Below are 57,671 nucleotides of genomic sequence, written 5' to 3'. Positions count from 1 at the left end.
CGACGCCTCGCCCGATGTCCTGCTGAACCAGCTCTACCGCTTCACGCCGCTGCAGACCTCGTTCGGGGTCAACATGCTGGCGCTGAACCGCGGCCGGCCCGAGCAGATGGGCCTGAAGGACATGATCACGGCCTTCGTGGACTTCCGCGAAGAGGTCGTCGTCCGCCGGATCAAGTTCGAGCTGAACAAGGCCCGAGACCGCGGCCACGTCTTGGTGGGCCTCGCCATCGCGGTGGCTAACATCGACGAGTTCATCCACATCATCCGCTCGTCGAAGGACCCGACCGAGGCGCGCGAACGCCTGATCGCCAAGGCCTGGCCGACCGGCGACATGATGCCCCTGGTCGAGCTGATCGCAGACCCGCGCACCGTGCTGGTCGAGGGCGCCCTGATCCGGCTGACCGACGAGCAGGCCCGCGCCATCCTGGCCCTGACCCTGTCGCGCCTCACCGGCCTCGGCCGCGAGGAAATCTTCGGCGAGGCAGGCGACCTGGCCGACGTGATCAAGGGCCACCTCGAGATCCTCGGCTCGCGCGAGCGCGTCATGGCGATCGTCCGCGAGGAACTGGTCGAGGTGAAGGCGCAGTTCGCCGTTCCGCGCCGCACCGAGATCGTCGACGGCGACGCCGACGTCGAGGACGAGGATCTGATCGCGCGCGAGGACATGGTCATCACCGTGACCCACGCCGGCTATGTGAAGCGCACGCCGCTGGCGATCTACCGGACCCAGCACCGGGGCGGGAAGGGCCGCTCGGGCATGGCGACCAAGGACGAGGACGCCGTCACCCGCGTGTTCTCGGCCAACACCCACACGCCGATGCTGTTCTTCTCGTCCGGGGGAAAGGCGTTCCAGCTCAAGGTGTGGCGCCTGCCGGTGGGCACGGCGACCGGCCGCGGCAAGGCGTGGGTCAACCTGCTGCCCATCGAGCCCGGCGAAAGCATCACCTCGATCCTGCCGCTGCCCGAGGACGAGGCCACCTGGGACCAGTTCGACGTGATGTTCGCCACCCGTTCGGGCGGCGTCCGGCGCAACAAGCTCTCGGACTTCATCGGCATCAAGCGCAACGGCAAGATCGCCATGAAGCTCGACGAGGGCGACGCGATCATCGGCGTCGGGGTCTGCAACGCCGAGCAGAACGACATCCTGCTGACCACGGCGCTGGGCCGCTGCATCCGCTTCGCAACGGAGGAGGTGCGCGTGTTCGCGGGCCGTGACTCCACCGGCGTGCGCGGCATCCGCCTGGCCGAGGGTGACAGCGTCATCTCCATGGCGATCCTGCGCTCGGTCGCGGCCACCGCCGACGAGCGCGCCGCCTACGTCAGGCACGCCAACGCCATGCGCCGGGCGGTCAGCGGCGAGGGCGAAGACGTCGACGATGCGGCGACCGCGGACGACGAGGAAGAAGCCGTCGCCGACGCGGCGCTCTCGCCCGAACGCATCGCCGAGCTCGGCGCCGCCGAGGAGATCCTGCTCACGGTCTCGACCGAGGGCTACGGCAAGCGCACGTCGGCCTACGAGTTCCGGCGCACGGGTCGCGGCGGCCAGGGCCTGCTGGCGCAGGACCTCACCAAGCGCGGCGGCCGGCTCGCGGCCTCGTTCCCGGTGGACGAGACCGACCAGATCCTCCTGGTGACCGACCAGGGCCAGCTCATCCGCACCCCGGTCCGTCAGGTCCGCATGGTCGGCCGCAACACCTCGGGCGTGATCATCTTCCGCACCAGCGCCGAGGAGCACGTGGTCTCCGTCGAACGCCTCGCCGACACCGGCGAGGACGAAGAGACGGGCGTCGAGGCCGGGCCCGAGGGCGGCCCCGACGAGGCGGGCGGCGGCGAGGGCAACGACGCCTAACGCGCGTCGAGCGCCGCCTCGACCTCATCGGCGACGGCGCTCCAGCCTCCGGCCTCGGTCTGGCGGAACAGCCGCATCGAGTCGTACCAGGGGCTGTCGGCGCGGCCCTTCAGCCAGCGCCAGTCGAGGCCCTGGCGGGGCAGGAGCGTCCAGCAGGGCTTGCCCATCGCGCCCGCCAGGTGCGCCACGGCGGTGTCCACGCTGACCACGAGATCGAGGCCCTCGACGATCGCCGCGGTGTCGGCGAAGTCGCCGGCCCCGGTATCCTCGGGCTGCAGGCTGACCAGCCCGCGGTCCAGTAGCCGCCGGGCCCGCGCCTCCGGCAGCGCCTTCGCCGCGGCGTTGAAGCCGGTCGCGCTGGTCCGCCACATCAGCCCGACCCCGCGGCGGCCGGCCCAGCGCCCCAGGCGGTCGGCAGGCGCCCGCAGGTAGGGCGCGCCGGAAAGGGTCTCCAGCGTCACGCCCAGGCGGTAGGGCAGGGACGCGTAGCGCGACCAGTAGTCGTGGGGCGCCACCCGCACGGTCTCGCCCAGCGCGACCGGGACCACCGCGTCCGCCGCCGGCATCGCGGCCAGCAGGGCGGCGAGCGCGGGCCGCGCCGCCAGCGTCACCCGCGCGCCCAGCGCCGCGAGCTGGCCGGCGAAGCGTGCGAACATGATCTGGTCGCCGAAGCCCTGCTCGACCCAGACCAGGATCGACTTGCCCGCGAGCGGCTGTCCGGTCCACTCGGGGATGCCGAGGTTCACGGGCGCCGCCGCCTCGGGATGCAGCCCCGCGCGAGCCTCCATCCAGGGCCATCCCTCGGCATAGCGGCCATCCGCCAGCAGCGCCGCGCCGAGCCGCAGGCCGGCCGCCTGGACGCCCGTGTGGCCGGGGCGCTGCCCCGCGGCGTTCGACAGCGCGGCCTGCGCCGCGTCGAGCTCGCCCAGCCGCAGGTGGCAGTCGCAGATGTTGCAGGCGAGATTGGCCGTCAGCACCTGACGCGAGAGCGCCAGATAGCCCTCCAGCGCCTCGCGGAACCGTCCCGCCGCCTGCAGCGACAGCGCCTGCGCGAACCGCTGTTCAAGGTCGCTCATGGGGCCGGCCATACCACCCGCCGGAGCGTCGCCGCCACCCGCGACGCAAACTTTGCCCTTGCCAGATCGCTGCACTGCGGCGAAAGGGCGAAGGTCGTGTTGGGGGACCTCTAAGCGCATGACCCGCGTCGGCTTCTATCCGGGCACCTTCGATCCCATCCACAACGGCCACCTCGACATCATGGGGCGGGCCGCGAAGCTGGTGGACCGCCTCGTCATCGGCGTGGCGATCAACGCCGGCAAGGGGCCGCTGTTCTCGCTCGAGGAACGGGTCGACATCGTGGAGCAGGCCGTGGCGCCGCTGCGCGCCAAGACCGAGATCGTCGTCCAGCCCTACGAGGGCCTGACGATGCACTTCGCCCGCGAGCTGGGCGCCAGCGTCATCGTCCGCGGCCTGCGCGCCGTGGCCGACTTCGAGTTCGAGTTCCAGATGACCGCGATGAACCAGCAGCTCGACCGCGAGATCGAGACGGTGTTCTTCATGGCCGACCCGCGGCACCTGGCCATCGCCTCGAAGCTGGTGAAGGAGATCGCCCAGCTCGGCGGCGAGATCGACAAGTTCGTCAGCCCTGCGGTCAGGGACCGGTTGCTGGAGAAGGTGGGCCGGGCCTAGCCGCCGCCCCAATCGGCAGCTACGAGAGCGGCTATGAAGTTCGTGACCCTCGCCTCGGCCGCCGCACTGGCGCTGGCCCTGGCATCGCCCGCCACAGCGCAGAAGCGGCCCGCGGCTCCAGCCCCGGCGGCGGCGAAGCCGGGCGGTCCGACCGCGGCCGACTGGCGCACGCCCGATCCCGACGACATCCTGGTGATCGACACCAACAAGGGCCGGATCATCGTCGAGCTGGTTCCGGAGGTCGCGCCGCTGTTCACGGCCCGCGTGCGCGAGCTGGCCAAGGAGCACTTCTACGACGGGCACACCTTCTTCCGGGTGATCGAGGACTTCATGGACCAGACCGGCGACCCGGAGAACCGCGGCACCGGCGGGTCTTCGAAGCCGGAACTGAAGGCCGAGTTCCTGTTCCGCCGGGGCGCCGATCTGCCCTTCGCGATGGCGCAGGACCAGAGCGTCGCCGAGGTGGGCTTCATCAAGTCGGTTCCGGTCTCGACCCAGTCGATGATGCTGGCGCCCATGACCCGCGACGGGAAGGTCAACGGCTACGTCCTCTACTGCCCGGGCGTCGCGGGCGCGGCGCGGGGCGAGGACGAGAACAGCGCCAACAGCCAGTTCTTCCTGATGCGCGCCGCCTTCCCGAAGCTGGAGCGCCGCTATACCGCCTTTGGCCGGGTGATCTCGGGCCAGGACGTCGTCACCTCGATCAAGGTGGGCGAGCCGGTGCCCGATCCGCAGGACCGCATGGAACGGGTGCGTATCCTGAGCGACATTCCCGAGAACGAACGGCCGAAGATCCGCGTGATCAATCCGGCCGGCGCCTGGTTCAAGGCCGAGATCGCGCGGGCCATCGCGGCCGGCGGCGCGAACTTCACGGCCTGTGACGTGAACATCCCAGCCGAGGTGAAATGATGGACGCCGAAAACACCCTGATCATGGAGCTGGAAGGCGGCCCCGTGACGATCAAGCTCCGCCCAGACCTGGCGCCGAAGCATGTCGAGCGCATCAAGGAGCTGGCGCGCGAAGGCTTCTACGACGGCGTGGTCTTCCACCGCGTGATCCAGAACTTCATGGCCCAGGGCGGCGACCCGACCGGCTCGGGCATGGGCGGCTCGGACAAGCCGAACCTGCCGGCGGAATTCTCGACGCAGCCGCACGTGAAGGGCGCCTGCTCGATGGCGCGCACCGCCAACCCGAACTCGGCCAACAGCCAGTTCTTCATCTGCAACGCCGACGCCCGCTTCCTGGACGGCCAATACACCGTCTGGGGCGAGGTGACCGACGGCATGGAGCACGTCGATGCGCTGCCGGTCGGCGAGCCGCCGCGCGCGCCCGGCAAGATCATCTCGATGAAGGTGGCCACCGACGCGTGATCCCGCAGCTCGAGCGGGCCTACGACGAACCTCACCGGCGCTACCACACGCGCCGGCACATCGACGACTGCCTCACCAGGCTGGCGGCCTGGCCGGATCTCACCGGGCGTGAGGTCCGCCTGCTGACGTGGGCGATCTGGTGGCACGATGCGGTCTACGACCCGAAGGCGGCGGACAACGAAGCCCGCAGCGCCGATCTCGCCCGCGCCGACCTGCCGAGGTTGGGCGCGGCGCCGGCCGACGTGGAAGAGGTGGTCCGGCTGATCCTGCTGACGGCCGGCCATCATGTGCCCGCAGGCGACAGGCTGGGGGCGGTGCTGGTCTCGATCGACCTGTCGATCCTGGCCGCCGACCCAGCGGCCTACGACGCCTATGCGCAGGCCGTGCGGGCCGAATACGCCCACGTTCCGCAGGACGCCTGGCGGCGGGGACGCGCGGCGGTGCTGCGGAGGTTCCTGGACGCGCCGGCGATCTTCGCCGACCCGGGCTTCGCGGCGGCCCACGAGGCCGATGCGCGCGCCAACCTGGCGCGGGAGCTCGCGTCGCTGCGGTCGCTCAGCGTTCCGGGACAGGCGCCAGGGTGACGATCAGCGGGTAGTGGTCGGACCCCAGCCACGGGCCGCGCTCGACCTTCACGGTGGCCCAGCCGGGGCCGGCGTAGACGTGGTCGATCGGCGCGAAGGGCAAGGGCCAGCGCACGCCGAGCACCTCGGCGGGCCAGGTGGCGACGGCGCGGTCGCGGCGGACGAGGCCGAGGCTTCGGTCCAGGCGATGCATCTCGCGCGACCAGCCCGCGGCATTGAAGTCGCCGGCCAGGATCATGCGCTCGCGCGGGAGCTGGCCCACCACCTCTTCGAGGCGCGACAATTCGGCCCCGACCGTGCGTCGGGTGGGCCAGCCGACGTGCGTGGTCAGCGCCTCGGCCGGGCCCGACGTGGTCGCATAGGTGGCGTTGACGAAGGTGAGCGCGCCCGCCCGCCGTGGCGGGCGGTTCATCGTCAGATACCGCTCACGCGTGAAGATCATCTGCGTGCCGCCGGCCCCGGCGGTCTTCCAGCCGGCGCGTCGCAGCGCGTCGCGCAGGTCTGCCCGGGCCTCTGCGACCATCACGAAGTCGGGTTGTTGGGCGATAAGCCACCGGGCGACGCGGTCCACGTCGGCGTTGGTCCTGAGCGCGTTGACCTGGATGACTTTGACCTGTCCCGGGGCGTCGGGCGGCGCGGCCGGGCCGGTGTCGCGGCGCAGTTCGGGGAGGATCAGCGCCACGCTCGCCACGACGGCCAGCAGCGCGACGGCCGCGACGGGCCCGCGGCCGGCCAGCGCCGTCCACGCCAGGCCGACCACCCCGATGACGCCGTAGACCGGCGCGAGGTGGGTCAGGACGTCGAGCGCAGGGACCTGACCGGCCAGCAGCCCGCCGCCCGCCGCCAGCGCCGCCGCCGCGACCAGCCCGGTGAAGACCGCATTCACGCCTCCGACGAACCGCCGCAATGGTGTCCCCGAGCTTGACGTGAGGCGCCCCGCGTGGCCTTCACCTCGCCCTTCATGCAGCTAGCCGACTTCGATTTCCACCTGCCGCAGGACCGGATCGCGCTTCGCCCCGCGAGCCCGCGGGATTCGGCCCGCCTGCTGCTGGTCGAGCCGGCCTCGCCGCTGCGCGATCTCCACGTCCATGACCTGCCCGGCCTGCTGCGCGCCGGCGACGTGCTCGTCGTCAACGACACCCGCGTGATCCCGGCGCGGCTGAAGGGCCATCGCGTGCGCGGCGAGAGCCGGATCGCGGTCGAGGCCACGCTGCACCAGCAGAGGTCCGGCCACGTCTGGACCGCCTTCATGCGGCCGGGAAAGAAGCTCGCCGTCGGCGACCGCATCGTCTTCGGCGAGGCGTCCCGTGGGGAGGGCGACCGTGCCTGCCTCCTGGCCGCGCTCGACGCCACAGTGCGCGGGAAAGGCGAGGGCGGCGAGGTGACGCTGGCCTTCGACCTGGCGGGCCCCGACCTGATGGCCGCGATCGCCGAGCGCGGGATGATGCCGCTGCCGCCCTACATCGCTGCGCGGCGGGAGGAGGATGCCCGCGACCGCGCCGACTACCAGACCGTCTACGCCGACGAGGAGGGTTCGGTCGCCGCGCCGACCGCCGGCCTGCACTTCACGCCTGAGCTGCTGGCGCGCCTTGAGGACATGGGCGTGCGCGTCGAGCGGGTGACGCTGCACGTCGGGGCCGGGACCTTCCTGCCGGTGAAGACCGAGAACCTGGCCGAGCACCGGATGCACGCCGAATGGGGCGAAGTGGACGCCGCGACCGCCGGGCGGCTGAACGCGGCCCGCGCGGCGGGCGGGCGCATCGTCTGCGTCGGGACCACGTCGCTGCGTCTGCTGGAGAGCGCGACCGGCGAGGACGGCGTCGTACAGCCGTTCCGCGACGAGACGGCGATCTTCATTACGCCCGGTTACCGCTTCCGCGCCGCCGACGGCCTGATGACCAACTTCCACCTGCCGAAGTCGACGCTGTTCATGCTGGTGTCGGCCTTCGCGGGCCTGGAGACGATGCGGGCCGCCTACGCCCACGCCGTCGAGACCGGTTATCGGTTCTACTCCTATGGCGACGCCAGCCTGCTCTGGAGGGCCGCCTGATGGCCGCGTTCCCGTTCACGATCGGCGCGACAGACGGCAAGGCGCGCACCGGCGTGCTCGCGACGCCGCGCGGCGGCATCCGCACGCCGGCCTTCATGCCCGTCGGCACGGCGGGCACGGTGAAGGCGCTGACGGTCGAGCAGGTCGCCGCCACCGGCGCCGACATCATTCTCGGCAACACCTACCACCTGATGCTGCGGCCCACGGCCGAGCGGGTGCGCCGGCTGGGCGGGCTGCACAGGTTCATGCGCTGGGAGCGGCCGATCCTGACCGACTCCGGCGGCTTCCAGGTCATGTCGCTGTCGAAGATCTCCAAGGTCACGGAGGAGGCGGTGACGTTCCAGAGCCACCTCGACGGCAGCCGCCACAGGCTCTCGCCCGAGCGGTCGATGGAGATCCAGGCCGACCTCCTGGGTTCGGACATCGTCATGCAACTGGACGAGCTGGTGGCTCTGCCCGCCACGCCGGAGCGCGCGGCCGAGGCGATGCGCCGCTCGGCCCGCTGGGGCGCGCGATCCCGGGCCGCGTTCGGCATGCGCGACGCCCAGGCGCTGTTCGGCATCCAGCAGGGGGGCACCGACGAGGCGTTGCGCCGCGAAAGCGCGGAACGGATGCTGGAGACCGGCTTCGACGGCTACGCCATCGGCGGCCTGGCGGTGGGCGAGGGGCACCAGGCGATGGTCGAGGTGCTGGACTTCGCGCCGTCCATGCTGCCCGCCGATCGCCCCCGCTACCTCATGGGGGTCGGCAAGCCCATCGACATCGTCGAGGCGGTGGCCCGCGGCGTCGACATGTTCGACTGCGTGCTGCCCACGCGCTCGGGCCGCCACGGCCAGGCCTGGACCTGGGACGGGCCGATCAACCTGAAGAACGCGCGGTTCGCAGAGGACGAGGCGCCGCTGGATCCGGCAAGCGACGTCCCCGCCAGCCGCGACTACTCGAAGGCCTATCTGCACCACCTGGTGAAGGCGAACGAGATCCTGGGACAGGTGCTGCTGTCCTGGCACAACCTGGCCTTCTTCCAGGCCCTGATGGCCGAGATGCGCGGCGCTATTTCTGACGGTCGGATGGAGGCGTTCCGTCGGTCGTTTGCTGCGCGTCAGAGGTCCGGGTCGGATACTTCGGAATAGGGATCCGCCGCTTGTCCGCGGCGGGCTCGGATCCCGCGCGCTCGTGGCTGGGCGTCGCGGGCGGGTTGCAGCCCTTGGCCTCGCCCAGGCCCTTCAGGTACGCGCGGCGCACGCTGCCGGCGACGTAGGCCGACTGCACCAGCCGATCGTGCGCCTCGGCGCCCGAGACCTTGCGCACCACGCCGCGGAAGGGGATCAGCGCGCTGGAGGCGACGTCGGCGGCGATCCCGAGCGCCCTGCCGCGGCTCACCAGGTTCTCGTCGCCGACCGGCGACAGGTCGATGTCCGGCCCCAGGACGTCGTCCAGCGGCTTCACCAGGGCGGTGAGGTAGTTGCACCCATAGTTGCGCGGCGGCCGCGCATAGGGATCGGTCAGTGCCGCCAGCAGAACCTCCGGGATATCGGTCTTCTGGACGCCCAGGTCGCGCAGCGGCGTCGTGGCCGCGCCTTCGACGCCGCTGCGCTTCACCTCGTCGGACGTCTTCATCCGGTCCTGCGGGACGTATTCGGGCGGCGGCGGTTCGACGGGCTTCCTCGGCTTCGCCTTGGCCTTCGCCGGCGCCTTCGCGGCCGTCGTCTTCTTGGTTTGTGCGTCGGCGGCGGGGGCCGCGGCCAGGGCGCCGCCCAGCGCCGCGACGACGATCAGGCTGAGGACGGTCGTGCGCATGGCCCCAGCATGGCGCCGCGCCGTGGCCCTGTTAAGGCGGCAAGCGCGCGGCGGCGAAATTTGGTAGGCCGGGTGAGGTTCGAACTCACGACCATTCGATTAAAAGTCGAATGCTCTACCACTGAGCTACCGGCCCATCGACGCGAGGGTCCGTAGGGGGACGCCCGGGCGAAGCGGCGCGGAACCTAGTGGGGTCCGCGCGAAAGTGAAAGCGCCCAATACGAAAAAGGGCCGGCGGGAACGTCCCGGCCGGCCCTTCGTGTCGTTTCGGAGGGTGTGTCAGTCCTCAGGCGGGCCTGGGGCCCTAGTTATGCTGCGTCTCGGCCACCGCGCCGTTCTTGGCGAGGTAGGCTTCGAGCGCCTGACGAGCGACCGACTTGCAGCCGCTTTGCTCGGACGCGGCGACGATCTGATCCAGGGTGACGAGGGTCTCGGCAGGCTGGCAGATGCCGCCCCGGCGCGCCCCGAAGGTGCGGCCTTCCGGCGGCGGCTGGACCAGCGAGCGGATGGCTTCGAAGCGCGCGGCGTCGGCGGCGGCGAGCTTCGCGCCCGGGATCGTGGCGCCTGCGGCCGCGCCGCGGACCGTGACCAGTTCGCCCGACGCCCGCATCAGCGTGAGGGACTTGCCGGCGCCCAGCGCCACCTTGGCGCCGGCGTCGAATGCCTGGCCGCGCTTGATGGCCGGGTCGCTGGACGTCACGACGATATAGTCGCTGGCCACTGCAACGCCGCCGAAGGCGAGCGAGAAGGCTGCTGCAATCATGAGTTTACGCATGGTATTCACCCCCGTACGACGGTCTGGATCGATGGTGCGCAGTCCATCCGAGTACCACATTGAGGCCCTGAACGGTACATGAACCGGTCGCTTGCGTGACTTTGTACGTGGCGTTTAGTCGCGCAGACGCAAGAATCCGAACTTCGCAAGCCACAGGATTCCCCTTTCGACAAAGGGACGACGCTCGGGCGGAGTCTCAGCAAGTATCGCGCCAACCGTGCGCGAGCCGTCGGCCAGCACGGCGATCAGCGTGACGGCTTCTTCCACGCTGGGCAGACGCGCCGCCGGATTGCGCACATGCGGCCGCATGAGGCGCTCGGCGGCCTCGTCGTCGGTGAGCGGCCGGACGAGCGACACCTCGGTCCGGTGGGAGAGCGCCGCGCTCGGATAGGCGGCGAACATGCGGAAGGGGTCGGGACGGAACGGGTTCTCCGTGGGTGGCTGCTCCGGGGCCGCGGCGCGGCGGCGCGCGAGTTCGGCCCACAGCGCCTGGTACTGGCCGATCACGATGCGCCAGTCGAACACCGCACGCGCGCGTCGGCGGCCCGCGTCGCCCATCCGCGCCCGCAACCCCGGGTCGGCGAACAGCGCCGTGAGCGCCTCGGCGGCCTCGCCGACGTCGGGGGCCGTGAAGAGGGCCGCCGAGCCGGCGTAGTTGTCGTAGTTCGTCAACCGCTGGGCGTAGGCGTAGACGAGGTCCGGCCCCAGCCCCGGGCGCGGAGCCAGCGTGCGCACCCGGAAGCCGTCCACCCCATGGCGCACGGTGTCCTTGTAGCCGTCCCAGTCGCTGACCACGCAGGGCAGGCCGGCCGCCATGGCCTCCAGCGGTGTCAGGCCGAAGGTCTCCTGGATATTGTCGCTGAGCGACAGGAAGACGTCGGCCGCCGAGACGATCTCGTCGCGGGTCGTCGCCGAGGTGTCGCCCACGGGCTTCAGGATCACGCCCTCGTCGGCGAGCGCCGCGGCCGCGGCCAGAAACGCCTCCTCGTCCGCGTCCCGGCGCGCGCCGCCGAAGAGGATGAAGTAGACGGGCCGTCCCAGCCGGCGCGCCGCCTCGGCGAGCGCCACACCCATCGGGCCGGGATGCATCTTGGTGGTCAGGCTGAAACGCCCGAGATGCAGGGCGGCGGGCGCGTCGTCGGGTATGTCGAGCGCGGCGCGCCATCGCCGCCGCGCGCCGGCGTCCAACCGGAAGTCGTCCGCATGGACCCCCAGGGGGATGGTCACCAGTTGCGCCGGCGGCATCCGCGTCGCGCCGAAGCGCTCCTGGTAGTAGCCGGCGACGCCCTCCAGCAGCGACTCCACCGCCTTGCGTCCGGGCTCCGAGGTGCAGACGAGGGCGTCCCAGGGCTCGAGCGGGGCGGCCAGCAGGCCCGCGATCTCGTCCATGATGTAGGTTTCGGCGATCGTGTGGGTGACGCCGGTGATCGAGTAGGCGTGAGCGCCCAGGGCGCGCCGCGCCCAGGCCTCGGACTTCATCTCGGGGCTCGGGATGTAGACCGCGCCGGGCTCGGCCAGCCGCTCGCGCTCGGCCTTGGGGATCCAGGTCACCGGCTTGTCGACGGGGCCCAGCCGCGCCAGCAGGGCGTCCAGCTCGTCGCGCGACTGGTCGTGGAGGTTCCAGAAATGGAACCGGTCGACGCGGGCGTGCGCCAGGAACCCGCGCAGGAAGCCTTCGCCGGCCGAGTTGCGGCCCATCGGCCGCGGAATCGAGGCGTCGTAGGGCTCGGTGTTGAGCTGGATCGCGGCGTTGGCCATGCGGGCCTTCGGAGGCGGCCGGATCGGCCGCCGCCGCTAGTTCGAGGAGGCCGTGCGGGTGGAGCCCGTCGCCGCGGGCAGCGGCTTGGAGCCGTCGCCCACGATGGTGAAGGGAGCCCAGAAGTAGGGATGCGAGAACTGCTCGTTCTGCTGTAGCGCCCGCTGCGAGACGGTCAGCGACTCGGCCTTGCTGGGTGCGCCCGCCGAGAACATGCCGGTCATCAGCCGCACCGTCGCCACCGAGTCCACCGACCAGTGCGAGACGATCAGGCTGCGTCCGCCGGCGTAGATGACCGCGCGCGTCAGGCCGCCCAGCGCCTCGCCGCCGCCCTGAAGGCCGGTGGTCGAGGAGTCGCCGCCGGCGCCGCCGGTGTCGCAGGCCGACAGCACGACCAAGTCGGCGTCGAGCTTCAGGTCCAGGATCTCGCTGGTGTCGAGCAGGCCGTCCGAGCCGTCGACGCCCACGGAGGTCATCAGCGCCGGCTCGGGCAGGCAGGCCGACGGCTGCGGCAGCAGGCCGTGGGTCGCGAAGTAGAGGACCTTGTAGTCGGCGAGGTCGCTCCGGGCTTTCACGGCGTTGTCGGTGAAGGGCGCGCCGATGATGATGTCGCTGGGCGAGGCGCCGCCGACGCTGGCGGCCACCGCGCGGACCTCGTCGGCGGTGTCGGGGAGCGGCGGCATCTGGAGCAGCGCCAGGCGCGTGCTCTCGCAGACGTTCGTGGCGTTGTCGCGGCTCGACGTGCTGCGCAGGCTGACCGAGCGGCGCACGACCGACGAATAGGCGTTCGGGTCGCTCTTCATCGGCGTCGTCGGGTCGGCGAAGGCCAGGAAGCTCTGCTTGGCCCGCGACGGCGCGAACGCCCGCGATTGCAGGAAGCTCGCCGCCGAAAGGACCAGCGCCGAGTCGGTCTTGGCGCCCAGCCAGGCGACCTTGCGGTAGTCGACGTCCTTGCCGGGGCCGGCCGCGGCCACCAGGGCGGCCGGATCGGCGGTGACCATGGTGGCTACCGGCAGCGAGATCAGCGCGCCGTCCGGCTCGTAGATCAGATGCCTGGCGGCGGCGACCTCGGCCGCGACGGGACCGAACAGTTGCTTGTAGAGGCCGTACGAGCGGGCCACGTCGAAGGGCGGCAGGCTCTCGTCGTCCTCGAACACCGAGCGCAGGCGGCGCACGTCGGCGGCGATCACGCCGCGGCTGGCGGCGATCCCGTAGGCCCTGGCGTCGGTCTTCGACACGAACATGCCGTAGCTCTTCGTGTTGAGCGTCAGCACCTTCACGTAGACCTCGTCGGGGCCGAGGGCCTTCTGGAGGTCGGCGAGGGTCGCGGTCGACGAGACGAGCTGGGAATAGCGCGGGTTGGCGGACAGGAGCTGGGCCTCCAGGCCGTCGGCCTGGGTCTGCAGCGCCTTCAGGCGGGTCTCGATGTCGGTCCGCTCGGCGCCGGCATAGGCGTTGGCGGCCTGCAACTGGGCGGCCTGCGCCTCGGCGGCGCGCAGTTCGCGGCGGGTGTCCTCGAGCGCCCGGACGAGGCCGGTGGTCGCACTGTCGCCCGAGGCGACGCGGGCCGCCAGCTTCGAGACCGTCTGGGCCGTGGCGTTCGAGATCACGCTGGCCGCGGCGGAGAAGAAGCGGGCCTTGTAGTCCGCCGCCCGGGCGGGATCGCCGGCGATGCGCTTGATCAGCAGGTCGAAGTAGGGGGCCGCGTCATCGGCCGACGCGCCGAGCGCGCCCCGCTGGGCCTGGAACAGCTCGAAGGCGTGGGCATAGGTGTCGAGCGCAGCGTCCTCCTGGCCTGCGGCGACCTGCGCGCGGCCGAGATCGAGCAGCAGGCCGCCCTCGGCGGCCGTGCCCGCGTGACGCAGGCGGATGGTGCGCACCGCGGTCTGGTACTTGGCGATGGCCGCAGCGGCCTGGCCCTGGTCCAGGTCGATCTCGGCCAGGTCGGCCTCGATGCGAGCGCGCAGCCACACGTTCAGGGCCCCGTTGGCCTCGGCGTTGGTCAGCAGCCGTTGCGCGCGAACCAGCGCCTCGCGACCGGCCGCGGCGTCGCCCTGGGCGGCGAGCGAGGAGCCCGCCACTTCGAGGGCCTGGGCGTCCTGCACGATCAGGCGGTCGGAGAGTGACACCTTGGAGCCGCCCAGCACGTCACGGCCGGCAGGGCGGCTGTTGAGCGCGGTCGAGAGGTCGCCGCCGATGGCGACGGCGCCGTCGGCCGTCCTGGTCACCTGCGGCCCGGTCATGCCGAGTCCCTGCGAGGCGCGGACCTGCTCGCTGGCGCGCAAGGCGGCCTGCGCCGCCTGCGCGGCCTCGGCGAAGCGGCCGGCGTTGCGCAGATGCAGCGCGCGATAGACGCGGGCCTGCGACGACAGGAAGGGATCGTTGGCGGCGGCCACCTGTACGTCGGCGTCGCGGAACAGGCGGTCGGCCTCGGCGAAGCGGCCGTTGTTGGACACGTTGAGCGCCAGGTTCAGCAGCGCCTCGCCCATCTCGGCCGGCGGCGCGCGGCGCGCCTCGGCGTCGGCGACGAGCGCCTGGAAGTCGGTCTCGGCCTGTTCGAACCGCCACTCGTTGTTCTGGACGTAAGCGCGGGCGCGCAGGCGGGCCGGGTCCGCCGCGGCGGCGGCCTGCGAGCGGGCGAGCCCGCCGGTGGCGCCGCCGAAGTCGGCGGCGATCTCGGCGCTGGCGGCCGAGGTCTGTACGTCGTTGGCGGCCGGCGCCTTCATCGCGCCGGAGACCACCTTGAGCCCGGTCTCAAGGACATCGGCGATCTGCGCGGGCCCTTCGGCCGTGAACGTCCCGCCGCCGCGCCTGGTGGTGTAGGCGAGGTACGGCGCGCTGCCCCGGGCGCTGCGGCAGGCGCGGCGGTTGGCGGCGCCGAGGCCGGCGATGCTCTCCGTCTTCTGCTCGGAGCACTGGGCGCGGCCCGTGAGCGCCGTCTCCCAGGGGCCGACGTCGCCCTTCTCGAAGGTGTAGAGCCGCCCCAGGCTGCCCTCCCAGCCGCGGCAGCGGATGTTCCAGCCGCGGCGGCCCGGACCCTGGACGACCGGGTCGTCGTAGTCGCGCACGGCGGTGCAGACGGCCCCGGAGGCGGCGCTCTGGCCCAGCGGGATCAGGTCGGCGCGGGTCTGGGCTCCGGCCGGCGACGCCAGGACGAGCGCGCCCGAAAGCGCGAGGAGGAGACGCTTCACGATCATTTCTGCTGCCTGCGCTGGCGCCAGATCTCTTCGCTGCCGGTGCCGGTGGTGACCGGATCGGTGACGATTTCGTCGGTCGCCGGGGGCGCCACGCCCAGGACGACATTGGGAGCGATCAGGCTTTCGGACGAGACCTGCGCCTCTCCGGCCTCTTCGGAGCTCTTCGAGTCGTTGGAGTTCGAGGAGTCGTTGCCCAGGATCGAGCCGGTGCTGCCGAGCTGGTCACGGGCTGCGAGCACGCCGGCGCTGAGCTGCGAGGTCACGACGTTGTCGCTGCCCGAACCGCCGCCGGTCCCGCCGCCGCCGCCGGACACGAAGGCCGGCGAGCAGTTCTGGGTGCCCACGTCGCAACTGTTGAAGCGGTAGTTGGCGTCGGCGGGCTTGCTGACCGGCGCGCCGTTGGCGTCGACGATCGTGAAGCTCACCGCGGTCCCCGCGCTGGTTCCGCCCACGACCTGGCCGTTCGCGCCCGAGAACGCGCCCCAGAGCTCCACGATCTTCGGCGGGTCGATGACGAGGGCCGGGTTCGACTGTCCGGTCAAGAAAACGCCCACCGCCTGCCCGAGCTGGATCGCCGAGGTGTTCTGGCTGACCACCTTCTGGTCGGACGAGACCTCGAGCTTGCCGGCCGAGATGAAGACCTTGTTGGTCTCGTCGCCGGTCGGACCCTTGCCGGCGAGGCCGTCGATGGCGCCGACCGCCGTGCCCTGGACGAGGGTGATGAACCGCTGCGAGCCCAGGAGGATGTCGTTGCGGGACGCCAGCCGCACCTCGGTGAAGGCGCGCACGTCGGTGTACTGGCCGCCGTTGAAGGTCGCCGCGCCGAGCGCGCCGGAGACGAGGATCGAGTTCGGGCGCCAGGAGAGGTCGGTCGCGTCGCCGATCCGGAGGATCCCGCCGCTGGCGCTCGGCGCGACGATGCCCGTGACCTGGGCGTTGTTGTTGGAGCCCACGAGGAACGCGACGTTCGGCGTGTTCGCCGGATTGATCGACAGTGTCTGCAGGAAGAGATCGCCGCGCGTGCCGCCCGTCGGGGAGCCGGCGAACAGGCGCAGGTTGCCCGCCACGCGGAGCTGGCCGAACTCGGTGTTGTCGAGGATCAGCGCGCCCGAGCCTCCGGCCGCGCCGCCGACCCGCAGCGCCCCGGTCTTGGACTCGATCTGGGCGTTGGCCGCGGTAGCCGGACCGGTGAGGTCCAGGTCCCCGGCGGCGATGCGCAGCGTTCCGGCGGCGGTCAGCGCCGCGACCCGGGCCGTGCCCGCCACGTCGATGGTCAGGTCCCGGCCGGCGCTGAGCGCTGTGGCGGACGTGAAGTTTCCGAGCGACGTGATGGAAAGATCGCGCGTAACCGGCCCGATCGCGGAGCCGAGGCTGAGCGTCGTGCCCTGGATGATCAGGTCGCGGCCCGTGCGGTAGCTGGTGGTCGTGACCGAGCCGTTGGCGCTGGTGGCCCGCAGCGTCAGGTCCTCGCTGGCGCTGACCGCGCCGGCCGTGACCGTGCCGCCGACCAGGGACACCGAGCCGGAGTCGGCCCGCACGTCGGTCACGCGCAGCGCGCCCGCCGCGGTGATCGTGATGTTCCGCGTCGCCGTGAGCGAGTTGGCGAGGGTGAAGTCGCCGGTGGTCGAGCCGACCGTCAGGTCGCGGCCGGCCGAGACGTTGTCGAGGCGGACGGTCGGCGCCTTGAGCGTCGCGTCGCGCGAGGCGATCACCGAGACCGCGCCAGGCGTCTCGCGCAGCACGTCGACGATGGCGTCGCGGCCGGCCCGCACATCGACCCGCGTCGCGCCGGTGACGCCGCCCGTGCCCAGGCCCAGCCTGGCGTCGAGGTCGATCGATTCGACCCGGACGACGCGGCCGTTGCCCGCCGCGTCGGGGCTGCCGACGAACTCGATCTGCACTGCGTCCGGCGCGCCGCCGGTGAGGGTCGCGTCGCCGAGCGAGGCGGTCCCGTGATTGGCGATGACGTAGATGTCGTCGCCGGCGGTCGCCTTGCCGACGATCGCATCACCGCTGGTGGCGACGACGTAGAGGTCGCCGGTGGAGGTGACCGTGCCCAGCTTCAGGCTCTGCGCCATCCCGAACACGCGCGGCGCGGTGACCGTGTTGGCCTCGATCGCGCCGCCCCGGAGGTTCACGCTGCCGCCGGCGGTGATGGTGTCGACCTTGGCGTCGGCGAGATCGAGCGAGACGTTCTGCGGCGCCGACAGGTTGATCACGCCGGCGACGGATGAGACGCCGTCGCCGATGGTGATGTCGCGGCCCGAGGTGACGGTGAGCCTGGTCGGCGCCGAGATGGCGTCGATCTTCACGTCCTGCCGCCCGCTGATCACGCCTTCGCGCATGACGCCGACGCCCGCGAGCAGCACGTCGCCCTGGGTGGAGGTCGCGGTCAGGTTGCCGCTGGCGATGAGGCTGTTGGCCTTGATCTGCGGACCGGTGACCGTGACGTCGCGTGCGGCCACGATGCGGCCGAGCTCGATCGACGCGGTGGCCTGGATCCGGGCGTCTCGGCCGACGTTGATCGCCGCGATCGCAGTCGGGTCGAACAGCGCCGAGACCAGCGCGCGGTCGAGGACGACGGACTCGACGATGTTCGGGAACATCCCGTTCCCGTTGCCATTCCCGTTTCCGTTGCCGTTCCCGTTCCCGTTCCCGTTTCCGTTGCCGTTTCCATTGCCGCCGCCGTTGTCGCAGTAGTGGTCGTCGCACTCGGGCGGGGTGTTGTCGTCCGCGATGGTCGGCGGGTCCCGGGTCTCCTCGAGGGGGCGGACCCACGGGCGGCCGAAGATGCGGCCCACGTTGCGGATCTGCAGGTCGCGGGAGGCCACGGCCTTGTTCAGGTAGATGTCGGTGGTCGCCGCGCCGTCCAGCGAGGGGCCGGCCGTGCGGTTGGCGATGCCTGCGCCGCCCGACAGCACGATGTCGCCGCCGTCGGCCTTCGCCGCCTGGGCCGTGACCATGCCTTCGAGGTTGATGACCGCGCTGCCGATCGCCGACTTCGAGACCGCCGCCAGGAAGACGGTGTCGCCGCGCGTGTCGCCGCCCAGGTCGATCGCCACCTGGCTTTCGGCGCCGTCGCTGGCGTTGGGGACGATGAAGTCGACCAGATCGAAGTCGCCGCCCGCGCCGGGCGCGAGGCGGATCTGGAAGTTCTTGGCCGAGCCGTAGAGGACGCTGCCGCTGGTGGCGCTGACCAGGGCGTTGGCCCGGGTCTGGATGGTCGGCCCCATCATGGCGACCATGCCGCCGTGCGCCGTCACCGTGGCGTTGGACAGCACCATGATCCGCGAGTTCGGCAGCGCGTCGCTGCCGTTGAACGAGAAGAGGGTGTTGGCGGGGTTCAGGAAGTCGGCGGTGTTGGGGGTGCCGATGGCGACGAACAGGCTGCCCGCGTCGACCTGCGAGCCCTTGCCGAAGATGATGCTGTTCTGCGACGAGAACCAGACGTTGCCGCCGTAGGCCGAGCCGACCTTGCCTTCGACCACGCCTTCGATCTTCGACGGCGTGAGGCCGGTGACCTTGTTCAAGACGATCCAGCTCTTGTCGTTGAACTGGAAGCTGACGGTCTCTTCGGGGCCGACGTTGAAGGTCGTCCACGACAGGACGGTGCGCGGCGCGTTCAGCCGGACATCCGTCCGGTCGGTCGAGGTCGTGATCGTCGGATTGCCGCCGCCGGCGTTGACCTCGGGGATGCCGCCCACGGGAAGCGCGAACGAGGTGGCGGGCGTGAACGCATGGAAGCCGGCCAGCGCCCCGCACAGCGCCGTCCGCGCGTACAAGAGCCGGCGGCGGGCCTCGGGCGTCATGATGAACGTCGGCATGCTTACTCTTTCCGCATCATAGCAGGCTCGCCGTGAGCTGGATCAGCACACGGTCGCTAGGACGCGAACCCCCCGTCCGGGTGGCGTCGAGTGGATGGGCGTAGGTGACTTCCAGGTTGGCGCGGCTGAACAGCCGGAACACGACCCCCGCGCCGATCGACTTCAGGCTTCTGTCCTTCTGCACCCCGGACACCGCGGCGTTGTTGTTGGAGACCCAGCCGGCGTCGAAGAAAGCATACGGCGCCGCCGCTATCTTGGGATGCAACTGCACGGGGCCGTAGCGCACCTCGGCCGCGGCGGAGATCCCCTTGTCGCCCAGCAGCGCCGCCGGGTCGTAGCCGCGGCCGACCGTGAGGCCGCCCAGCGAGATCTGCTCGTAGGGCATCAGCGTGCTGCCGGCGTACTGCGCCTGCATGCGCACCTGGCCGGTGAGGCGGTCGGTGAGCGCGATGTCGCTGCCGCCCTGGGCGCGCACCACCCAGGCCTCGGGCTTGCCGAGCCCGCGGGTCAGCAACAGGTCGCCCGCGTCGCTGGCGCCGAAGACGTCGAGTCCCTTGCGCACGCTGAACGCGCCGCTGGTCAGCACGGGCCGCCCTGCGATCTCGGTGCGGTAGTCGCCGTCCATGCGCGCGTAGACGATGCGCAGCTTGTCGTGGCTGAGCAGCGCCGCGCCAGAGGGGCGGGTCTTCTGGTCGATCAGGTCGAAGCCGCCGGCGACGTTCAGGTTCTGGCTGCGCGAGCGGATGACCGGGTAGGCGGCCTCGAGGTTGCCGACCACCGACCTGCTCTTCAGGTCCAGCGGCTTGAGGAAGTCGCCGGGGCGGCTCTCCCCGTAGGTGAACGACCCGCGGCCGACCAGGCCCTCGCCGCCGAAGCGGGCGGTCTCGGCGATCTGCACCAGCCACTGCTCGTTGGAGTCCAGGGTGTGGAAGGCGGTGAGCGCGGTGGACTCCCCGTACTCGGTGTACCCCGAGAACTCCCCGCGCACGAGGCCGCCCCAGCGGCCCACCTGCTTCGAGCCGGTGTTCTGCACGTTGGCGAAGACGTCGGGGCCTTCTTTGGCCACCGTGATGTCGATGTCGACCGCGCCGCGCTCGGCGCTGGTGGAGGGCCGCACGGCCGCGCGGGCGCGGATGCCCGGGACGTCGGACGCCAGCAGCAGGTAGCGCTGGGCCCTGGCCATGTCGAACGGCTTCATGCCGCGCAGCTTCTCGGCATAGCGCTCGACGGCGGCCTGGGCCGGGCCCACGTCGCCGCGGACGCGGACGTTGACGACGTGTGCCTCGATCACCTCGAGCACCAGCGAGCCGCCGGCGATGCGCTGTTCCGGGATCTCCACCCGGGCCAGGACGCCGGAGTCGAACACGATGCGCGCCGCGCGGTCGCGGATCTGGCAGATCACGGAGACGGGCTGCGGCTTGCCCAGGACGTCGGCGTAGGCCGCGCGCAGGTCGTCCGGGCTCACCGCCGTCGCGCCCTGGAACGTCACCGCGTTCAGCGTGACCTGCACGTCGGAGCTCTCGAGCGGGCAGGGGCCGGGCGGCTCAGGCGTGAACGCGCCGCTGGAACGGCGGGGCGGCGGACGGGTGATGCGGCTGGACGGGTTCACTTCCGCGGCGCTGGTGCCGGGGACGGCCGCCTGCGGCGCGGGCTGGGCCCATGTCAGGCCGGTCGGCGAGAGCGCCGTGGTCGCCAGGGCGAGCAGACACCAGCGGGCCTTGCGGCCCATACGCAGCGCCCGATGGCGAAGCCCCTCCATGCCATACCCCCAAGCACCCGACACCAGTCCGTCTTACAGTTCGTCGAACACGTTGTTAAGCGGAGACTCTTGGCACGCGAACCCTCGAAAAGGGGGGGAGTCGCGCGTTCGGAGGCTAGGCGCCGGCCCACGGATTTGGTCCCATTGTCGCGTATTCGGGCTACCGAAGCTGAGCCGAGACCGCTAAGACTCGGCGGTCAGTTGTGCGCGCCCGGGGGAGGGACGATGGGGGGAGCACGAGCGTCGCGAGTTGTGGGCGCGCTTTGCGTCGCCGCAGCCGCCGTCGTCGGCGCGTTCGTCGTCGTGAGCGGTCCGTCCGCCACGGCCGCGACCGAATCCGCGCCTGTGAAGGGCGTGCATGAGGGGGTCGCCTCGTGCGCGGGCTCCAGTTGTCACAGCCGCCAGGTCGATTCGGGCGTGAACGTCCGCCAGAACGAACTGATCACCTGGCAGAGCGCCTCCAGCGCCGCCGGCGCCCACAGCCGCGCCTGGCGGGTGCTGACCGAACCCCGCGCGCAGGCGATCACGCGCAAGATGGGCATCGGCCCCGCGCAGACCGCCAAGGAATGCCTGGGCTGCCACGCCGATCCGGGCCCCATGCGCGGCGGCAAGTTCCAGCTCAGCGACGGGGTCGGTTGCGAAGCCTGCCACGGCGGCGCCTCGGGCTGGCTGGCCAGCCACCGCGCGGTCGGCGGCACTCACGCGGCGAACGTCGCCAACGGCCTGCGGCCCCTGGAGAACCCGAAGGTGCGCGCCGGCGTCTGCCTGGACTGCCACTTCGGCAGCTCGCGCTCGGGCCAGTTCGTGACCCACCAGATGATGGCTGCTGGCCACCCGCGCGTCGCCTTCGAGCTCGATCTGTTCTCGAGCATGATCAACCACTGGGATGTCGACGCCGACTACGTGAAGCGCAAGGGCTACGCGGGCGGCGTGAAGACCTGGGCGGTCGGCCAGGCCATGGCGCTGGATCGCTCGCTCTCGCTCTACGGCGAGGGCGGCCGTGGCGGCGGGGCCTTCCCCGAACTCTATTTCTTCGACTGCCATAGCTGCCACCGCGAGATCTCGGACGATCCGAAGGCGCGGCCGAAGTGGGAGGCGAACCCCGGCCGTCCGATCCCCTCGGGCCAGCCGCCGTTCAACGACGAGAACATGATCATGCTGCAGGCGGCGGCCCGGGTGGCCTCGCCGGCGCTGGCCCAGCGGCTCGAGGCCGACTCGCGCGCCTTCCACGCGGCGATGGCCCGCGACCGTGGCGAATCGCAGCGCGCCGCCCTGAGGCTGGCCGGCACCGCCCGCGCGCTGGCCGATGCGTTCGCCGCCCGCGGGTTCTCGCGCGCCGACACGCTGGCGATGCTCGACACCGTCCTGTCGACGGAGCTTTCGCGCCGCTACACCGACTACTCGGGCAGCGCGCAGGCGGTCATGGCGGCCGATACGCTGCTGAACGCCCTCGTGGCGTCCGGCCAGGTCGACCGCGGCGTGGCGGCCCGCGTGCGTCCGCAGCTCGATCGGGCCTACGCGCAGGTGCGCGATCCCAACCGGTACAGCCCGGACGCCTTCCGGAGCGCGCTGACCCAGGTCGCCCAGGCGGCGAGGTCGCTCAGATGAGATCGACAATGCGCTGGGCCGTGTCATTGGCCGCTTTGGCGCTCGCGTCCTGCGGCGGCGGCGGAGGAGGGGGCGGAAACGGCGGTGGAACGCCCACCGCGCCGACGACGCCCGGCACGCCCGGACCGACGCCCGCGGGCGTCTTCACGCTCCCGGCCGCCGTGGCGCTGACGACGGCCGACGTCCAGCAGGTGATCGCCCAGGCGGTGGCCGAGGCGCGCGCGCGCAACCTGCCGGTGGTGATCGCGGTGACCGACCGCGTCGGCAACGTGCTGGCCGTCTATTCGATGACCGGCGCGCGGGCCACGACCGTCACCCGGGCGGGCCCCGCGGGGGTCAGCACCGACGCCCAGGGCCTGACTGTGCCCGCGGCTGCCGCGGCGATCGCCAAGGCGGTGACCGGGGCCTACCTGTCGTCGTCCGGGGGCAACTCGTTCTCGACCCGCACGGCCAGCCAGATCGTGCAGGAACACTTCCCGCCGGCGCCGTCGACCGTGGGTCTGGAAGGCGGCCCGCTCTTCGGCGTGCAGTTCTCGTCGCTGCCCTGCTCGGACGTGACCACCCGGACGGCGAACGTCGCGGTGGGGCCGCGGCGCACGCCGCTGGGCCTCTCGGCCGATCCCGGCGGCTTCCCGCTCTACAAGAACGGCACGCTGGTCGGCGGCGTCGGCATCGTGGGCGACAACGACTACGGCTTCGACAAGAACATCCTCGACGTCGACGCCGACGACGAGGAGAACATCGCCTACGCCGCCACGGTGGGCTTCGACGCCCCGACCGACCAGCGCGCCGACCGGATCACGGTCGACGGAACGGCGCTCCGCTATTCCGACGCCTCGACGGGCACGCTACGGACCACGCCGACCAGTGCGCCGGCCTTCTCGACGCTCGGCGCGGCGGCGGGCGGGTTCACGCCGGTGAACGGCTACTACGCCGGCGGCGGCGCGCTCGCGGGCCAGGCCTACGGGACCGAGGCGTCCGGCCTGCGGCTGGCCACCACGGCGGACTTCGCGATCGCCGGCGCCATGGTCCTGTCCGACGGGGCGGGCAACAACCGCTTCCCGATCCGCGGCGGCACAGACGCCGCCGACGGCCTGACGCCGCTGAGCGCGGCCGAGGTGCGGGCGCTGCTGGAGGAAGCCTTCACGGTCATGAGCCGCGCCCGCGGCCAGATCCGGCGTCCGCTCGACAGCCGCGCCGAGGTCTCGATCACCGTCGTGGACAGCCGCGGCCAGATCCTGGGCATCGTGCGGGCGCCCGACGCGCCGGTCTTCGGCATCGACGTCTCGGCGCAGAAGGCGCGGACCGTGGCCCTGCTGTCGGGCCAGCGCGCCGCGGCGGAACTGGCGGGCGACCCCAGCGCCGACGTCCGGGGCTTCGTGCAGAAGACGCGGGACTTCCTCGGCGACGCCACCGCCCTGACCGGCCGCACCGCCTTCGCGGCCAAGGCGATCGGCAACATGTCGCGCCCCTACTTCCCGGACGGCGAGGTGGGACGCGCGAACGGCCCGCTTTCGCGCCCGATCAATCTGTGGAGTCCGCTGTCCACCGGGCTGCAGTCGGCGCTCGTGTTCGGCAACCTGGGCCAGCACCTGGGCTTCGTGGGCGGCGCCTCGGCGACGGACACGCCCGCCCGCTGCACGTCGCTGCCCGACGTCGCCACCGGGCAGAACCCGCTGCAGAACGGCCTGCAGATCTTCTCGGGCTCGGTGCCGGTCTACCGCGGCGCGCGCCTCGTGGGCGCGATCGGCGTGTCTGGCGACGGCATCGACCAGGACGACATGATCTCGTTCCTGGGCGCGCACAACGCCGGCGCCCGCCTGGGCGGCGCGATCGGTAACGCTCCGGTAGCGATTCGCGCCGACACCCTGCTGGTCGGACCTACTCAGACGCGCCTGCGCTACGTCGGCTGTCCGTTCGCGCCTTTCCTGGACTCGAACGAACAGAACGTGTGCCAGGGGAAATAGGGCATGCGCAAAGCCTCGCTCCTCGCGTTCGTCGCCCTTGCCGCCCTGGCCGGCCAGGCCAGGGCGTCGACGGGCGGCGGGCTGACGATCGACGGCATCCTGAACGGCGACGCCCAGGGCTCGCCGTCGCGCGGGGCGGACCGCAGCATCGACGACATCCTGGCCGACTGCGGCGTGGCCGGTGCGCCCGCCGCGGCCATGCTGGCCGCCGTCGATGCTTCGGCCCAGGAGCAGGCGCCCCCCGCCGCCCAGCCGCCGGCCGAGGCTGAGGCCACCGCGCCGCCGCCGGACTCCGAGCCGGCCCCCACGGACGCGGCGCCGCTCGAAGGACGCCGGCCGCCCGGCCGGATCGAGACCTACGAGCCGGAGATCCAGCAGACCAACCCCGGGGCCGTGCGCGCCCCGCCGCCGGAAGCCTTCCCTCACGACGAGGCGCCGATTCCGGACCGCTGGCGCCTGGCCGGCGCCCTGGGCGTCTCCAAGCCCCGCTGGTACGATCCCTACAACCAGAACTTCTGGAAGGGCGACATCCCGATCAAGGGCGTCGAGGACCTGTTCCTGGCGCTGACGGGAATCTCCGACACCGTGGTCGAGCCGCGCACCTTCCCGATCCCGGTCGGCGTGCAGACGACGGCGCGTCCGGGCAGCCTGGACGTCTTCGGCCGTTCGAGCAGCCTGGTGGTGGCGCAGACCTTCATCGCCGGCGCCTCGCTCATCAAGGGGTCGACCGCCTTCAAGCCGCCCGAGTACGAACTGCGCGTCGTGCTGGCCGGCCAGTACAACTACGTCGACGTGCCCGAGCGCCGGGTGCTCTTCGTCGAGCCCAGCAAGAAGTCGCACCGCAGCGACGCGTTCATCGGCGTCCAGGAACTGTTCCTCGACTACCACCTGCGCAACGTCTCCGACCGCTACGACTTCGACAGCGTCCGCGTCGGCATCCAACCGTTCTCCTCGGAGTTCCGGGGCTTCCTGTTCCAGGACAACCAGCTCGGCGTCCGCCTGTTCGGCAACCGCGACAACAACCGGTTCCAGTACAACCTCGCGGCCTTCTGGCGCCTGGAGAAGGACACGAACTCGGGCCTGAACGACGTGACCCAGCGCATCCGCGACGACTGGGTCTTCATCGGCAACCTGTATCGGCAGGACCTTCCCGTGCCCGGGCTCACCTCGCAGGTGACGGTGGCCTACAACCGCAACCGCGAAGGCAACGAGATCTACGTCGACAAGAACGGCTTCCCGCAGCGCCCGGCGCTCATCGGGACCCTTCGCGGCCGCGACTACGACGTCGTCTACCTGGGCTACAACGCCGACGGCCACTGGGGCCGCTACAACCTGACGGCTTCGGCCTATTACGCCCTCGGCGAGGACCGCAATTCGATCTTCACCGACCGCAAGGCGAAGATCCGCAGCTACTTCCTGGCCGCCGAGCCGTCGGTCGACTTCGACTGGATCCGGGTCCGGGGCTCGCTGCTCTACGCCTCGGGCGACAAGAACCCTTACGACAACACCGAGCGCGGCTTCGACTCGATCTTCGAGAACCCGCAGTTCGCCGGCTCGGACACCAGCTACTGGATCCGCCAGACCATCCCGTTCGCCGGCGGCGGCCGCGTGATCGGGATCAACGCGCGCAACGGGGTCCTGAACTCGCTGCGGCCGTCGAAGGAAGAGGGCCAGTCCAACTTCAATAATCCCGGCACCACGCTCGTCGGCGGCGGCGCCGACTTCGACGTGACGCCCGAACTGCGGCTTTCGGTCAACGTGAACCACCTGGGCTTCGTGGACACGACGATCCTGGAGAACCTGCGCCAGGAGGGCTCGATCCCGAAGTCGCTGGGCTGGGACGCCTCGGTCGCCGCGATCTGGCGTCCGCACATGACCCAGAACATCGTGTTCCGGGCCTCGGGTGCGGTGTTCGATGCGGGCGCGGGCTTCAAGGACCTGTTCGCCAACCGCGGCCGGCACGACCAGTACTACTCCGTGTTGCTCAACGCCATTCTCACCTTCTAGGGGCAAGATGCTGAAATTCGGGCGGAAATGGCTGAGACTGGGAGCGCTGGCGGCGCTGACCGTGCTCGCGCCCATCTCGCTCAAGGCCAGCGAGGCGGAAAAGCCGGTCAAGCGCAGCTATGTCATGGCCGCGCCGGCCAAGCTCGGGATGTCCGACGCCGAGGTGGACGCCGCCAGCAAGGGCTGCGTGTCGTGCCACACCGACAGCGACGCCAAGTCGATGCACGTCTCCGAGGCGGTCCGGCTGGGGTGCGCGTCCTGCCACGGCGGCGATCCGAACGTCATCGCGCCGGCGGGCCTGGCGATGACCTCGCCCGAGTACGTTCGCCTGCGCGACAAGAGCCATGTGCTGCCGAAGTACCCGAAGACGTGGAACTGGCCCAGTTCGGCCAATCCGAAGCACAGCTTCACCCTGCTCAACAAGGAGAGCCCCGAGTACGTCCGCTTCGTGAACCCGTCGGACTACCGCGTGGCCCGCCTGGCCTGCGGCGCCTGCCACATGGAGCTGATCGAGAGGGCCGAGCGCTCGCTGATGGCGACGGGCGCCATGTTCTTCGGCGGCGCCTCGTACAACAACGGCATCCTGCCCTTCAAGAACTACGTCCTCGGGGAGGCCTACACGGCCCACGGCGAGCCGGCGAAGCTCCTGTCGCCCGGCAATCCGCCCGGCGCGGTGACGCCCGAACAGGCCAAGCGCGGGGCGGTCGGCGCGCTCTATCCGCCGCCGACCTGGCATGTGACGCCGCCCGGCGACATCTTCCGCGTGTTCGAGCGCGGCGGCCGCAACATCAACACCCAGTTCGCCGAAGTGGGCCTGCCCAACGCCAACGGCGCGCTGCAGCGCCTCGAGGAGCCGGGCCGGCCCGACCTGAAGCAGTCGAACCGTGGCCCGGGCACCGGCCTGCGGGTCGCGATCCCGCTGCTGAACATCCACAAGACCCGCCTGAACGACCCCTTCACCTGGTTCCTGGGCACCAACGACCAGCCGGGCGACTACCGCTCGTCGGGCTGCGCGTCCTGCCATGTGGTCTATGCGAACAACCGCCAGCAGCAGGCCAGCCTCACCTGGGCGAAGTACGGCCGCGACGGCGCCTCGGCCCAGGTCGACCCGACGATCCCGAAGGACCAGTCGGGCCACCCGATCAAGCACTACTTCACGCGCGCGATCCCGACGGCCCAGTGCATGAATTGCCACATGCACCAGCCGAACATGTTCATGAACACCTACCTCGGCTACACGATGTGGGACTACGAGTCCGACGCGCCCTTCATGTGGCCCGAGCGGCAGAAGTACCCGACGTCCGAGGAGATCCGCCACGTCCTCGACCGCAACCCCGAGGGCGCCGCGCCCCGCGGGCTGTGGGCCGACCTCGACTTCCTGCGCAACGTCTTCGACCTGAACGCCAAGCTGAAGGACACCCAGTTCGCCGACTACCACGGCCACGGCTGGAACTTCCGCGGCATCTTCAAGCGCGACCGCGAAGGCAACCTGCTGGACGCCGAAGGCAAGATCGTCGCCAACGACGACCCCGAGAAGTGGCGCCGGAAGGGCGAGCCCCAGTTCCCCGAGGTGGGCAAGCAGCCGGGCAAGGCCGTCCACATGATGGACATCCACGCCGAGAAGGGCATGCAGTGCGCCGACTGCCACTTCGCCCAGGACAGCCATGGCTCGGGCCTCATCATGGGCGAGGTCGCCAACTCGGTCGAAATCCGCTGCAAGGACTGCCACGGCACCGCCGACGCCTATCCGACGCTGCGCACCTCGGGCCCGGCGGCCGACGTGAAGGGCAACGACCTGAGCCTGCTGCGCAACCCCGACGGCCAGCGCCGCTTCGAGTGGGTCGAGCAGGACGGCCGCCGCGTGCTGGTCCAGCGGTCGCTGCTGGATCCCAAGCTCGAGTGGCGCATACACCTGACCAAGGACTCGGTCGACCGCACCAGCCCCGACTTCAACGCCAGGTCGGCCCGCGCCAAGCTGATGAGCCGCATCAGCCAGGACGGGCGCCCGTTCGCCTGGGGCCCCGGCGTCGCCGCCGGAGACCGCGCCCACAAGGACGAGGAAATGGAGTGCTTCGCCTGCCACTCGTCGTGGACGACGGCGTGCGCGGGCTGCCACCTGCCCATCGAGGCCAACTGGAAGACGACGACCCACAAGTTCGAGGGCATCGAGACCCGCAACTATGCGACCTACAACCCGCAGGTTGCGCGCGACGACATGTACCAGTTGGGCGTCCACTCGACCGTGAAGGGCAACACCATCGCCCCGGTCCGCTCCTCGTCGGCGCTCGTCCTGTCGTCGACGAACGTCAACCGCGAGCGGATCTACACCCAGCAGCCGCCGATCGCCGCCTCCGGCTACTCCAGCCAGGCGTTTGCGCCGCACTTCCCGCATACGGTGCGCAAGACCGAGACCAAGACCTGCTCGGACTGCCACGTCTCGGCGGCGAACGACAACAACGCCATCATGGCCCAGTTGCTGCTGCTCGGGACCAACTACGTGAACTTCGTCGGCCAGAACGCCTGGGTGGGCCTGGATGGCGCCATCGAGGCGGTCCGGGTCAGCGAGTGGAGCGAGCCGCAGGCCGTCTTCGGGTCGTACCTCCAGAAGTACGCCTATCCCGACTACTACAAGGACCATGTCGAGAAGAACGGCCGCGAGATCAGGGACCGCGTCCGCGGCGGCCCGTTCCCCAACGGCGTGACGGGCCACCAGGAAGAAGAGTCGGCCGAGTGGATCCGCAAGGTCAGCCACAAGTCCGGCGGCGCGGCCCGCTGCCTCCAGTTGCGCGGCGAGTACATGTTCGTCGCCGAAGGGAAGGGCGGCTTCCGCGCCTACGACGTGGCCTCGATCGCCAACAAGAGCGTCTCGCAGCCGATCATCACCGCGCCGTTCTCGGCGCTGGGCCATGACACGCGGGTCGCGTCGAAGAACGCCACCTGCATGGCGCTGCCGACGAACCAGAACATCGCGCCGCTGCGCAACGAGCACATGCAGCAGATGAAGGTGAAGGACGCCGTCACCGGCCAGGACACCACGCTGCTCCAGGCCAACCAGGAGCAGAAGTTCCACCCGATCTACTCCTACGCAGTGATCACCGACGCCGAGGAGGGGCTCATCCTCGTCAACGTGAACACGCTGGCCGACGGCGATCCGCGCAACAACATGCTGAAGCGCGCGGTCACCTGGAACGAGGGCGGGGTGCTCAAGGGCGCGCGCCACATCACGCTGGGCGGCAGCATCGCCTACATCGCCGCCGATGCGGGCCTGGTCGTGGTCGACCTGACCGATCCCCTGAAGCCGCGCCACCTGACGACCGTGCCGCTGCCCGACGTGCGCGCCTCGGCGCTTCAGTTCCGCTACCTCTGGGTCACGACCCAGCGCGGCTTGGAAGTGCTGGACGTCACGAAGCTCGACCAGCCCCGGCTGGTGGAGGGCGCGACCATCCCGCTGGTCGATGCGCGGCGCGTCTATGTGGCCCGGACCTACGCCTACGTGGCGGCCAAGAAGGACGGCCTGGTCATCGTCGACGTGACCAGCCCGGAACGGCCGCGCCTCTATCGGAAGTTCGATGCCGACGGCCAGTTGAACGACGCCGAGGACGTGGTCGTGGGCTCCACGAACGCCTCGCTCTTCGCCTACGTCGCCGACGGGCGGAACGGCCTGAAGGTGCTGCAACTCACCAGCCCGTCCAGCCAGCCGAACTTCTACGGTTTCTCGCCGAAGCCGATGCCCGAGCTCATCGCCTGGGCGAAGACGGACGGCGCCGCGCTCGCGCTCTCCAAGGGCCTCGACCGTGACCGCGCGGTGGACGAGACCGGCGGGCAGATGGCGATCTTCGGACGCCTCGGCTCGCGGCCGTTCAACCGGGCCGAGATGGAGCGCTTCTTCACCGACCGCTGGGGCCGCCCCTACCGCGTCACCGACGAGCCCGACATGACCGCCTGGCTCGGCGTCCCCGTGAACCGCGCCAACGCCGACCGCTGAGCCCGGCCTCGCCGTCGCGCCCGGGCGCTCGGCTCAGCCGGGTCGGAGCCGGAGGCCCGCAGCCCGCAATACCGTTCATCCTCGCATGCACGCGCATGAGCGGTTCGAAGGATCGAGGCGGGTGGAGGCGGGGTTGGGCTACGCCCGCGGAACGTCGGCCGTCGTGGGCGTCGTGTAGGCGGGGATCGGCACCGGCACGCCCTTGAGGTCGATCTCGCCGACCGCCTCGATCGGGACGTTGATCCTGGCGAGCTTCAGGGTGTCGCCCGAGAACAGGATGCGCGTGCCGAAGGTCTTGTTGGCCGCCTCCAGCCGCGCGGCGATCACCACCACCTCGCCGTAGGCCGTGTAGTTGAACCGGCGCTCGCCGCCGAAGTTGCCCACCAGGCCGATGCCGCTCGATACGCCCATGCGGGTGTAGCCGAACTTGATGCCGCGCTCGATCATCTTCTCGCGGATCGCCAGCGCGTAGGTGTCGATCTCGCGGCAGCAGGCGATGGCGCGGTCCGCGTGGTCGTCGGACGGCACGGGGGCGCCGAAGATCGCGATGATGCCGTCGCCGGTCATCTTGTCGATCATCGCCTCGTGCTTCCAGAGGATGTCGATCACGCCGTCGAAGTACTCGTTGATCACGCCCTCGAAAGTCTCGAGCGGCAGGCTGGCGACGAGGTTCGAGAAGTTCTCCAGGTCGGAGATCATCACGGTGATCTCGCGCTCCTCCGCGCCGATCTTCACCTGCTCCTGGCCGCCCACCATCCGGTCGATGACCTGCGGGGCGAGATAGCGCTCCAGCGTCGACGAATAGAAGGCGCGTTGGTTCTGCAACTCGGCCGCCGATAGGCGCGAGAGGATGAAGAAGCCGAACGCGAAGGAAATCGCCGGCGCGGTCATCGGGACCATGAGCGCGGCGAACGCGTAGAGCGCCCACGCGCCGACCGCGCCCGCGCCCATCCCGAGCAGGACGATGCCGACCGATACCCACCAGCTCTGTGTGGACCGCCCGATCAGCGCGCCGCAGAAGGCTGAGAACAGGGCGATCACGGCGGTCCAGCCGGCGGCGGGGATACGCACCTTGTCGCCCGCCATCATCTGCGAGAGGGCGTGGACGTGGACCTCCACGCCCGGCGTGCCGCGGAAGTGGCCGCTCAGGAACCTGAGCGGCGTCATGTGCATGTCTTCGACCGGCGTGTCCGCGTCGGCGCTGGCCGAGCGGGTCGTGCGGCCGATGAAGACGATCCGGTCCTTCAACTGCTCGGGCGGCACGAAGTCGACGAGGGCGGCCGAGTAGGACGGTGCGATGGCGCCCGCGTTCTCGCCCTCCACGTTGGGGTCCGGCGCGCGGTAGCGGAGGTTGAACGGCTTGGTCGGCGGCTTCAGCCCCACGGCCTGGACGCCGACCTCGGTGGCCAGGGCCAGCGTCTTGCCGGGCCGCGGGTCGTAGCGGCGCACGAAGCTGTCGTAGTCCGACACGATCAGGGCGCGGGCGTCCGAATAGTGGATCTTCGGGTCGACGGGGAAGTCGACGCCCGGCGTCATCGCCGGATCGACCACCGCCACGATCGGCGCCTTCACGTCCTTGATGCGGTCCTGGAAGGCCTTGAACTCCTCGTCCGAGGCCCAGGTGTCGAGCAGATAGTCGACGCCGATCGCCTTAACGCCCTTCTTGTCGAGCGCGACCATCACGTCGGCCAGCCACAGCTTGTCGATCGGCGACAGGCAACGGCACGGCGTCGAGTTGCGCATCGCCTCCAGCGCCATGTCGTCGACCTTGATGATGGCGAAGGTCTTCGGCTGGGCCGGCGGCACGCCCAGGGCCATGCGCATGTCGTAGGTGAGGTTCTCCACCACGACGATGGGCGTCGCGGTGTTGAGCAGCAGCGCCGCCACGGCGGCGACGACGGTGACCCCCAGGAGCACCACGGCGTCGGCCAGGCCCTTGCCGCCCTTCGCGCGCACCTGATCGAGCCGCGCGAGCAACCATCCCATCGGACCGCGGCGCTTGACCGTTCCCGGCATGGGTCAGGCGAGCTTCCGGAAGGGGAAATTGTAGGTGACGGCGGGCGTGAAGTCGCCGGCGAGGCAGCAATGCGTCGTCAGGTGGCCCTCGTGCGCCATCAGGAGCTGGAAGCCCGGCGGCTCCTCCACGAGGATCTCGCGGCCGTCGGGCACATGCATGTCGACCTCGGTGAGGTCGAGGGTGAGCTGGATGGACGTCGCGGGCGCCGAGGCGACCATGTGGCCCGCGAAGAGGCCGTTGAACGCCCGGTGGATGTGGCCGCACATCATGACCTGGATCTGGTCACGGCCCTTCAGCACGCCTTCGAGGCGCACGATCCAGGGCGACTTCGGATCGGGATCCATCCAGCGGATCCCGCTCGGGATGGGCGGATGGTGCAGGATGATCGCGGTGGGCTGGTCCGGCGCCTCGTCGAGCGTCCTGGCGAGCCAGGCGGCGCGCTTCTCGTCGTACTCGCCGTGGTTCGGGCCCTCCAGGGTGTCCATGACCACCATGCGGAATGGGCCGAAATCGACAGCATACTGCACATAGCCATTTTCGTCTGTCTGGGCGCCGGGGCCCGAGAACACCTGCAGGAAGGCCTCGCGGCCGTCGTGGTTGCCGAGCGCGTAGTAGATGGGGATCTCGCTCTCATCCATCAGACGCTTGAGTTCGTAGTATTCCTCGATCTCGCCCCGGTCGACGAGGTCGCCGCTGGCGATGATGGCCACCGGGCGCGGGCGCAGGGCATGAATCGTCTTCATCGTCTGGCGCAGACGATCTTCGTTCCGCTTCTGGTTAAGCGGATCCTTCTCGGTGGTGACATGCAGATCGGTGATCTGCGCTACCGTCAACACGAAGCCGCCTCCCCAAGCAGCGCGCACACTGTCCCGAACTCAGATACGCAGGCTTAACGCCGGCGGATGACCAGGTTGCGAATTTCCGTCATGTCCTCCATCGCAAACCTGACGCCCTCTCGACCGAGCCCCGAGTCCTTCACACCGCCGTAAGGCATGTTGTCGACCCGGTAGCTGGGGACGTCGCCGATGACGACTCCGCCCACATCCAGATGGTCCCACGCTTCGAGCATCTTGTAGAGGTCGCGCGTAAAGACGCCTGTCTGGAGACCGAACTTTGAATCGTTCACCTCGGCGAGCGCGTCCTTGAAGTCGGTGAACTTCGACAGGATCGCCACCGGGCCGAACGCCTCCTCGGCATAGAGCGCCGCCTTGCGCCCGACGCCCTCCAGCAGGGTGGCCTCCAGCATGGCGCCGTCGCGCCTGCCGCCGCAGAGCAGCCTGGCGCCCTCGGCGACCGCGGCCTGGATCCAGCTATCCAGGCGCGAGGCTTCCTTCACGTCGATCATCGGACCCACGAAGGTCTCTTCCTTGTGCGGGTCGCCGGCGATCAGCGTCCTGGTCTTGGCCACCAGGCGGTCGCGCAGGGTGTCGTAGATGTCGGCGTGGATGATGATCCGCTGGACGCCGATGCAGCTCTGGCCCGACTGGTAGAAGGCGCCGAAGATGATGCGCTCGACCGCGTCGTCGAGGTCGGTGTCGGCGTCCACGATCACCGCGGCGTTGCCGCCCAGCTCCAGCACCACCTTCTTCTTGCCGGCCTTGGCCTTCAGGTCCCAGCCGACGCCGGGCGAGCCGGTGAACGAGAGCAGTTTCAACCGGTCGTCGGTGGTGAAGAGGTCGGCCCCGTCGCGCTGCGCCGGAAGGATCGAGAACGCCCCCTTGGGCAGGTTCGTCTCGGCCAGAATCTCGCCCATGATGATGGCGCCCAGCGGGGTGCGCGAGGCGGGCTTCATCACGAACGGGCAGCCGACGGCGATCGCCGGCGCGATCTTGTGGGCCGCCAGGTTCAGCGGGAAGTTGAAGGGGCTGATGAACGAGCAGGGGCCGATCGGCACGCGCTTCCACATGCCCTGGTAGCCCCTGGCGCGGGGCGAGATGTCCAGCGGCTGCACCTCGCCGGTCATCCGCACCGACTCTTCCGCGGCGATGCGGAAGGTGTCGATGAGACGGGTGACCTCGCCGCGGGAATCGCGGATCGGCTTGCCCGCCTCGACGCAGAGGGCATAGCTGAGTTCGTCGAACCGCTCGTGGAAGCGGTTGACGCAGTGCTGCAGCACCGCCTGGCGCTCATAGGCCGGCATCCGCGCCATCGGTTCGGCGGCTTCCACCGTCGCGGCGATGCCTGCGTCGATGATCGCCGCGTTGGCCAGCGCCACGCGGGTTGCGACCTTGCCCGTGTACTTGTCCGTCACCTCGAGGTCGAGATTCGGGGTCTGGGCCTCGTTGGCCAGGTACAGCGGGTAGGAGTCTCTGAGGGCGACCATGTCCGTGTCCGTCCTTAGGCGCTCAGAGAGCCGCGCTCAGTTCCTTGATCTGCTTGTTCAGGATCGAGTCGTTGTCCGAGTAGTCCACCGGGCAATCGATGAGGTTGACCCCGGGGGTATCCAGGCACTCGCGCAGGATCTTCGGCAGCGCGGCGGCCGAGTCGACCCGGTAGCCCTTGGCGCCGTAGCTCTCGGCGTACTTCACGAAGTCCGGGTTGTCGTAGGTCAGGCCCCAGTCCTTGAACCCCATGTTCGCCTGCTTCCAGCGGATCATGCCGTAGCTGTTGTCGTTCAGGATCAGGACGGTGATGTTCAGCTTCAGGCGGACCGCGGTCTCCATCTCCTGGCTGTTCATCATAAAGCCGCCGTCGCCGCAGATCGCCATGACCTTGCGGTCCGGATAGACCATGTTGGAGGCCATGGCGGACGGCAGGCCGGCGCCCATGGTGGCGAGCGCGTTGTCGAGCAGGACGGTGTTCGGCCGGCGCGCCGGATAGTTGCGGGCGAACCAGATCTTATAGACGCCGTTGTCCAGGCAGATGATGCCGTCGTCCGGCATCGCCTCGCGGATCTGCTTCACCAGGAACTGCGGGTAGATCGGGAAGCGCTGGTCGGTGTCGTACTTCGCCGCGTGTTCCACTTCGGCCGCCCGGGCCTTGTGCATCGCCGCAAAGTCCCAGGAGGCCTGGGGCAGGATGTCTTCCTTGATCTGCCAGATGGCGTTGCCGATGTCGCCGATCACCTCGTACTGCGGGAAGTAGACCGGATCGACCTCGGCCGAGCGGAAGTTGATGTGGATCACCTCGGTCCCGCCGCGCTGCATGAAGAACGGCGGCTTCTCGATGACGTCGTGGCCGATATTGACGATCAGGTCGGCGGCGCCGATCGCGCGATGCACGAAATCGCCGGCCGAGAGCGCCGCGCAGCCCATGAACTTCGGGTTGGTCTCATCGACCACGCCCTTGCCGAGCTGCGTCGAGACGAACGGGATGCCCGTCTTCTCGATGAACTGGGTCAGCATGCGGCTGGTCATGGTGCGGTTCGCGCCCGCGCCGATGACCAGGATGGGCGACTTCGCCTGCTCGATGCGCTTTACCGCGGCGCGGATCGACTTCTCGTCGGCGACCGGACGGCGCGCATTGCTCTTCGGAAGCGGCGTCGAGTCGGTGTGCTCGTCGGCCACGTCCTCGGGGAACTCGATGTGAACGGCGCCGGGCTTCTCTTCCTGGCCGAGGCGGAAGGCCTCGCGCACCCGCGAAGGGATGTTGTCGGCCGACGCGAGCTGGTGCGTGTACTTCGTGATCGGCTTCATCATGTCGACCACGTCGAGGATCTGGAACCGGCCCTGCTTCGACTTTTTGATGGGCTTCTGGCCGGTCAGCATCATCATCGGCATTCCGCCCAGCGTCGCGTAGGCCGCCGCGGTCACGAAGTTCGTGGCGCCCGGACCCAGGGTGGCGACGCAGACGCCGGCCTTGCCGGTGTGGCGTCCGTAGGTCGCGGCCATGAAGCCCGCGCCCTGTTCGTGGCGAGTGAGGATCAGCTTGATCTTTTTGGAGCGGCTCAGGCTGTCCAGGAAGTCGAGGTTCTCTTCGCCCGGGACCCCGAAGACGTATTCGCAGCCTTCCTCTTCCAGGCATTGAACGAACAGATCGGACGCCTTCGTAGCCATCGCACACCCCCACCGCCCTTATGGCGAACTGTTGTCGCAAATTACGGCGACTTGTGAAGCCTGAAAGCGCCCAGGCGGCGCTGCGTCCGCGAATAGCCCTGGCCCGTAGGAATTTCGCGGCTAAGGTCGGCCGGGCACGAGCGGGCGGGGCCGGGCGCTCCGCCATAAGGGGGTCAAAAATGGCAGTCAGCGATCACGTCGATCTGAGCACCTTCATCGAGGGCGTGAAGCGCCGAAACCCCGGCCAGCCGGAGTTCGTCCAGGCGGTTCAGGAAGTCGCAGAGGACATCTTCGACTTCATCCAGGACAAGGAAGCCTACCATCAGGCGCAGATCCTTCGCCGCATCGCCGAGCCCGACCGCGTGGTCAGCTTCCGCGTCTGCTGGCAGGACGACAAGGGCAACATCCGGGTCCAGCGGGCCTGGCGGGTCCAGAACAACAACGCCATCGGCCCCTACAAGGGCGGGATCCGCTTCCACCCCTCGGTCACCGAGAGCGTGCTGAAGTTCCTGGCGTTCGAGCAGACCTTCAAGAACGCGCTGACCGGCCTGCCCATGGGCGGCGGCAAGGGCGGCTCGAACTTCAACCCGAAGGGCAAGTCGGACGGCGAGGTCATGCGCTTCTGCCAGAGCCTGATGACCGAGCTCTATCGCTACATCGGCGCCGACATCGACGTGCCGGCGGGCGACATCGGCGTCGGCGGTCGCGAGATCGGCTACATGTTCGGCCAGTACAAGCGCATCACCAACGAGTTCACCGGCGTCCTGACGGGCAAGGGCCTGGAGTACGGCGGCTCGCTGATCCGCACCGAGGCGACCGGCTACGGCGCCACCTACTTCCTGCAGAACATGCTGAAGACCCAGGGCAAGGACATCGCCGGCCACACGGCCGTGATCTCGGGCTCGGGCAACGTCGCCACCCACGCCGCCGAGAAGGTCACCATGCTGGGCGGCAAGGTGCTGACGCTCTCCGACTCCGAGGGCTTCGTCTACGACCCCGACGGGATGACCCAGGAGAAGATCGACTGGGTGAAGGACCTCAAGAACAAGCGCCGCGGCCGCATCAGCGAGTACGCCAGGGAGTTCAAGGGCGCCGAGTTCCACGCGGGCAAGACCCCGTGGGGCGTCAAGTGCGACCTGGCGCTGCCCTGCGCCACGCAGAACGAGCTGCTGGGCGACGACGCCGACACCCTGATCCGCAACGGCTGCATCGCGGTCTCGGAAGGCGCCAACATGCCGACCAACCTGGACGGCGTGCATAAGTTCAAGGCCGCCGAGATTCTCTACGCGCCGGGCAAGGCGGCCAACGCCGGCGGCGTCGCGGTCTCCGGGCTCGAGATGAGCCAGAACTCGGCCCGCATCTCGTGGAAGGAAGAAGAGCTGCAGCGCCTGCTGGTCGACATCATGGCGGGCATCCACGCGCGCTGCGAAGAATACGGCAAGAAGCCCGGCTCCAAGGTCGTCGACTACGTGAAGGGCGCCAACATCGCCGGCTTCAAGAAGGTGGCCGACGCCATGCTGGCCTACGGCGTGGTGTAGGCCACGGGGTCAAACCTCCCCCATCGCGAGAGCGATGGGGGTGGCGGAGGGGGCGAGCCTCAGGCGCAGAGCCTGCGGCCGCCCCTTTTGATTCAGAGATGGGGGCCCGCCCCCTCCCACCACTCGCTCTTCCCCCGGCGCCGGGCCGGGCTCGGAGAACGGTCCGCCTCCCGCCGCTCAGCGGGGGAGGCGAGGGCGCGCCGCTAGTGTCCCGATTCCGAAGTTCGCAGGCGCCTGAGGCGAACTCAGTCGAACTTCGGAATCGATAAGGACACTAGGGAAATATTTGTTTCTAGTGTGCTTTTTGGATCTGAAATTCGCTCGGCGCTCCGACCCGGAAGCAGGCGAACTTCAGATCCAGCACACTAGCGCGCCGCCACCTTCGTCCAGCGCAGCGTCTCCAGCGGCGGATGACCCGGCTTCGGCGTGGCGTCGCCCGGCTTGTGGAAGGCGTGGCAGGTGGTGCAGTCGGCGTCGTCGGCTGCGGCGATCCTGGTCGTCGGCTGGCCATGGCAGGTGGCGCACTTGGCCAGGTCCGGCACCAGCACGTCTGACGCCCGGTCGGAGGTTGCGGCCTTGTGGCAGTCGGCGCACTTGAACGCGCCGGCCTTGCCCTGCTTTCCGATCGCGCCGTGCTCGGCGATCGAGTGGTCGAACGCGCCGCGGGGCATGTAGCGCTGGGTGAGCTTCACCGGCGCCATCTTCACCACGTCGCCTTCCCAGTTGATGGTGTGGCAGTCGTAGCAGGTCCCGCCCGGCGAGAAGGTCGCGCGGTAGGCGCTGGCGCCGGTGGCGGCGAACATCGTCGGCCGGATCGTGCCCGGCCGCATGCGGTTCGAACCGCCGGGGGCGGAGAGGGTGCGTCCCGCAAGGGTGTCGACCACCTTCTGCAGCTCGCCGTGCGGCAACAGCTTCAGCGAGCCGTCGGCCCCGCGGGCGTAGGCCAGGCTGTGGCAGGTCCCGCAGGCCTTCTCCATCTGGATCGGCTCGAAGCCCGCGCCCTTCGCCTCGTGGCAGGACTCGCACTCCAGCGGCTTGCCGTAGCCCGCGCCGGCGCCCAGCTCGATCGCCTGGCGGGCGACGCCGCCGGTCCGGTCGAGGTGCATTCGGTGCGGGAAGGTCAGGCCGTTGCGCTCCTGCGGCCCGGCGCTGAGCGCCACGCGCTGGAACTGCGGCGTCGGCCCGGCCGCCGTCATGATCAGCGGCTTGAAGGCCGGGTGACGGCCCCAGTCGGGCGTGTCGGCGAGTTCGGTGTCGCCGAGGCGCGCCTTCAGCGAGGTGTGGCAGCTCTCGCAGTCGTTCACGACCACCAGCGTCGGCTTGTCGCTGAGCGGGGCGTTGGCGTCGACGGCCTTGGCGGTCGGCTTGGTGTGTTCGATGTGGCAGCTCGCGCAGCGGTCCGTCGGATGGCCGATGGCGCGCTGGAACACGGCGCCGATCCTGGCGGGCAGGGCTTCGGGCAGCGGCGTTCCCTTCGACAGCCGGTCCTTCGGCGCGTGGTCCGCCATGAGGCGCGGTTCGAAGGGGCTGCCCTTGTCCTGCGCCCGCGCCAGCGACATCGGCCCTTCCTTGTGGCCAGCGAGGTGGCAGCTCTTGCAGGCGTTGTCCTGCACCGAGACGAACGCGTTCGCATGACAGCTCTTGCAGTCAGTCTCGAGGAAGGCGTGCGCCTTCGAGAGCGGGCCCGTCGACCACTGCTGGTCCGGGTGGATCATCGCGTTCTGGCTGAACCACACCGCCGCGAACAGCGGGACGAGCAGGCAGATCACGAAGATGGCCGAGCCGAACGTCCAGGCCATCTTGCGCCGGCCGAACACCTTCGACTGCAGCGAGAAGACCGAGGGCGTGAGGTGGGGGTCGTCGTCCTCGCGCGTGACGGTGACGGTGACGCCTTCGCCTTCGGCCGGGCCGAGCGCCAGGGCGTAGCTCGCGATCTCGACGACCGCATGGCCGGAGGCGCTCAGGTCGGCGCGCTGGACGCTCCTGCCGCCGACCTTGAGGGGCAGGCCGCTGAGCGACTCGATGCTCACCCGGCCCGGGCCGGTGAAGCGCATCCTGGCGTGTTGCGGATCGACCGACAGATCGGCGAGTACGATGTCGCTCTCGGCCGCACGGCCGATCGTGGCCTCGGGGCCCGCCACCACGCGCTCGCGGACGATCGGGTCGCCGCCGCCGGCGCGCTGGGTGATCAGTTTGAGATGGAATGCCTGGGCCACGCGCTCACCAGTACGTGAAGACGCTGACGATATGCGCCGTCAGCGCCGCCAGGAGGGCGAAGGTCGCGGGGATATGCACGAACAGCCAACCCTCCAGGACCGCGGTGATCTGCATCTGGCGGCGCGCCAGCGCCAGGGTCTCGGCCTTCTGCTGCATCACCTGCTCGATCCGGGTCAGCGCCTCGGCCTGCTTGGCGCTGGCGGGCGCGGGGAGGTTGCGCAGCCGCTGCAGGGCCCGCCTGTTGGCGCAGTCGTCGTAGCTGCCCGTCAGCCGCTTCCAGAAGCCGCCGCCGATCTCGGTCTCCTCGATGGAGAGCTTCACGACGGACGCGCCCGCCCGATCCAGCGGCTGGGCCAGGTCGTGCAACTGCCGGTCCTGGCTCTCGATGGAATCGAGCATCTGCTTGCGCGTGGTCTCGCCGCGGTTGCCGTGCAGGCGCTCGGGCAGGGTCGCGTAGGCCCAGATGCCCAGCGCGCCCGAGGCGATCACCAGCATCATCAGGGCGTAGGCGAGGGTGTGGATGTTCCAGCCGAACTGGAAGCCGGTGTGCAGGGTCGCGATCACGACCAGCGACAGGCCCAGGTAGACGTGCGCCGAGACCCAGGCCTTCAGCGAGTAGTGGCCCGCGGTGATCACCCGCTTGCGAACGCCCAGGCACGCCAGCCAGACGATCAGCCCCGCGCCGATCGTGCCCAAGAGGTAGCCGAGCCAACTGCCGCCGCTGGGCGGCTCGTTGATCTGGAGCGCGACCCACCAGTACAGCGCGATGACGACCACGCAGAGGCCGGTGGCCACCTGCGCCCAAAGGAAGCTCTTGTGACGCAGGAACCCCTCGTGGGTCCGCTGCCTCACCCGCTCGGTATGTTGCCCCCCAACCTGCGTCACGTCAGGCCTTCTCGATGCGGGCGACGGAGAGGAAGGCGTCGGGCGAAACCCGGATCGCCGCCCCGGTCGGACAGGCGCGCACGCACGCCGGGCCGCCCGCTTTGCCCGAGCACATGTCGCACTTGATCGCGAGCTTCGGCGACTCGCCGCCCTCGGCCTTGGCCGCCTTCTTGCGCCACTCGTAGGACGGCTGCCCGGGGCCGGGGCCCCGGCCGAACAGCATCCATTCCCAGAGCGCCGGCTTCTTGGGCGGCGGCTTGTCCATCTGGATCACGCCGTAGGGACACGCCCGCTGGCAGTTGCCGCAACCGATGCAGGTTTCGTTGATGAAGACCTCGCCGTCCGGACCGCGCCGGATGGCGTTCGGCGGGCAGTCGCTCATGCAGTGCGGGTGCTCGCAGTGGCGGCACGACGTCGGAACGTGGATGTTGGCGAAGGTGGTGCCGGCTTCCCGGTTCAGGCGCGACAGGCCGTCGTGGCTGTCGGCGCAGGCCCGTTCGCAGTTGTCGCAGCCGACGCAGAGGCTCTCGTCGATGAGGAGCACGTCCGTGGCCTCGCCGATCCCCTGCTTGATGAGGAAGTTGGCCACCGAGGAGTACATGTCGACGGCGCCGCCGAACTCCTCCTTCTGGCTCTCGATGAACTCGTTGATCTCACGGCGCGCGCGCATCTCGTCGGTCATGCGCTTGGCGAGTTCGGGCTTGCGGGCCAGCAGGGCGCGGAACGGCTCGGCGGGGAGCTTCACGACCTGCGATCGGATGGCGGCCTTCACCGTGGCGACGCGCGGCGAACGCTCGATCATCGCCATTTCGCCGGAGTAGGAGCCCGCGGGCACGTAGGACATGAACACGGGCTTCCCGCCCAGGTTCTTCTCCACGATCATCGAGCCGGACCGGATGATGTAGAGGTCGTCCGAGATGTCGCCTTCGTTGATGATCGCCTCGCCGGGCTTCACCTCGGTCACCTCGGCGCCCTTGAGCACCTCGGAGATGTCGGACGGCGTCAGGCCCGACTTGAAGATCTGGAGCACCTGCCGCTCGGTGGTGATCCGCTGGACGGCGTCGCGGGCCTGCGGAACCTGGCTCATCAGCTTCAGGGCGGCCATGCGCGGGATTTCGACGCAGATCGTCGGCTCCGCGGCGCGGATCGTGGCCCCGCGCTTGCGCCCCGAGATCAGGCCCACCTCGCCGAAGATCGAGCTCTCGCCGATCGGGACCGTGATGTTCGGGTTGGAGGGATCGACCTCCACCTTCACCGAGCCTTCCGCGATGCCGAACAGGGACGACCCCGGCTCGTTGCGCTCGAAGATCGCTTCGCCGGCCTTGTAGGCCCTCACCGCGCTGTCGAGCAGGAACTCGCGCATCTGCAGCGGCGACAGGCCGTTCAGGATCTCGACGTGGCTGCGCAGGAACTCCAGCCACTGGGAGACCGAGCGGTTGCCCGGAAGGCCCGCCAGCTTGGCCTGCAGCAGCGGCTCGTCGGCCGGGTCCAGCGAGGTGTTGCCGCCGATGAACTCGACCACGTCGTAGCCCTGGTTCATGCAGTGCTTGATCAGCGGATAGCCGGCCAGGGCCCCGATCACGTAGATGCCGGGCTTGGTCGAGCTCTCGAACGTGGGGGTCAGGGTCGGGAAGGCGCTGCGATCCGGACTGGCGAACTGCACGCCGGCCGATTCGACGAACGCCCGCGGGGGAGCGGCGCCCATGCGCGCGATGATCCGGTCGCACTTGTAACGGGTCTGGCCCTGCGGCGTATCGACGGTGATCCAGCCGGCCTCGACGAGCGCCGCGGAGGTTTCGACCATGACGTTGATGCGTCCGGCGTCTCGGGCGCCCAGCAGCGCATCGACGTTCGGCTTCTTGGCGGTCGGGAAGTCGGCGCCGCGGTTGAGCAGGGTGAGGGTGTTGTTCTGGGCCGCGTCGGCGATCAGGCCCATCGCGTTCTCGATGCCGGCGTCGCCGCCGCCGATCACGGTGATGTGCTCGTCGGTGTACTCGCCCGGGTCGTCGAGGCTGTACTGCACGTGGGCGAGGTTTCCGCCCTCGCAGCGCATCAGGTTCGGATTCCCCTGGGTGCCGACCGCCAGGATGATGTTCTCCGCCTTCACCGCGCCGCCGGACTTCAGCTCCAGCGTGAAGTCGCCCTTGTCGCCGGTGATCGCCTTCACCTCGGCGTTGAACCTGACGTTCACGCCCGCCGCGGCGGTGTCCTGGTTCCACTGATCGAGGATCTTCTCGCGCTTGCCGGCGTCGAACTCGCAGTCCGAGCGCAGGACCAGCACCGACGGCGTCGCCATCACGTGCTTGCCCTTCTGGTAGCGGTAGATCGTGTCGGAGAGGTGGTCGGTCTTCTCCAGGAGGACGTGGCTCAGGCCCTTCTTCGCGGCATGCGCGGCCGCGCTCATCCCGGCGGGACCGGATCCGACGATCGCGATCTTGTAGACTTCCGACATACCCGAACGCCCCCAGCACCCACGGCCTTTCGGCCGCACCTACCTCGCCTTCACGGCTCTCCCCGGCACTGTAACATTTCCGATCTCGAGCGAACGCGCTACCACGCGGCGCAGGTCGAGGGGAGCACAAAGTCCATGTCGGCGGAAGTCGGTCAGTTCGCGCTGATTCTCGCGCTCCTGCTGGCGCTCGTCCAGTCGCTCGCGCCATTGTGGGGCGCGGCGCGGGGCGATCGGGTGCTGATGGCGCTCGGCCGCCAGGCGGCCCTGCTGCAGGGCGCATTCGTCGCGCTGGCCTTCGGATGCCTCGCATACGCCTATCTCACCTGCGATTTCTCGGTGGCCCTCGTGGCCCAGCACAGCCACACCAGCCAGCCCGCGCCCTACCGCTTCGCGGCCACCTGGGGCAGCCACGAGGGCTCGATGCTCCTGTGGGTGCTGATCCTGGCCGCCTACGGGGCGGGCGTCGCCTTCTTCGGCGGCACGCTGCGCGAGACGCTGCAGGCGCGCGTGCTGGGCATCCAGGGCCTGATCGCGTCGGCCTTCCTGGGTTTCCTGATTTTCACGTCGAACCCGTTCCTTCGCCTCGATCCGGCCCCCATCGAGGGGACCGAGCTCAATCCGCTGCTGCAGGATCCAGGGCTCGTGATGCACCCGCCGCTGCTCTACCTGGGCTACGTCGGCTTCTCGATCGCCTTCTGCTTCGCGGTCGCGGCCCTCATCGAGGGGCGCGTCGACGCGGCCTGGGCGCGCTGGGTCCGCCCGTGGGTCCTGGCGGCCTGGATCCCGCTCACCTGCGGGATCACCCTGGGCAGCGCCTGGGCCTACTACGAACTGGGCTGGGGCGGATGGTGGTTCTGGGACCCCGTGGAGAACGCCTCGCTGATGCCCTGGCTGCTGGGCACGGCGCTGCTGCATTCGGCGCTGGTGCTCGAGCGGAGGGGAGCCCTGGCCTCCTGGACCATCCTGCTCGCGATCCTCACGTTCTCGCTCAGCCTCGTCGGCACCTTCCTCGTGCGCTCGGGCATCCTCACCAGCGTCCACGCCTTCGCGGTCGATCCGAAGCGGGGCGTCTTCATCCTGGGGATCATCGCGGTGACGACCGGCGTCGCGCTCGGCCTCTACGGCTGGCGGGCCCAGGCGCTGAAGCCGGGCGCCGTCTTCACGCCGGTGTCGCGCGAGGGCGGGATCATCCTGAACAACCTGTTCCTGAGCGTGCTCTGCGCGGTGGTGTTCTGGGGCACGTTCCAGCCGGTGTTCATCGAACTGGCCAACGGCGACAAGATCTCGGTGGGCCCGCCGTACTACGCGCTGAACTTCGCCCCCTTCGCGGCGGTGTTGCTGATCCTCGTGGTCTTCGGTCCGATGATGAACTGGAAGCGGGACGACGCCAGGAAGACGTTCCTGCGGCTGCGGATCCCCGCCGCGGTCGCCGCCGCCGTCCTGGTGCTGGCCGCGGTCCTCGGCGGCGTGAAGGGCCTGGCCACGGCCGGCGGCCTGGGGCTCGCGACCTGGCTCATCCTGGGGTCGGGCGCGATCCTCGCGCGCCGCTGGTGGGCCGGCCGAGCCTACCTCGGCCGCTCGATCCGCACGACGCCGCGGGCCATCGTCGGCCTGACGCTGGCGCACCTGGGCCTGGGGCTGCTCTGCCTCGGCGTGACCGGGGTGACCGCCTGGGAGACCGACAAGGTGCTGAACATGCGGCCCGGCGAGACGGTGGCGTTCGCGGGCCGCGAGCTCACGCTGACGGTCGTCGAGACCACCCGTGGCCCGAACTGGGAGGCCCGAACGGCGCGCTTCACGGTCAAGGGCCCGACCGGCCGCTACGACCTGCGCAGCGAACGCCGGTTCTTCCCGTCCGCGCAGTCGCAGACCACCGAGGCCGGCATTCGCGTGAGCCCGCTCGGCAATCTGTACGTCTCGGTCGGCGAGGAATCGCCGCAAGGCATCGTCGTGCGCCTCTGGAACCACCCGCTCATCGTCTGGATCTGGATCGGCGGCTTCGTGATGGGCCTCGGCGGGGCGGTTTCGCTCAGCGACCGGCGCCTGCGCATCGGCTCGCTGGTGAAGGCCCAGCCGCCGCAACCCCAGCCGGCGCCTGCCGAATGAAGCGTTTCCTGTTCCTGGCGCCCATCGTGGCTTTCGTGGCGGTCCTCGTCGCCTTCTTCGCGGGCCTGGGCCGCGACCCGTCGACCCTGCCGTCGGTCTACCTCGGCAAGCCGCTGCCGGCCTTCGCCGCGCCGCCGCTCCGGCCCGGCGACATCGGCCTGACCAACGAGGATCTCGACCGCGGCGAGCCGGTGCTGCTGAACGCCTTCGCCTCATGGTGCGGCCCGTGCCGCTACGAGCATCCGGTGTTCCTGAAGCTGCGGCGAGAGGGTGTGGCGATCCACGGCCTCAACTGGAAGGACCGCCCCGAGGACGGCCAGCGCTGGCTGGCCGAGCGCGGCGACCCCTACATCCGCCTGGGGTCCGATCCGACCGGGCGCACGGGGATCGAGTTGGGCGTCGCGGGCGTGCCGGAGACCTTCGTCATCGATAAGCGCGGCCGCGTGCGCTATCGCCACGTGGGCGCCGTGACGCCCGAGGTCTGGGACCAGAAGATCGGGCCGTTGATGGCCAAGCTGAGGGCCGAGTCGTGAGGCGTATCCTCCTCGTCGCCGCGTCCCTGGCGCTTTTGGCCGGCCCCGCGGCGGCCGTGAACCCGGATGAGCAACTGGCCGATCCGGCGCTGGAAGCCCGCGCGCACAAGATCAGCAAGGATCTGCGTTGCGTCGTCTGCCAGAACCAGTCGATCGACGATTCCGACGCGGCCCTGGCGCGCGACCTGCGCATCATCCTGCGCGAGCGGATCACGGCGGGGGACACCGACGAGCAGGCCGTCGGCTTCATCGTCCAGCGCTACGGCAGCTTCGTGCAACTGAAGCCGCCGCTGCGGGCCGACACGATCGCTCTGTGGTTCGGCCCGCTGGCCGTACTCCTGCTGGGCGCGCTGGGCGCGTTCGCCTATATGCGGGCCCGGGCGCCGCAGCGGGCGGCGGCGCTGACCGCGGACGAGGAAGCCGAGGCCGCCCGGCTGCTGAAGACGGATGGGGCGGACTGAATGCTCTGGATGATCCTGACGCTGATGACCGTCCTGGCGGCCGTCGGACTGGCGATCCCGCTCGTGCGCAGGCGCGACGCGATGAAGGCCGAGCGCGCCGACGCCGTGACGGTGCTCAAGGACCAACTGGGCGAGATCGAGCAGCAGGCCGCGGCGGGCGCCATCGCCGAGCCGGAAGCCGAGGCGCTGAAGAGCGACCTCAAGCGCCGGGTGCTCGCCGAGGGCCGTCGTCCGGACGCGCCCGTCAGGCCCCTGGCCGAGCGCACGCTGCTGATCGTGGCCCTGGCTGTCGTCGCTGTCGTGACCCTGGCCGGGACAGGGCTCTACCTGGCCATCGGCAAGCCCAACGTGCCGGCAAGCCCGGCGATCGGGAAGGGCGGCGCGGCCGACCCGGCCGGTATGCCGTCCGGACATCCGAACGGCGACGTGAACGCCATGGTGGCGCAGCTCGAGGTCCAGATGCAGCAGCGGCCGGACAACGCCGAGGGCTGGCGCATGCTGGGGTGGTCCTACATGCAGACCGGCCGCAACGCCGACGCCGCCAACGCCTACGGCCGCGCTGCGGCCCTCGATCCCAACAACGCAGAGTACCTCTCGGCACAGGGCGAGGCGACGGTGCTGGCGGCGAACGACCAGGTGACGCCCGCCGCCGAGGAGATTTTTCGCCGCGCCGTCGCCGCCGATGCCGGTGACCCGCGGGCCCGCTACTACCTGGGCGTCGCGAAGGACCAGCGCGGCGACACGCAGGGCGCGATGAACGACTGGATCGCGCTGATCAAGTCGGCGCCGCCCGACGCGCCCTGGGCCGGCGAGGTTCGCGCCTTCGTCGAGAAGGTGGCGGCCGACCGCAAGATCGACATCTCGGGCCGTCTGCCGCCGGCGTCCGCGTCGCAGATGGCGCAGGGGCCGATGCCTCAGATGCCGGGCGCCGCACCTGCGCGTGGTCCCGACGCCGCGCAGATGGCCGCGGCGCAGAACATGACCGATGGCGACCGCGCCGCCATGGTCCAGGGCATGGTCACGCGCCTCGCCGACCGGCTGAAGCAGAATCCGCGCGACCGCGCCGGCTGGGAGCAGTTGATGCGCGCCCGCATGGTCCTCGGCCAGACGGCCGAGGCGGCCGGCGCCTATCGCGAGGCCGCCCGGGCCTTCGCCGGTTCGCCGGCCGACCAGAAGGCGCTGCGCGACGCCGCCGCCCAGCTCGGCGTCCCGGGGGCCTGAGGCCATGTCCGAGGTCGCCGACAGGGCAGGGGCCGGCGCCGCGCAGATGATCCTGGAGCTGTTGCCGGAGCCGGTGATCCTGGTGCAGGGCGGCGGCGGCGAGACGGCCGAGATCGCCTACGGCAACCAGGCCGCCAGGGAAGTCTTCCGCATCGAGCTCGCCGGCGCGCCGCTGGGCGCGGCCCTGCGGCGTCCCGAGGTTCTGGAGACCATCGAGGCGGCCCTCGAGGCGGCGACCGCCGCCGAGGTCGCCTTCGAGACCATCGGTGTCCAGCCCCGTTTCTGGCGCGCCTTCGCCCGGCCGCTGGCGACCGACCCGGACGGCCCGAACCAGCTCGTGGTCGTGCTCCGCGACGAGACCGACGCGCGGCGCACCGAACGTATGCGCGCCGACTTCCTGGCCAACGCCAGCCACGAACTGCGCACGCCGCTGGCTTCCCTGGCCGGCTTCGTCGAGACGCTGCGCACGCACGCGAAGGACGACGCCGAGGCGCGCGAGAAGTTCCTGGGCATCATGGCCCAGCAGGCGACGCGGATGGCGCGCCTGGTCGACGACCTCCTGTCGCTCAGCCGTATAGAGCTCAACGAGCACATCGCGCCCTCGGGCAAGGTCGATCTCCCCCGCACCGTGCAGGACGTGACCGACGCCATCCGTCCGCTCACCGAGGAGCGGAAGGTCACGGTGAGCGCCCAGGCCGACGCCGACGTGCGGCCCGTGGTCGGCGACCGTGACCAACTGGTCCAGGTGATCCAGAACCTGATCGACAATGCCGTGAAGTACACGCCGTCCGGCGGCAGGGTCTACGTCCGGCTGGAGGCCGCGGGATCGCTGGATGCGGCGCGCGAAGCCAGCCGTGCGGGCGTCGGCCTGTCGCTGCTTTCCCCCGATCCGGCCCATGAGGCGCCCCAGGGCTACGTGGTGATCCGCGTCGTGGACGAAGGCCCTGGCATCGCCCGCCAGCACCTGCCGAGGCTCTCCGAGCGCTTCTACCGCGTCGAGGGGCAGCGGAGCGGCGGGACAGGCCTGGGCCTCGCCATCGTCAAGCACGTGGTCAACCGCCACCGCGGCGGCCTGACCGTCGAAAGCGCCGAGGGCGAGGGCTCGACGTTCAGCGTCTACCTGCCGGTCGCGGCCCAGGGCTGAAGCGAAGGCCGGCGCTGTCGCAAAAGTGTCGTGAGACCGCATTATTTTGCCCCGGCATCGAGAGAGGGCTTCAGTGACACGTTCGTATCAGGCCGAGCTTCGCCAGCTCGTCGCGGAGGTCATCCGCATGGGCGGCCTCGCCGAGGCTCAGGTGGTGGACGCCGTCGACGCCGTGGTCCGGCGCGACGTGCCGCTGGCGCAGGCGCTGATCGTCCGGGACCTGCGCCTCGACACCCTGCAGAGCGAAGTGGAGCACCGGGCGCTCAGCCTGATCGCCCGGCGCCGGCCCGACGAGGCCGACCTGCGCCGCGCCATCTCGACCTTGAAGCTGGCGATGAACCTCGAACGCTGTGGCGATCTCGCGCGCAACATCGCCAAGCGCAGCCTCGTTCTCTCGGCCGGCGAGCCGCTGCTGCCGCTGACCGGCGCCATCGAGCGCATGGGCCGCCTCGTCTCGACCCGCCTGCGGGCCGTGCTGGACGCCTACGCCGCCGGCGACGTCGAGCCCGCCCTCGACGTCTGGCGCCGCGACGGCGAGGTCGACGAGCACTACGAGAGCCTGTTCCGCGAACTGCTCGCGATGATGTCGAACCATCCGAATTCGGTGGCGGCCGGCGCGCACCTGCTGTTCGTGGCCAAGAACCTGGAACGCATCGGCGACCACGCCACCAACATCGCAGAAATCCTGCATTTCCAGATGACCGGCCAGGAGCTGGTCGGGGAGCGTCCGAAAGTGAGCCTGCCCGAGGTCGATCTGGAGGGCGGCGCTTGACCCCCTATGTTCTGGTCGTCGAGGACGAGGACGCGCTGGCGACCCTGCTCGACTACAACCTCATGAAGGAGGGCTTCCGCGTCGAGCGGGCGGCCGACGGCGAGGAGGCGCTGCTGCGCGTCGCCGAGGAGCCGCCGGACCTGGTGGTGCTGGACTGGATGCTGCCGAAGGTCTCGGGCGTCGAGGTCTGCCGCCAGCTCCGCGCGGGCTCGGAGACACGCAGGACGCCTGTCCTGATGCTGACCGCCCGCGGCGAGGAGGCCGACAAGGTGCGCGGCCTCGACACCGGCGCCGATGACTACGTGGTGAAGCCGTTCGCCATGAGCGAGCTGGTCGCCCGTATCCGGGCGCTGCTGCGCCGGACCCGTCCCGAACTGATGGAAGAACGGCTCGAGTATGCCGACCTGGTCCTGGACCGCGCCCGCCACAGGGTCACCCGCGGCGACAAGGACGTGCATCTGGGGCCGACCGAGTACCGCCTGCTCGACTTCCTGATGCAGCGGCCGGGCCGGGTGTTCTCCCGCGAGCGCCTGCTGGACGCCGTCTGGGGCGCCAACACCTATGTCGAGGTCCGCACGGTGGACGTCCACGTCGGGCGGCTGCGCAAGGCGCTGCGCCGCGAAGGTGAGCCGGACCTGATCCGCACTGTCCGCTCGGCCGGCTACGCCCTCGACCTGGAAGGCTGAGGACCGACGGCCAGGCCGTCGACGTCCTGCGCTCCGGCAAGACGCGCGGGGCGCGTCGCGAACTCATTCCGCGCTCGCGCCGCACGCGGCCCAAAAAAAGAGGGCCGCGACCGGGGGGCGGTCGCGGCCGGACGGCTTCGGGGTCGCCGCCTGGAGGTATCGGAGAGGACCAGCGTCCGGAGGCCCGCGTTCCGGCGTCCTAGAAGTTGACCTGCCCTCGCGCGGCGACGGCGTCGTACGCCTGACCGACCTGCAGGCCGGTCGCCCCCAGCCGGTCAATGTCGACGTGCTGATAGTCGAACATGAGGCGGATCGAGGGGTTCAGATACCAGTTGAGACCGAAGGTGTAGATCTTCTGCTCGCCTCCGCGCACCGCGCCGAGGGCGGCGGCCGGGGTCGTGCCGGGCGCGCCTTCGCGGTAGTTGAGATCGAGGTCCGAATAGCGCGCCGCCACCTCGAACGCGCCCCAGGTCCCGGCCTCGGGGTTGAAGGTGTAGGTCAGCCGCGGCGCGTCCCAGCGGGCTTCCACGGGATTGTACTGCCGCTGCTCCCCGGTGAGGATCCACGAGCCCTGCACATACCAGCCGGTGAAGTGCGGGTCGGGCGGCGTGACCGCGGTCGTGGTCCGCCGGTCGATGCCATAGCGGAACCACTCGCCTTCCAGGACGATCGGGCCCGACCCGAACGAACCCTCCAGGCCGTAGACGGTGGTGTGGCGGCTGTCGATCGCGCCGGTGTCGACGAGGCGCGCGCCGTCGAGGCGCAGTTCGGGCCGGTCGCGGAGCTGTGCGGCGTAGCGCGGCGCGGCCGCCGCCCCCGCATCGTTCGGATGGATCACGTACTGGTAGTTGGCCCCGAGGTGGGCCTGCCAGTGCGGGCCGTCGAACGGGGCCACCGTCACACGGCCGATCCAGGCGTTCTGCTCGTCGAACGGCTGGGCCGTGGCGGACGCCGCCGAGCTGCCCGTCGCGATGACGTTGGCGGTGTAGGCCGTGGAGATCATCCAGCGCGCAGCGATGGCGTCGTCCCCGCCGCCCAGGGCGCCGTTGGCCTGCGCCTGGAAGGCCACGCGGCTGTCGCCGGCGGCCACCCCTCGCGCCACCTCGGCCGGCGCGGGGCGCTCCATCAGCGGCATCTGGCTGGTCGAAACCGCCGCGGCCAGGCCGATGTTCGGCTCGAACGCGCCGACCTTGAAGCGGAACGGCCTCAGGTAGGTGTAGGTGAGCGACGCCTCGTACAGCCGGCCCGGGTCTTCCTGCCCCGATCCGCCGAACTCGTAGATGAACGAGTAGTCGAAGTCGCGGAACAGCTTGCCGTCGAGGCCGATGCGCGCGCGGCGGAAGTTGAAGCCCTCGTTCAGGTCGCGGCTGGCGACCGCGGCCGGCAGGTTGTCCTTCTGGAAATACTTGCCGCCGTCCAGCATCAGGATCGCCTTGACGTTGGCGGTGAAGCGGCCGTCGGCCGTGGCCAACTGCGGCTTGCCGTTGGGCAGCGTCGGAACCGTCGTGGCGCCCTGCGGCGGCATCTGCAGGGTGGCGATGGCGGCCCCCGCGGCGTCCTGCTGCGTCCTCATGTCCGCGAGCTGCGCGGCCATAGCGTCGAGTTGCTGCTGGATGGCGGAAAGCTGCGCGCTCTGGGTTCCGGAGGCGCGGATCTGGTCCAGTTGGGCGCGCATGTCATCCAGTTGACGCTGCATGGCCTGGAGCCTGGCGTCATTGGCGCCCGGGGCCGGGGCCGCGAGGGCGGCGCCCGATGCGCCGCAGAGGAGGAGGCCGACCAGCGTGGCGCAGGCGACGGGGGCCCTGCCGCGCGAGAGGGACGATCGCATGAGAGCTTCCTTTTTGAGTCACGCGCCCGAGCCGGCGTCGACGAGGCGCTCTCTAGTTCTCCTTTGCGACCGGCCGGTAAAGGCGGCGCGACAGGTTTGTGACAGGCGTCGCTGTCACAAGTCTGACGTCCCCCTGTCGCCTCAGCTTCGCACGGACTTCGTAAACCGACCCCTGACCGAGCGCCGTTCCGCGCTCAACCCCAGGGGACAGTCCCATGTTCAAACGCTACCTCACCGCGATCCTGGCGGCGGCGACGCTCGCCGGCGCGGGCGCCGCGCAAGCGGCCGACATCTCGGGCGCCGGCGCGACCTTTCCGGCGCCGGTCTATGCCAAGTGGGCCGAGACCTACCGCGCCCAGACGCAGAACCGCCTGAACTATCAGGCCATCGGCTCGGGAGGCGGCATTCGCCAGATCACCGCCGGCACCGTCGACTTCGGCGCCACCGACAAGCCGCTGAAGCCGGACGACCTGGCCACGAGCGGCTTTTCCATGTTCCCGACCGTCATCGGCGGCGTGGTGCCGGTGGTGAATCTGCCGGGCATCAGGTCCGGCCAGGTGAAGCTGACCGGCGCGCTCACGGCCGACATCTTCCGCGGCGTGCTGAAGAGATGGAACGACCCGCTGATCGCCAGGTACAATCCCGGCGTCACGCTGCCCGACCTGCCGATCACCGTCGTCCATCGCTCGGACGGCTCGGGGACCACCTTCCTCTTCACGACCTATCTGGCGATGAAGGCGCCGCGCTGGGCCTCGGACGTCGGCGCGAACGATGCGGTGAAGTGGCCGACCGGCCTCGGCGGCAAGGGCAACGACGGCGTCGCCGCCTACGTCAAGCAGACTCCGGGCGCCATCGGCTACGTGGAATACGCCTACGCCAAGCAGAACGGCCTGACCTACACGCTGCTGCAGAACAAGGCGGGCAAGTACGTGGCTCCGGCCGCCGCCAACTTCTCGGCTGCGGCCGCCAACGCCAACTGGGGCAAGGCCCCGGGCTTCTACCTGCTGCTGCTCGACCAGCCCGGCGCCGAGGCCTGGCCGATCACCGGGGCGACCTTCATCCTGGTGCGCAACAGGCAGGAGGACGCCGCCAAGGGCCGCGAGGTCCTCGCCTTCTTCGACTGGGCCTACCGGAACGGCGACGGCGCAGCCAACCAGCTCGACTACCTGCCGATGCCGGCCAGCGTGAAGGAGATGGTCCGCAGGTCGTGGACCAGGATCGTCGGCCCGGACGGCAGGCCGGTCTACCGCTGACGCAAGACCTTCCGGCGGCGGAGGGGATGGCCGGCCTCGCGCCGGCCATCTGCGTCTAGAACGCCCGGTCCAGCAGCCGCGCCAGCAGGTAGAAGCCCGCGGCGATCACGGCCGACGCGGGCAGGGTGACGATCCAGGCCCAGACGATCCGGCCGGCCACCCCCCAGCGCACCGCCGACATCCGCCGCGACGCGCCGACGCCCACGATGGCGCCGGTGATCGTGTGGGTGGTCGAGATCGGCACGCCGATATGGGTGGCCAGGAAGATGGTGATGGCGCCGCCCGTCTCGGCGCAGAAGCCCTGCTGTGGCGAGAGGCGCGTGATCTTCGACCCCATCGTGTGGACGATGCGCCAGCCGCCGAAGAGGGTGCCGAGGCCCAACGCCGCCTGGCAGGCGATGACCACCCAGAACGGCACGTGGAACTCCCCGCCCAGCATCCCGTGCGAATAGAGCAGCACCGCGATGATCCCCATCGTCTTCTGGGCGTCGTTGCCGCCGTGCCCCAGGGAGAACAGCGCCGCCGAGAACAGTTGCAGCTTGCGGAACGTGGCGTCCGCGACCGAGGGGGTCAGCTTCACGAACGTCCAGGACACGATGAAGACGAGCACGAGGGCCAGGACGAACCCGAGCGAGGGCGAGACCACGATCCCGGCCATCGTCTTCAGCACGCCCGACCACACGACGCCTTCGAAGCCCGCCTTGGTCATCCCCGCGCCCAGGAGGCCGCCGATCAGGGCGTGGGACGACGACGAGGGGATCCCTGCCAGCCAGGTGATGATGTTCCAACTGATCGCCCCGCCCAGGGCCCCGAAGATCACCGCGTCGGAGACGATGTCGGCCGATACGATGCCCTTGCCGACCGTCGTGGCCACGTGCAGGCCGAAGAACAGGAAGGCGATGAAGTTGAAGAAGGCGGCCCAGACCACCGCGACACGCGGCGACAACACCCGCGTGGACACCACCGTGGCGATCGAGTTCGCCGCGTCGTGCAGGCCGTTCAGGAAGTCGAACAGCAGCGCCACGCCGATCAGCGAGATGAGGAGCAGGCTCGCTCCGCCGAGATCCATGCGCCGCGCCTAGAGGTGTTCGATCAGCACGCCGCTGATCCGGTTGGCCACGTCCTCGAAACGGTCGACCACCTTCTCGAGGTGGTCGTAGATCTCGGCCCCGACGATGTAGGCCATCGGGTCCTTCTTCCCGATGTCCTTGTAGAGCGCTGCGATGCCCGCGTCGTAGAGGTGGTCGCTTTCCTCCTCGAGCCGCTTCACCTCCTCGGTGATTTCGTTCAGCCGGTCCGCGTGGCCTCGCATGGAACGCAGCAGTGGGACCGCCTCGGCCGTCAGGTTGGCGGTCCGCTCGATCAGTTCGCCGAGCTGCAGCATGTGCGGCTGGAAGGTGGTCTGCTCGAACAGGCTCGTGGCCTTGGCCGTCTTGTGCATCTGGTCGATGGCGTCATCCATCGAGCTGATGAGGTCGATGATGTCGGCCCGGTCGAACGGGGTGATGAAGGTGCGCCGCACCATCAGCATCACCTCGCGGGTGACCTGGTCGGCGGCGTCCTCGTGCCGGGCGACGGCGGCGCAATGGGTGGGCGTTTCGGGGCCGCCCTCCAGCAGCCTGTGGAGCGCCTGGGCGCCCGCGCACAGCGTTGCGGCGTGTTGCTCGAAGAGGTCGAAGAACCGGCCCTCCTTGGGCATCAGGGCCTGGAACCAGTTCACGGAAACCTCTGTTTTCTGGCGTCTGCGACGAGATGCCCGCGCTCTTAGCGTGATCCGCGCGTGGCGTCATCGAACTGTCGCAAAACCTTCGGCGAAGCGTCACGCGCCCCGCGTAGAGCGAACCCACAATCACCCTCGGTGGGGAGTTCCAACGTGCTGCGCAAGATCGTCATCGGCCTCGCGGCCTGCCTCGTGCTGGCCGGATGCGGCCAATCGGAGAAGGCGGGCGACGCAAAGCCCCCTGGCGTGCAGTTGACCGGCGCCGGTGCGACGTTCCCGGCGCCGCTGTACGCGAAGTGGGCCGAGGCGCAGAAGGCCGACACCGGCCTCACGCTCAACTACCAGGCCATCGGCTCGGGCGGCGGCATCAAGCAGATCAAAGCCAGGACGGTCGACTTCGGCGCCAGCGACAAGCCGCTGAAGCCCGAGGAGCTCGAGGCCGATGGCCTGGCGCAGTTCCCGGCCGTGATCGGCGGGGTGGCGCCGATCGTGAACCTGCCGGGCGTCCGGAGCGGCCAGCTCAAGCTCACCGGCTCGCTGCTGGCCGACATTTACCTGGGCAAGGTCAGGAAGTGGAACGATCCGGCGATCGCCGCGGCCAACGCCGGCGTCGCTCTGCCCAACCTGCCGATCACCGTCGTCCATCGCTCGGACGGCTCGGGCACCAGCTTCCTCTTCACCAGCTACCTGACCGCGGTCGCGCCGCAGTGGGCCAGGGTCGGCGCCGGCGATGCGGTCGCCTGGCCGACCGGGCAGGGCGGCAAGGGCAACGACGGCGTGGCTGGCTACGTGAAGCAGACGCCGGGCGCCATCGGCTACGTCGAGTACGCCTTCGCCCACGTGAACGGCATGACGACCGCCAGCCTGCGGAATTCTGCCGGGACCTTCGTGACGCCGAGCGCGGAGACCTTCAGCGCCGCCGCAGCCGCCGCCGACTGGACCAAGGCGCCGGGCTTCTACCTGGTGCTGATCGACCAGCCCGGCGCCAACGCCTGGCCGATCACCGGCGCCACGTTCATCCTGCTGCACAAGTCCCAGGCCGACGCGGCCAAGGGCCGGGCGGTGCTCAGCTTCTTCGACCGCGCCTATGCCACGGGCGACGCGGCCGCGAGCGAGCTGGCCTACGTGCCGCTTCCGGCGGCCCTGAAGGCCCAGGTCCGCGCCAGTTGGTCGTCGATCGTCGGTCCGGACGGCCAGCCCGTCCTTGCTCCGGGCGTCCGATGACGGCGGCCGCCGACACGCCGCCGGCCGCCACGGTCGCGCGCGGGCGATCGCGCCTGGCGCAGGGCGCGGCCTTCGACGGGATCTTCGAATACCTCTGCCTCGGCGCGGCGACCTTCCTGCTGCTCGCGCTGGGCGGGATCGTGATCTCGCTGGTGATCGGCGGCTGGCCGGCCTTCGCCAGGTTCGGCCTGGGCTTCTTCACCAGCGCGGAATGGGACCCGGTGCAGGAGATCTTCGGCGCCTCGGGCGCCATCGCCGGCACACTGATCTCCTCGGCGCTGGCGCTGCTCCTGGCCCTGCCGCTGTCCTTCGGGATCGCGATCTTCCTGGTCGAACTCTGCCCGCCGGTCCTGCGCCGGCCGATCGGCACGGCGGTCGAACTGCTCGCGGGCATCCCGTCGATCGTCTACGGCATGTGGGGTCTCTTCGTCTTCGCCCCCTGGTTCGCGAAGCATGTGCAGATACCGATCATGATGTCGGCGAAGCCCGGCGCCTTCTGGGAGGCGATCACCGCCGGCGTCCCGAACGGGGCGGGCATCCTCACCGCCTCGATCATCCTCGCCATCATGATCCTGCCGTTCATCGCCGCGACCATGCGCGAACTGCTGCTCACCATGCCGCCGCAGGTGCGCGAGAGCGCCTACGGCCTTGGCTCCACCACCTTCGAGGTGATCCGCAAGGTGAGCCTGCCGTACATCCGCACCGGCGCCATCGGCGCCGTGATGCTGGGCCTCGGCCGCGCGCTCGGTGAGACGATGGCGGTGACCTTCATCATCGGCAACGCCCACGGCTTCCCGACCTCGATCTTCGCCTCGGGATCGACCATCGCCTCGACGATCGCCAACGAGTTCGCCGAAGCGCCCCCCGGGCTGCACTCGGCCTCGCTGATCGCGCTGGGTCTGGTGCTCTTCATCATCACTTTCACAGTCCTGGCGCTCGCCCGGCTGCTGATCGGACGGCAGGCCAACCTATGACCGCAGTCGCAGCACCCCGCCTGTCGCGTCGCGTCGGCGAAGGGGTCTTCCTCACCTTCTGCTGGATCGCGACGCTCGTCGCCATGGTGGCGCTCGCCGCCATCCTCTGGTCGCTGTTGCAGCAGGGGATCGGCGGGTTCCTCAAGCCCGGCGGCGGCGGGCTCGACCCGAACCTGTTCACCAGGTCGACGCCGGCGCCAGGCTCGGAAGGCGGCCTGCTGAACGCCATCGTGGGCTCGCTGATGATGTGCGTGGTCGCCATGGTGGGCGCCGTCGTCATCGGCTTCCTGGCCGGCACCTGGCTGTCGGAATATGCCCGCGAGAGCCACTACGGGAAGGTGATCCGCTTCCTGAACGACGTCCTGCTCTCGGCGCCGTCGATCCTGGTCGGCCTCTTCATCTACGAGATCCTGGTCGCGCCGCTGAAA

At 70.1% G+C, this 57,671-nt stretch carries 40 protein-coding genes, 1 tRNA gene and 1 pseudogene (1 of these 42 running past the window's edge); 23 read left to right on the top strand and 19 right to left on the bottom strand.

Features of this window, described 5'->3' with window-relative positions; translation table 11 throughout:
- A protein-coding gene (gyrA, locus tag JNL41_RS04040) for a DNA gyrase subunit A (protein WP_293472989.1) crosses the window boundary here: on the top strand, positions 1–1,849 show its 3' portion. 950 nt of this gene lie to the left of the window's left edge; the window shows 1,849 of its 2,799 coding nt (coding positions 951–2,799); the start codon falls outside the window, past its left edge; it ends in the stop codon at positions 1,847–1,849.
- Here the strand turns inward: gyrA and JNL41_RS04035 are convergent.
- Positions 1,846–2,925: a glycosyltransferase family 9 protein gene (locus JNL41_RS04035; protein ID WP_293472988.1), complete on the bottom strand. Its 1,080-nt coding sequence runs from the start codon at positions 2,923–2,925 to the stop codon at positions 1,846–1,848. The two genes, gyrA and JNL41_RS04035, sit on opposite strands and share 4 nt — an antisense overlap.
- A gap of 118 nt (positions 2,926–3,043) precedes the next feature.
- On the opposite strand from JNL41_RS04035, the gene coaD reads away from it, so the two are divergent.
- Genes coaD through JNL41_RS04015 form a run of 4 tightly spaced genes read left to right on the top strand, consistent with a single transcriptional unit; the run spans position 3,044 to position 5,492 of the window.
- On the top strand, positions 3,044–3,538 hold the full coding sequence (gene coaD, locus JNL41_RS04030) for a pantetheine-phosphate adenylyltransferase (RefSeq protein WP_293472987.1): 495 nt from the start codon (positions 3,044–3,046) through the stop codon (positions 3,536–3,538).
- 33 nt (positions 3,539–3,571) lie between these two features.
- Complete coding sequence (locus JNL41_RS04025) at positions 3,572–4,447, top strand: peptidylprolyl isomerase (RefSeq protein ID WP_293472986.1); 876 nt, start codon at positions 3,572–3,574, stop codon at positions 4,445–4,447.
- Positions 4,444–4,908 (top strand): peptidylprolyl isomerase, encoded by a 465-nt coding sequence (locus JNL41_RS04020; RefSeq protein ID WP_293472985.1) that lies wholly within the window; start codon positions 4,444–4,446, stop codon positions 4,906–4,908. Before JNL41_RS04025 ends, JNL41_RS04020 begins: the two co-directional genes overlap by 4 nt.
- Positions 4,905–5,492 carry a phosphohydrolase gene (locus JNL41_RS04015; RefSeq protein ID WP_293472984.1) on the top strand — a complete coding sequence of 196 codons (588 nt, stop codon included), beginning with the start codon at positions 4,905–4,907 and terminating at the stop codon, positions 5,490–5,492. The genes JNL41_RS04020 and JNL41_RS04015 overlap by 4 nt, the downstream gene beginning before the upstream one ends.
- Here JNL41_RS04015 and JNL41_RS04010 read toward each other — a convergent pair.
- On the bottom strand, positions 5,464–6,399 hold the full coding sequence (locus tag JNL41_RS04010) for an endonuclease/exonuclease/phosphatase family protein (RefSeq protein WP_293472983.1): 936 nt from the start codon (positions 6,397–6,399) through the stop codon (positions 5,464–5,466). The two genes, JNL41_RS04015 and JNL41_RS04010, sit on opposite strands and share 29 nt — an antisense overlap.
- A gap of 54 nt (positions 6,400–6,453) precedes the next feature.
- On the opposite strand from JNL41_RS04010, the gene queA reads away from it, so the two are divergent.
- Positions 6,454–7,542, top strand: a complete 1,089-nt coding sequence (gene queA, locus JNL41_RS04005) for a tRNA preQ1(34) S-adenosylmethionine ribosyltransferase-isomerase QueA (RefSeq protein WP_293473018.1) — start codon at positions 6,454–6,456, stop codon at positions 7,540–7,542.
- Entirely contained in the window at positions 7,542–8,672 is a 1,131-nt protein-coding gene (gene tgt / locus JNL41_RS04000) for a tRNA guanosine(34) transglycosylase Tgt (RefSeq protein ID WP_293472982.1), read from the top strand. Before queA ends, tgt begins: the two co-directional genes overlap by 1 nt.
- Here the strand turns inward: tgt and JNL41_RS03995 are convergent.
- The 7 genes from JNL41_RS03995 to JNL41_RS03965 all read right to left on the bottom strand — a co-directional run bounded on the left by JNL41_RS03995 (position 8,593) and on the right by JNL41_RS03965 (position 20,620).
- Positions 8,593–9,339: a hypothetical protein gene (locus JNL41_RS03995; RefSeq protein WP_293472981.1), complete on the bottom strand. Its 747-nt coding sequence runs from the start codon at positions 9,337–9,339 to the stop codon at positions 8,593–8,595. The two genes, tgt and JNL41_RS03995, sit on opposite strands and share 80 nt — an antisense overlap.
- Positions 9,340–9,400: 61 nt before the next feature.
- Positions 9,401–9,475, bottom strand: a tRNA-Lys gene (locus JNL41_RS03990).
- Positions 9,476–9,643: 168 nt separating this feature from the next.
- Positions 9,644–10,114, bottom strand: coding sequence for a hypothetical protein (locus tag JNL41_RS03985; RefSeq protein ID WP_293472980.1), 471 nt, complete (start codon positions 10,112–10,114; stop codon positions 9,644–9,646).
- Positions 10,115–10,228: 114 nt separating this feature from the next.
- Entirely contained in the window at positions 10,229–11,872 is a 1,644-nt protein-coding gene (locus JNL41_RS03980) for a glycosyltransferase family 4 protein (RefSeq protein WP_293472979.1), read from the bottom strand.
- Positions 11,873–11,908: 36 nt separating this feature from the next.
- Entirely contained in the window at positions 11,909–15,061 is a 3,153-nt protein-coding gene (locus JNL41_RS03975) for a CHAT domain-containing tetratricopeptide repeat protein (RefSeq protein ID WP_293472978.1), read from the bottom strand.
- A 2-nt stretch (positions 15,062–15,063) separates the two neighbouring features.
- Positions 15,064–18,891, bottom strand: a complete 3,828-nt coding sequence (locus JNL41_RS03970) for a filamentous hemagglutinin N-terminal domain-containing protein (protein ID WP_293472977.1) — start codon at positions 18,889–18,891, stop codon at positions 15,064–15,066.
- 16 nt (positions 18,892–18,907) lie between these two features.
- Complete coding sequence (locus JNL41_RS03965) at positions 18,908–20,620, bottom strand: ShlB/FhaC/HecB family hemolysin secretion/activation protein (RefSeq protein ID WP_293472976.1); 1,713 nt, start codon at positions 20,618–20,620, stop codon at positions 18,908–18,910.
- 282 nt (positions 20,621–20,902) lie between these two features.
- Between JNL41_RS03965 and JNL41_RS03960 the strand changes: the two genes are divergently transcribed.
- From JNL41_RS03960 to JNL41_RS03945, 4 genes are read left to right on the top strand one after another with little or no spacing between them, the layout of a single operon-like run.
- A complete protein-coding gene (locus tag JNL41_RS03960; RefSeq protein ID WP_293472975.1) occupies positions 20,903–22,258 on the top strand; it encodes a multiheme c-type cytochrome in 1,356 nt (451 codons plus the stop codon).
- A gap of 8 nt (positions 22,259–22,266) precedes the next feature.
- Positions 22,267–24,225, top strand: coding sequence for a heme-binding protein (locus JNL41_RS03955; RefSeq protein WP_293472974.1), 1,959 nt, complete (start codon positions 22,267–22,269; stop codon positions 24,223–24,225).
- Between the two features lie 3 nt (positions 24,226–24,228).
- Positions 24,229–26,232 (top strand): hypothetical protein, encoded by a 2,004-nt coding sequence (locus JNL41_RS03950; protein WP_293472973.1) that lies wholly within the window; start codon positions 24,229–24,231, stop codon positions 26,230–26,232.
- A gap of 7 nt (positions 26,233–26,239) precedes the next feature.
- Positions 26,240–30,217 (top strand): hypothetical protein, encoded by a 3,978-nt coding sequence (locus JNL41_RS03945; protein WP_293472972.1) that lies wholly within the window; start codon positions 26,240–26,242, stop codon positions 30,215–30,217.
- Positions 30,218–30,355: 138 nt separating this feature from the next.
- On the opposite strand, the gene JNL41_RS03940 is transcribed toward JNL41_RS03945, so the two are convergent.
- From JNL41_RS03940 to JNL41_RS03925, 4 genes are read right to left on the bottom strand one after another with little or no spacing between them, the layout of a single operon-like run.
- A complete protein-coding gene (locus JNL41_RS03940; protein ID WP_293472971.1) occupies positions 30,356–32,203 on the bottom strand; it encodes a CHASE2 domain-containing protein in 1,848 nt (615 codons plus the stop codon).
- 33 nt (positions 32,204–32,236) lie between these two features.
- Positions 32,237–33,070 (bottom strand): phosphodiesterase, encoded by an 834-nt coding sequence (locus JNL41_RS03935; RefSeq protein WP_293472970.1) that lies wholly within the window; start codon positions 33,068–33,070, stop codon positions 32,237–32,239.
- A 53-nt stretch (positions 33,071–33,123) separates the two neighbouring features.
- Positions 33,124–34,557 carry an aldehyde dehydrogenase family protein gene (locus JNL41_RS03930; RefSeq protein ID WP_293472969.1) on the bottom strand — a complete coding sequence of 478 codons (1,434 nt, stop codon included), beginning with the start codon at positions 34,555–34,557 and terminating at the stop codon, positions 33,124–33,126.
- A gap of 22 nt (positions 34,558–34,579) precedes the next feature.
- Positions 34,580–36,229, bottom strand: coding sequence for an acetolactate synthase large subunit (locus tag JNL41_RS03925; RefSeq protein WP_293472968.1), 1,650 nt, complete (start codon positions 36,227–36,229; stop codon positions 34,580–34,582).
- Positions 36,230–36,408: 179 nt separating this feature from the next.
- Here JNL41_RS03925 and gdhA point away from each other — a divergent pair, with 179 nt between their 5' ends.
- A complete protein-coding gene (gdhA, locus tag JNL41_RS03920; protein ID WP_293472967.1) occupies positions 36,409–37,767 on the top strand; it encodes an NADP-specific glutamate dehydrogenase in 1,359 nt (452 codons plus the stop codon).
- A gap of 365 nt (positions 37,768–38,132) precedes the next feature.
- On the opposite strand, the gene JNL41_RS03915 is transcribed toward gdhA, so the two are convergent.
- From JNL41_RS03915 to JNL41_RS03905, 3 genes are read right to left on the bottom strand one after another with little or no spacing between them, the layout of a single operon-like run.
- A complete protein-coding gene (locus tag JNL41_RS03915) occupies positions 38,133–39,983 on the bottom strand; it encodes a cytochrome c3 family protein (RefSeq protein WP_293472966.1) in 1,851 nt (616 codons plus the stop codon).
- A gap of 4 nt (positions 39,984–39,987) precedes the next feature.
- Positions 39,988–40,869, bottom strand: coding sequence for a hypothetical protein (locus JNL41_RS03910; RefSeq protein ID WP_293472965.1), 882 nt, complete (start codon positions 40,867–40,869; stop codon positions 39,988–39,990).
- Position 40,870: 1 nt separating this feature from the next.
- Entirely contained in the window at positions 40,871–43,321 is a 2,451-nt protein-coding gene (locus tag JNL41_RS03905) for a cyclic nucleotide-binding domain-containing protein (protein WP_293472964.1), read from the bottom strand.
- A gap of 135 nt (positions 43,322–43,456) precedes the next feature.
- Between JNL41_RS03905 and JNL41_RS03900 the strand changes: the two genes are divergently transcribed.
- The 7 genes from JNL41_RS03900 (at position 43,457) to phoB (ending at position 50,244) form a co-directional block, all read left to right on the top strand.
- Positions 43,457–45,427, top strand: a complete 1,971-nt coding sequence (locus JNL41_RS03900) for a heme lyase CcmF/NrfE family subunit (protein ID WP_293472963.1) — start codon at positions 43,457–43,459, stop codon at positions 45,425–45,427.
- The gene (locus tag JNL41_RS03895) at positions 45,424–45,960 is read left to right on the top strand and encodes a DsbE family thiol:disulfide interchange protein (RefSeq protein WP_293472962.1); all 537 of its coding nucleotides are present in this window, start codon (positions 45,424–45,426) and stop codon (positions 45,958–45,960) included. The genes JNL41_RS03900 and JNL41_RS03895 overlap by 4 nt, the downstream gene beginning before the upstream one ends.
- On the top strand, positions 45,957–46,421 hold the full coding sequence (locus JNL41_RS03890; protein ID WP_293472961.1) for a cytochrome c-type biogenesis protein: 465 nt from the start codon (positions 45,957–45,959) through the stop codon (positions 46,419–46,421). Before JNL41_RS03895 ends, JNL41_RS03890 begins: the two co-directional genes overlap by 4 nt.
- Positions 46,422–47,642: a c-type cytochrome biogenesis protein CcmI gene (gene ccmI, locus JNL41_RS03885; RefSeq protein WP_293472960.1), complete on the top strand. Its 1,221-nt coding sequence runs from the start codon at positions 46,422–46,424 to the stop codon at positions 47,640–47,642.
- A gap of 4 nt (positions 47,643–47,646) precedes the next feature.
- A complete protein-coding gene (locus tag JNL41_RS03880; protein WP_293472959.1) occupies positions 47,647–48,786 on the top strand; it encodes an ATP-binding protein in 1,140 nt (379 codons plus the stop codon).
- Between the two features lie 73 nt (positions 48,787–48,859).
- Complete coding sequence (gene phoU / locus JNL41_RS03875; RefSeq protein ID WP_293472958.1) at positions 48,860–49,558, top strand: phosphate signaling complex protein PhoU; 699 nt, start codon at positions 48,860–48,862, stop codon at positions 49,556–49,558.
- Positions 49,555–50,244, top strand: a complete 690-nt coding sequence (gene phoB, locus JNL41_RS03870; RefSeq protein WP_293472957.1) for a phosphate regulon transcriptional regulator PhoB — start codon at positions 49,555–49,557, stop codon at positions 50,242–50,244. Before phoU ends, phoB begins: the two co-directional genes overlap by 4 nt.
- A gap of 199 nt (positions 50,245–50,443) precedes the next feature.
- Here the strand turns inward: phoB and JNL41_RS03865 are convergent, their stop codons facing one another.
- Positions 50,444–52,072 carry a porin gene (locus JNL41_RS03865; protein ID WP_293472956.1) on the bottom strand — a complete coding sequence of 543 codons (1,629 nt, stop codon included), beginning with the start codon at positions 52,070–52,072 and terminating at the stop codon, positions 50,444–50,446.
- A gap of 215 nt (positions 52,073–52,287) precedes the next feature.
- Between JNL41_RS03865 and pstS (JNL41_RS03860) the strand changes: the two genes are divergently transcribed.
- Positions 52,288–53,325, top strand: a complete 1,038-nt coding sequence (gene pstS / locus JNL41_RS03860; RefSeq protein ID WP_293472955.1) for a phosphate ABC transporter substrate-binding protein PstS — start codon at positions 52,288–52,290, stop codon at positions 53,323–53,325.
- Positions 53,326–53,380: 55 nt separating this feature from the next.
- On the opposite strand, the gene JNL41_RS03855 is transcribed toward pstS (JNL41_RS03860), so the two are convergent.
- Both JNL41_RS03855 and JNL41_RS03850 read right to left on the bottom strand, forming a co-directional pair.
- On the bottom strand, positions 53,381–54,394 hold the full coding sequence (locus JNL41_RS03855; protein WP_293472954.1) for an inorganic phosphate transporter: 1,014 nt from the start codon (positions 54,392–54,394) through the stop codon (positions 53,381–53,383).
- Positions 54,395–54,403: 9 nt separating this feature from the next.
- A complete protein-coding gene (locus tag JNL41_RS03850; RefSeq protein WP_293472953.1) occupies positions 54,404–55,045 on the bottom strand; it encodes a DUF47 domain-containing protein in 642 nt (213 codons plus the stop codon).
- Positions 55,046–55,198: 153 nt separating this feature from the next.
- Here JNL41_RS03850 and pstS (JNL41_RS03845) point away from each other — a divergent pair, with 153 nt between their 5' ends.
- The 3 genes and pseudogenes from pstS (JNL41_RS03845) to JNL41_RS03835 form a co-directional block, all read left to right on the top strand.
- Positions 55,199–56,269: a phosphate ABC transporter substrate-binding protein PstS gene (gene pstS / locus JNL41_RS03845; RefSeq protein ID WP_293472952.1), complete on the top strand. Its 1,071-nt coding sequence runs from the start codon at positions 55,199–55,201 to the stop codon at positions 56,267–56,269.
- Positions 56,266–57,243, top strand: a complete 978-nt coding sequence (pstC, locus tag JNL41_RS03840) for a phosphate ABC transporter permease subunit PstC (protein ID WP_293472951.1) — start codon at positions 56,266–56,268, stop codon at positions 57,241–57,243. The genes pstS (JNL41_RS03845) and pstC overlap by 4 nt, the downstream gene beginning before the upstream one ends.
- Positions 57,240–57,671 (top strand): annotated as a pseudogene (locus JNL41_RS03835) (phosphate ABC transporter, permease protein PstA); the annotation flags it as partial. The gene pstC and the pseudogene JNL41_RS03835, both read left to right, overlap by 4 nt.

It is taken from the genome of Phenylobacterium sp., assembly GCF_016793285.1.
Taxonomy (GTDB): Bacteria; Pseudomonadota; Alphaproteobacteria; order Caulobacterales; family Caulobacteraceae; genus Phenylobacterium.
This window is presented reverse-complemented; position numbering and strand designations above follow the sequence as displayed.

What these genes read in the sequence shown, in the direction of transcription:
- JNL41_RS03970 (WP_293472977.1), bottom strand. Translation starts at nt 18,891, where the DNA reads ATGCCGACGTTCATCATGACGCCCGAGGCCCGCCGCCGGCTCTTGTAC.
- JNL41_RS03980 (WP_293472979.1), bottom strand. Translation starts at nt 11,872, where the DNA reads ATGGCCAACGCCGCGATCCAGCTCAACACCGAGCCCTACGACGCCTCG.
- JNL41_RS04035 (WP_293472988.1), bottom strand. Translation starts at nt 2,925, where the DNA reads ATGAGCGACCTTGAACAGCGGTTCGCGCAGGCGCTGTCGCTGCAGGCG.
- JNL41_RS03955 (WP_293472974.1), top strand. Translation starts at nt 22,267, where the DNA reads ATGCGCTGGGCCGTGTCATTGGCCGCTTTGGCGCTCGCGTCCTGCGGC.
- gdhA (WP_293472967.1), top strand. Translation starts at nt 36,409, where the DNA reads ATGGCAGTCAGCGATCACGTCGATCTGAGCACCTTCATCGAGGGCGTG.
- tgt (WP_293472982.1), top strand. Translation starts at nt 7,542, where the DNA reads ATGGCCGCGTTCCCGTTCACGATCGGCGCGACAGACGGCAAGGCGCGC.
- JNL41_RS03995 (WP_293472981.1), bottom strand. Translation starts at nt 9,339, where the DNA reads ATGCGCACGACCGTCCTCAGCCTGATCGTCGTCGCGGCGCTGGGCGGC.
- JNL41_RS03900 (WP_293472963.1), top strand. Translation starts at nt 43,457, where the DNA reads ATGTCGGCGGAAGTCGGTCAGTTCGCGCTGATTCTCGCGCTCCTGCTG.
- JNL41_RS03965 (WP_293472976.1), bottom strand. Translation starts at nt 20,620, where the DNA reads ATGGGCCGCAAGGCCCGCTGGTGTCTGCTCGCCCTGGCGACCACGGCG.
- coaD (WP_293472987.1), top strand. Translation starts at nt 3,044, where the DNA reads ATGACCCGCGTCGGCTTCTATCCGGGCACCTTCGATCCCATCCACAAC.
- JNL41_RS03865 (WP_293472956.1), bottom strand. Translation starts at nt 52,072, where the DNA reads ATGCGATCGTCCCTCTCGCGCGGCAGGGCCCCCGTCGCCTGCGCCACG.
- queA (WP_293473018.1), top strand. Translation starts at nt 6,454, where the DNA reads ATGCAGCTAGCCGACTTCGATTTCCACCTGCCGCAGGACCGGATCGCG.
- JNL41_RS03880 (WP_293472959.1), top strand. Translation starts at nt 47,647, where the DNA reads ATGTCCGAGGTCGCCGACAGGGCAGGGGCCGGCGCCGCGCAGATGATC.
- JNL41_RS03945 (WP_293472972.1), top strand. Translation starts at nt 26,240, where the DNA reads ATGCTGAAATTCGGGCGGAAATGGCTGAGACTGGGAGCGCTGGCGGCG.
- ccmI (WP_293472960.1), top strand. Translation starts at nt 46,422, where the DNA reads ATGCTCTGGATGATCCTGACGCTGATGACCGTCCTGGCGGCCGTCGGA.
- pstC (WP_293472951.1), top strand. Translation starts at nt 56,266, where the DNA reads ATGACGGCGGCCGCCGACACGCCGCCGGCCGCCACGGTCGCGCGCGGG.
- pstS (WP_293472955.1), top strand. Translation starts at nt 52,288, where the DNA reads ATGTTCAAACGCTACCTCACCGCGATCCTGGCGGCGGCGACGCTCGCC.
- JNL41_RS04025 (WP_293472986.1), top strand. Translation starts at nt 3,572, where the DNA reads ATGAAGTTCGTGACCCTCGCCTCGGCCGCCGCACTGGCGCTGGCCCTG.
- JNL41_RS03950 (WP_293472973.1), top strand. Translation starts at nt 24,229, where the DNA reads ATGCGCAAAGCCTCGCTCCTCGCGTTCGTCGCCCTTGCCGCCCTGGCC.
- JNL41_RS03895 (WP_293472962.1), top strand. Translation starts at nt 45,424, where the DNA reads ATGAAGCGTTTCCTGTTCCTGGCGCCCATCGTGGCTTTCGTGGCGGTC.
- JNL41_RS03930 (WP_293472969.1), bottom strand. Translation starts at nt 34,557, where the DNA reads ATGGTCGCCCTCAGAGACTCCTACCCGCTGTACCTGGCCAACGAGGCC.
- JNL41_RS04020 (WP_293472985.1), top strand. Translation starts at nt 4,444, where the DNA reads ATGATGGACGCCGAAAACACCCTGATCATGGAGCTGGAAGGCGGCCCC.
- JNL41_RS03985 (WP_293472980.1), bottom strand. Translation starts at nt 10,114, where the DNA reads ATGCGTAAACTCATGATTGCAGCAGCCTTCTCGCTCGCCTTCGGCGGC.
- JNL41_RS03905 (WP_293472964.1), bottom strand. Translation starts at nt 43,321, where the DNA reads ATGTCGGAAGTCTACAAGATCGCGATCGTCGGATCCGGTCCCGCCGGG.
- JNL41_RS03940 (WP_293472971.1), bottom strand. Translation starts at nt 32,203, where the DNA reads ATGGGATGGTTGCTCGCGCGGCTCGATCAGGTGCGCGCGAAGGGCGGC.
- JNL41_RS03855 (WP_293472954.1), bottom strand. Translation starts at nt 54,394, where the DNA reads ATGGATCTCGGCGGAGCGAGCCTGCTCCTCATCTCGCTGATCGGCGTG.
- JNL41_RS03925 (WP_293472968.1), bottom strand. Translation starts at nt 36,229, where the DNA reads ATGGCTACGAAGGCGTCCGATCTGTTCGTTCAATGCCTGGAAGAGGAA.